The sequence below is a fragment of the Metapseudomonas phytobenefica genome, assembly GCF_043392685.1.
In the GTDB taxonomy this organism is placed as follows: domain Bacteria; phylum Pseudomonadota; class Gammaproteobacteria; order Pseudomonadales; family Pseudomonadaceae; genus Metapseudomonas.
In genome coordinates, this window is record NZ_JBHZGM010000002.1 from 222,254 (window position 1) to 279,924 (window position 57,671).

40 protein-coding genes, 1 other RNA gene and 1 pseudogene (1 of these 42 cut by a window edge) are annotated in these 57,671 nt (G+C 64.1%); 22 read left to right on the top strand and 20 right to left on the bottom strand.

From position 1 onward, the window contains the following. The 5 genes from recQ to ACFW0B_RS03150 all read left to right on the top strand — a co-directional run. Nucleotides 1–153, top strand: the final stretch of a protein-coding gene (gene recQ, locus ACFW0B_RS03130; RefSeq protein ID WP_449146495.1) for a DNA helicase RecQ. 1,977 nt of this gene lie to the left of the window's left edge; only the last 153 of its 2,130 coding nucleotides appear in the window; its start codon lies beyond the left edge, outside the window; it ends in the stop codon at nucleotides 151–153. Nucleotides 154–349: 196 nt separating this feature from the next. Then, nucleotides 350–1,366, top strand: coding sequence for a DUF2804 domain-containing protein (locus tag ACFW0B_RS03135; RefSeq protein WP_449146496.1), 1,017 nt, complete (start codon nucleotides 350–352; stop codon nucleotides 1,364–1,366). Nucleotides 1,367–1,443: 77 nt separating this feature from the next. Continuing rightward, nucleotides 1,444–1,878 carry a MarR family transcriptional regulator gene (locus ACFW0B_RS03140; protein ID WP_449146497.1) on the top strand — a complete coding sequence of 145 codons (435 nt, stop codon included), beginning with the start codon at nucleotides 1,444–1,446 and terminating at the stop codon, nucleotides 1,876–1,878. Further along, on the top strand, nucleotides 1,878–3,281 hold the full coding sequence (locus ACFW0B_RS03145; RefSeq protein ID WP_449146498.1) for a DHA2 family efflux MFS transporter permease subunit: 1,404 nt from the start codon (nucleotides 1,878–1,880) through the stop codon (nucleotides 3,279–3,281). The genes ACFW0B_RS03140 and ACFW0B_RS03145 overlap by 1 nt, the downstream gene beginning before the upstream one ends. A gap of 274 nt (nucleotides 3,282–3,555) precedes the next feature. After that, nucleotides 3,556–5,694, top strand: a complete 2,139-nt coding sequence (locus ACFW0B_RS03150; protein WP_459251681.1) for a FimV/HubP family polar landmark protein — start codon at nucleotides 3,556–3,558, stop codon at nucleotides 5,692–5,694. 101 nt (nucleotides 5,695–5,795) lie between these two features. Here ACFW0B_RS03150 and ACFW0B_RS03155 read toward each other — a convergent pair whose 3' ends face one another. From ACFW0B_RS03155 to gcl, 6 genes are all read right to left on the bottom strand, one after another. After that, entirely contained in the window at nucleotides 5,796–6,704 is a 909-nt protein-coding gene (locus ACFW0B_RS03155) for an urea transporter (protein WP_449146500.1), read from the bottom strand. Between the two features lie 146 nt (nucleotides 6,705–6,850). Beyond that, on the bottom strand, nucleotides 6,851–8,266 hold the full coding sequence (pyk, locus tag ACFW0B_RS03160; RefSeq protein ID WP_449146501.1) for a pyruvate kinase: 1,416 nt from the start codon (nucleotides 8,264–8,266) through the stop codon (nucleotides 6,851–6,853). Then, on the bottom strand, nucleotides 8,263–9,537 hold the full coding sequence (locus ACFW0B_RS03165) for a glycerate kinase type-2 family protein (RefSeq protein WP_449146502.1): 1,275 nt from the start codon (nucleotides 9,535–9,537) through the stop codon (nucleotides 8,263–8,265). Before ACFW0B_RS03165 ends, pyk begins: the two co-directional genes overlap by 4 nt. A gap of 260 nt (nucleotides 9,538–9,797) precedes the next feature. After that, a complete protein-coding gene (locus tag ACFW0B_RS03170) occupies nucleotides 9,798–10,688 on the bottom strand; it encodes a 2-hydroxy-3-oxopropionate reductase (protein WP_449146503.1) in 891 nt (296 codons plus the stop codon). Between the two features lie 16 nt (nucleotides 10,689–10,704). After that, entirely contained in the window at nucleotides 10,705–11,487 is a 783-nt protein-coding gene (gene hyi, locus ACFW0B_RS03175; RefSeq protein WP_449146504.1) for a hydroxypyruvate isomerase, read from the bottom strand. A 92-nt stretch (nucleotides 11,488–11,579) separates the two neighbouring features. Further along, on the bottom strand, nucleotides 11,580–13,355 hold the full coding sequence (gene gcl / locus ACFW0B_RS03180) for a glyoxylate carboligase (RefSeq protein WP_449146505.1): 1,776 nt from the start codon (nucleotides 13,353–13,355) through the stop codon (nucleotides 11,580–11,582). A gap of 362 nt (nucleotides 13,356–13,717) precedes the next feature. Here gcl and ACFW0B_RS03185 point away from each other — a divergent pair, with 362 nt between their 5' ends. After that, nucleotides 13,718–14,155 (top strand): GlcG/HbpS family heme-binding protein, encoded by a 438-nt coding sequence (locus tag ACFW0B_RS03185; RefSeq protein ID WP_449146506.1) that lies wholly within the window; start codon nucleotides 13,718–13,720, stop codon nucleotides 14,153–14,155. Between the two features lie 120 nt (nucleotides 14,156–14,275). Here ACFW0B_RS03185 and ACFW0B_RS03190 read toward each other — a convergent pair whose 3' ends face one another. Continuing rightward, nucleotides 14,276–14,905 carry a TetR/AcrR family transcriptional regulator gene (locus tag ACFW0B_RS03190; protein ID WP_449146507.1) on the bottom strand — a complete coding sequence of 210 codons (630 nt, stop codon included), beginning with the start codon at nucleotides 14,903–14,905 and terminating at the stop codon, nucleotides 14,276–14,278. A gap of 201 nt (nucleotides 14,906–15,106) precedes the next feature. Here ACFW0B_RS03190 and moaA point away from each other — a divergent pair, with 201 nt between their 5' ends. The 4 genes from moaA (at nucleotide 15,107) to ACFW0B_RS03210 (ending at nucleotide 20,003) form a co-directional block, all read left to right on the top strand. Beyond that, nucleotides 15,107–16,102, top strand: a complete 996-nt coding sequence (gene moaA, locus ACFW0B_RS03195; RefSeq protein WP_449146508.1) for a GTP 3',8-cyclase MoaA — start codon at nucleotides 15,107–15,109, stop codon at nucleotides 16,100–16,102. 171 nt (nucleotides 16,103–16,273) lie between these two features. Further along, nucleotides 16,274–17,632, top strand: a complete 1,359-nt coding sequence (locus tag ACFW0B_RS03200; protein WP_449146509.1) for an 8-oxoguanine deaminase — start codon at nucleotides 16,274–16,276, stop codon at nucleotides 17,630–17,632. A gap of 67 nt (nucleotides 17,633–17,699) precedes the next feature. Beyond that, nucleotides 17,700–18,518 carry a substrate-binding periplasmic protein gene (locus tag ACFW0B_RS03205; RefSeq protein WP_449146510.1) on the top strand — a complete coding sequence of 273 codons (819 nt, stop codon included), beginning with the start codon at nucleotides 17,700–17,702 and terminating at the stop codon, nucleotides 18,516–18,518. Nucleotides 18,519–19,193: 675 nt separating this feature from the next. Beyond that, complete coding sequence (locus ACFW0B_RS03210) at nucleotides 19,194–20,003, top strand: outer membrane protein OmpK (RefSeq protein ID WP_449146511.1); 810 nt, start codon at nucleotides 19,194–19,196, stop codon at nucleotides 20,001–20,003. 252 nt (nucleotides 20,004–20,255) lie between these two features. Here the strand turns inward: ACFW0B_RS03210 and ACFW0B_RS03215 are convergent, their stop codons facing one another. The 6 genes from ACFW0B_RS03215 to puuE form a co-directional block, all read right to left on the bottom strand. Continuing rightward, a complete protein-coding gene (locus ACFW0B_RS03215) occupies nucleotides 20,256–21,107 on the bottom strand; it encodes a nucleoside-binding protein (protein ID WP_449146512.1) in 852 nt (283 codons plus the stop codon). Nucleotides 21,108–21,280: 173 nt separating this feature from the next. Then, the gene (locus ACFW0B_RS03220) at nucleotides 21,281–22,627 is read right to left on the bottom strand and encodes a nucleobase:cation symporter-2 family protein (protein ID WP_449146513.1); all 1,347 of its coding nucleotides are present in this window, start codon (nucleotides 22,625–22,627) and stop codon (nucleotides 21,281–21,283) included. A 231-nt stretch (nucleotides 22,628–22,858) separates the two neighbouring features. Then, nucleotides 22,859–24,157 (bottom strand): urate hydroxylase PuuD, encoded by a 1,299-nt coding sequence (locus ACFW0B_RS03225; RefSeq protein WP_449146514.1) that lies wholly within the window; start codon nucleotides 24,155–24,157, stop codon nucleotides 22,859–22,861. A gap of 52 nt (nucleotides 24,158–24,209) precedes the next feature. After that, nucleotides 24,210–24,713, bottom strand: coding sequence for an ureidoglycolate lyase (locus ACFW0B_RS03230; RefSeq protein ID WP_449146515.1), 504 nt, complete (start codon nucleotides 24,711–24,713; stop codon nucleotides 24,210–24,212). 163 nt (nucleotides 24,714–24,876) lie between these two features. Continuing rightward, on the bottom strand, nucleotides 24,877–25,392 hold the full coding sequence (gene uraD, locus ACFW0B_RS03235) for a 2-oxo-4-hydroxy-4-carboxy-5-ureidoimidazoline decarboxylase (RefSeq protein ID WP_449146516.1): 516 nt from the start codon (nucleotides 25,390–25,392) through the stop codon (nucleotides 24,877–24,879). Continuing rightward, nucleotides 25,389–26,318 (bottom strand): allantoinase PuuE, encoded by a 930-nt coding sequence (puuE, locus tag ACFW0B_RS03240; protein ID WP_449146517.1) that lies wholly within the window; start codon nucleotides 26,316–26,318, stop codon nucleotides 25,389–25,391. Before puuE ends, uraD begins: the two co-directional genes overlap by 4 nt. A 421-nt stretch (nucleotides 26,319–26,739) precedes the next feature. On the opposite strand from puuE, the gene uraH reads away from it, so the two are divergent. Beyond that, a complete protein-coding gene (gene uraH / locus ACFW0B_RS03245) occupies nucleotides 26,740–27,093 on the top strand; it encodes a hydroxyisourate hydrolase (protein ID WP_271412201.1) in 354 nt (117 codons plus the stop codon). Nucleotides 27,094–27,702: 609 nt separating this feature from the next. Here uraH and ACFW0B_RS03250 read toward each other — a convergent pair. Beyond that, nucleotides 27,703–29,052 carry an NCS2 family permease gene (locus ACFW0B_RS03250; protein ID WP_449146518.1) on the bottom strand — a complete coding sequence of 450 codons (1,350 nt, stop codon included), beginning with the start codon at nucleotides 29,050–29,052 and terminating at the stop codon, nucleotides 27,703–27,705. 617 nt (nucleotides 29,053–29,669) lie between these two features. Between ACFW0B_RS03250 and ACFW0B_RS03255 the strand changes: the two genes are divergently transcribed. After that, on the top strand, nucleotides 29,670–30,440 hold the full coding sequence (locus ACFW0B_RS03255; protein ID WP_449146519.1) for a GntR family transcriptional regulator: 771 nt from the start codon (nucleotides 29,670–29,672) through the stop codon (nucleotides 30,438–30,440). Nucleotides 30,441–30,711: 271 nt separating this feature from the next. Here the strand turns inward: ACFW0B_RS03255 and guaD are convergent, their stop codons facing one another. The 4 genes from guaD to xdhA all read right to left on the bottom strand — a co-directional run bounded on the left by guaD (nucleotide 30,712) and on the right by xdhA (nucleotide 37,056). Beyond that, nucleotides 30,712–32,019, bottom strand: coding sequence for a guanine deaminase (guaD, locus tag ACFW0B_RS03260; RefSeq protein ID WP_449146520.1), 1,308 nt, complete (start codon nucleotides 32,017–32,019; stop codon nucleotides 30,712–30,714). 132 nt (nucleotides 32,020–32,151) lie between these two features. Continuing rightward, nucleotides 32,152–32,985 carry a xanthine dehydrogenase accessory protein XdhC gene (gene xdhC, locus ACFW0B_RS03265; protein WP_449146521.1) on the bottom strand — a complete coding sequence of 278 codons (834 nt, stop codon included), beginning with the start codon at nucleotides 32,983–32,985 and terminating at the stop codon, nucleotides 32,152–32,154. 242 nt (nucleotides 32,986–33,227) lie between these two features. Beyond that, nucleotides 33,228–35,624 carry a xanthine dehydrogenase molybdopterin binding subunit gene (gene xdhB, locus ACFW0B_RS03270; RefSeq protein WP_449146522.1) on the bottom strand — a complete coding sequence of 799 codons (2,397 nt, stop codon included), beginning with the start codon at nucleotides 35,622–35,624 and terminating at the stop codon, nucleotides 33,228–33,230. After that, a complete protein-coding gene (gene xdhA, locus ACFW0B_RS03275) occupies nucleotides 35,617–37,056 on the bottom strand; it encodes a xanthine dehydrogenase small subunit (protein WP_449146523.1) in 1,440 nt (479 codons plus the stop codon). Before xdhA ends, xdhB begins: the two co-directional genes overlap by 8 nt. A gap of 402 nt (nucleotides 37,057–37,458) precedes the next feature. Here xdhA and ACFW0B_RS03280 point away from each other — a divergent pair, with 402 nt between their 5' ends. From ACFW0B_RS03280 to ligA, 4 genes are all read left to right on the top strand, one after another. Then, complete coding sequence (locus ACFW0B_RS03280) at nucleotides 37,459–38,118, top strand: GntR family transcriptional regulator (protein WP_449146524.1); 660 nt, start codon at nucleotides 37,459–37,461, stop codon at nucleotides 38,116–38,118. A gap of 13 nt (nucleotides 38,119–38,131) precedes the next feature. Then, nucleotides 38,132–41,620 (top strand): chromosome segregation protein SMC, encoded by a 3,489-nt coding sequence (gene smc, locus ACFW0B_RS03285; RefSeq protein ID WP_449146525.1) that lies wholly within the window; start codon nucleotides 38,132–38,134, stop codon nucleotides 41,618–41,620. A gap of 236 nt (nucleotides 41,621–41,856) precedes the next feature. After that, the gene (zipA, locus tag ACFW0B_RS03290; protein WP_449146526.1) at nucleotides 41,857–42,672 is read left to right on the top strand and encodes a cell division protein ZipA; all 816 of its coding nucleotides are present in this window, start codon (nucleotides 41,857–41,859) and stop codon (nucleotides 42,670–42,672) included. A 68-nt stretch (nucleotides 42,673–42,740) separates the two neighbouring features. Next, entirely contained in the window at nucleotides 42,741–45,116 is a 2,376-nt protein-coding gene (gene ligA, locus ACFW0B_RS03295) for an NAD-dependent DNA ligase LigA (protein ID WP_449146527.1), read from the top strand. Nucleotides 45,117–45,273: 157 nt separating this feature from the next. On the opposite strand, the pseudogene ACFW0B_RS03300 reads toward ligA, so the two are convergent. Continuing rightward, nucleotides 45,274–45,576, bottom strand: a pseudogene (locus ACFW0B_RS03300) (HU family DNA-binding protein); the annotation flags it as partial. Between the two features lie 448 nt (nucleotides 45,577–46,024). On the opposite strand from ACFW0B_RS03300, the gene ffs reads away from it, so the two are divergent. The 6 genes from ffs (at nucleotide 46,025) to ACFW0B_RS03330 (ending at nucleotide 53,245) form a co-directional block, all read left to right on the top strand. Then, nucleotides 46,025–46,121: signal recognition particle sRNA small type (ffs, locus tag ACFW0B_RS03305), an RNA gene on the top strand. Between the two features lie 336 nt (nucleotides 46,122–46,457). Next, entirely contained in the window at nucleotides 46,458–48,494 is a 2,037-nt protein-coding gene (locus ACFW0B_RS03310) for an acyltransferase family protein (RefSeq protein WP_449146528.1), read from the top strand. Between the two features lie 199 nt (nucleotides 48,495–48,693). Then, a complete protein-coding gene (gene dnaX / locus ACFW0B_RS03315; RefSeq protein WP_449146529.1) occupies nucleotides 48,694–50,868 on the top strand; it encodes a DNA polymerase III subunit gamma/tau in 2,175 nt (724 codons plus the stop codon). 11 nt (nucleotides 50,869–50,879) lie between these two features. Further along, a complete protein-coding gene (locus tag ACFW0B_RS03320; protein WP_151135246.1) occupies nucleotides 50,880–51,206 on the top strand; it encodes a YbaB/EbfC family nucleoid-associated protein in 327 nt (108 codons plus the stop codon). 184 nt (nucleotides 51,207–51,390) lie between these two features. Continuing rightward, the gene (gene recR, locus ACFW0B_RS03325) at nucleotides 51,391–51,990 is read left to right on the top strand and encodes a recombination mediator RecR (RefSeq protein WP_449146530.1); all 600 of its coding nucleotides are present in this window, start codon (nucleotides 51,391–51,393) and stop codon (nucleotides 51,988–51,990) included. Nucleotides 51,991–52,096: 106 nt separating this feature from the next. Beyond that, on the top strand, nucleotides 52,097–53,245 hold the full coding sequence (locus tag ACFW0B_RS03330; protein ID WP_449146531.1) for an acyl-CoA dehydrogenase family protein: 1,149 nt from the start codon (nucleotides 52,097–52,099) through the stop codon (nucleotides 53,243–53,245). 389 nt (nucleotides 53,246–53,634) lie between these two features. On the opposite strand, the gene putA is transcribed toward ACFW0B_RS03330, so the two are convergent. After that, nucleotides 53,635–57,612, bottom strand: coding sequence for a trifunctional transcriptional regulator/proline dehydrogenase/L-glutamate gamma-semialdehyde dehydrogenase (gene putA / locus ACFW0B_RS03335; protein WP_449146532.1), 3,978 nt, complete (start codon nucleotides 57,610–57,612; stop codon nucleotides 53,635–53,637). Between the last annotated feature and the right edge of the window lie 59 nt (nucleotides 57,613–57,671).

The window sequence follows — 57,671 nt, forward strand, 5'->3', positions numbered from 1 at the left end:
GAAGAGTTGCTGGGCGAGATCCAGGACGCCTTCCTCGACGGCGAGGGCGAACTGCCGCCCGTGGCCGAGGTGGCCGCGCTGTTCGCCGGCCGTGTGCCCGACGGGGTGCTGCATTGCGTACGTGCGGCGCTGCAGGCGGAGTTCGAGGCCTGATCCGACACCGCCAGCTTCGTCGAGGTTGATTTCTATCTGCTCAGCCGTGAGACGCGCTGGTGGGTGTTGGCCCTGCGGGGCCTGCTGCGACTTTTCATGCAGGACCCGATTCGTCGCTCCGGATGGCGCGCGCCGTGACTGTCCGGGGCCTTGGCCGGTGTTAGCATCGCCGCTCCTCCCGCATCGAGCGATTCGCATGGACAAGCTGATCCAGGCTGACGGCCAGCCCCGCTACGGCATATTTCCCGCTGCACCGGGCCTCATCAACTACCGCGACTTCGACTTCCGCTCACCCATGGGGCGCCGCCTGGGGGCATTGGCCAAGTGGCGGCGCTTCCACCAGTTCCAGTACTTCGGCCTGCTCGGCAACGAACTGATCGGCGGCTGCGCCCTGGCCAACCTGAGCCTGGTGGGCGTCGGCTTCGTCTACCTCTTCCATCCGGCCAGTGGGCGCATGATCGAGCGCCAGTTCAAGCTGCCGCTGGGCCTGGGCACGTCGTTCTCGCAGGCGCCGGACGTGGGCATCTGCGAATTGCGCCAGGGTCGCAACCTGCTGCGCCTGGAAAACTGTGCTGATACCGGCGAAAAGCGTCTGCGGGTGGAACTGGATGACGGCACCCGCATCGATGCGTCGTTCAGCGAGCGGGAGCCGGCGTTCCAGCCCATGTGCATCTGCACGCCGACGGCGGTGAATGGCTGGGTGTACGCGCAGAAGGTGGCAGGGGTCGCCTGTCGCGGCCAGGTGCGCAGCGCCCTGGGCAACTTCGATCTCGCACAAATCGGCGCCTTCGCCCATCACGACTGGTCCGCGGGCTACATGCGCCCGGAAACCAACTGGAACTGGGCCTGCCTGTCCGGCCCGGCTGACGGGTTGCGGGTCGGGTTGAACCTGTCCTGCGGAGTGAACGAGACCAGCTTCACCGAAAACTGTTTCTGGTTGGATGGGGAGCTGATCAAGGTCGATACGGTGCGTTTCGCCTTCGACCGCGACCAGCCGCTGAGGACCTGGAGCGTCGCTTCCCATGACGGCCAGGTGGAGCTGAGCTTCATCGGCGAGGGCCTGCATGAGGAGCGCCTGAATCTCGGCATCATTGCGAGTAACTTCAAGCAGGTATTCGGTCGCTTCAGTGGCACCCTGCGCCCAGTGGGCCGTGCGCCGCTGCAGATCGACAGGATGTGGGGCTTTGTCGAGGACCAGTACGTCAAGTGGTAGGGCGGGGGGACTTGCTCGTGGCTTGCGGCTATGATTAGCTCGCTAATTATTAGTATAAGAAGTCCGAGTCAATTTCGATGTCCTACCCCGATCAACACCGTTTCGCCATGCAACTCGCCCAGATGTCCCGTGCATGGCGCGCCGAACTCGACCGCCGCCTGGCCGGCATGGGGCTGTCCCAGGCCCGCTGGCTGGTCTTGTTGCACCTGTCCCGTTTCGAGGACTTGCCCACCCAGCGCGAGCTGGCCAAGAGCGTCGGCGTCGAAGGCCCGACCCTGGCCCGTCTGCTGGACAGCCTCGAAGCGCAAGGCCTGATCCAGCGTATGGCCGTAGTCGAGGATCGCCGGGCGAAGAAGATCGCCCTGTGCCCGCCGGCCCGTCCCCTGATCGAAAAGATCGAAGCCATATCCAGCCAACTGCGCCAGGAGCTCTTCGCCGGTATCGATGAAGAAGAGCTGCGCCGCTGCCAGCAGGTTCATGCGCGGATTCTGGCGAACCTGGAACGCCTCTGATGGGGCAGGACCTGGAGGCGCTTCACCAGCGCTTCGGAGCCCGCTATCCGCAATTGCTGCTGGGCCTGCTGATGCTCGGCAGCATGGCGATGATCCTCGCCTCCACCAGTATCAACGTCGCATTGCCGGCGATCATGGCCGACTTCGACATCGGCCGGCCGCTGGCGCAATGGCTGTCCACGGGATTTCTCGCCGCCATGACGGCCGGCCTGTTGCTGGCCGCCTGGTGCCAGGCACGACTGGGCGCACGGCGCACGGTGCAATTCGGGCTCGGCCTGTTCGGCCTGGCATCGCTCCTGGCCCTGGTGGCCACATCGGCCTGGCAACTGATCGCCCTGCGCATCGTCATGGGGGCCTGCGCCGGCATCATCCAGCCGCTGGCGATGGTGCTGATTTTCCGCGTCTATTCCGAAGGCGGTCGAGGCCTGGCCCTGGGTATCTACGGGCTCGGTATCATGGTGGCGCCGACTCTCGGGCCGACCATCGGTGGCTACCTGATCGACCATTTCGGCTGGGGCGCGGTGTTCTGGCTGCCCCTGCCGCTCTGTCTCCTGGCACTGATCGGCGCCCAATGGCTGATGCCCAGCGTGCGCGACCGCAATACGCCAGGCGTCGACCTGCCGGCCTTCATCCTCCTCAGCGTCGCCCTGTTCGCCCTGCTGGGTGCCCTGGCCGAGGCCCAGCGTTTCGGTTGGCTGGCGAGCAGCGCATGGCTGCCGGGATTGCTTGGCGTGGGATGCGCCTTGGCCTTCTTGCGCCGTAGCCGCGCTTGCGAACGCCCCCTGCTGCCGCTGCAGCTCTGGCGCCATGCCGCGTTTCGCAAGGCGAGCTGGGTCGCCCTGGCGCTCGGACTCGGGCTCTATGGCTCCACCTACCTGATCCCGCTCTACCTGCAGACGGTCGAGGGCTACAGCGCCGGACGAGCGGGTCTGCTGCTGCTGCCGACCGGCGTGGTACTGGGGGTGGCGTCCTTTATCGGTGGCTGGGCGAGTGACCGTCTGTCGGCAGCTTCCATGCTGGTGTTCGGCCTTCTGGTGTTCGCGCTGTCGTCGGTGGCCCTGGGGTTGGTGGGGCAGGGGGCTTCATTCCTGGCGCTCTGCGGCTGGGCCTGCGTCGGCCGGCTGGGGCTCGGGTTGCTCCTGCCGGCGATGAGCACGGGGGCACTGGACGTTCTCAGTTCGGAAGAGCTGGCGCTGGGAGCTGGTGCCATCACGTTCGTTCGTCAGTTGGGTGGGGCTTTCGGCGTCAACCTGCTGACCTTCTTCATCGAGTGGCGCCATGCTGCGGGTGGTGGCGATGCCGCAGCCGAAATACTGGCGTTCGAGCAGAGCTTCTGGCTGGTTGGGTTACTCTTCCTGATGGCTGTCGTGCCGGCTTGGGGCGTGCGTCCTGCAAGGCGCTGAGCGTGCAGGTTGCACGATGAAAATTTTGTCAAGCCCCTAGCGAAATCTTTCCTATAGTGGAGTAAGCTACACGAGACGTTTGTGGCCAGCTGCCATTACACCGGACCAGGGAGCAGAGGCCCGGAGGTGCAGGTCTCGAGTGGGATGGATAAGGAGCTCCACACCACTATCATTGTTTTTTTAAGGTCAACGTAATTCACGTCGCTTCAAGGGTGCCCGGGCGGGACATCAGGAGCCAGATGCGTGATTGAATGCGGATGATCGGGGAGGACATATGGCAAGGGTTCACAAGCTCCTTTTGACGCTTGCATCCGGCTCTGCACTTTACTCGGGCCTGGTACCAGCGTTGGGGCTAGGCGAAATTACCTTGCACTCCGCTCTCAACCAGCCACTGGATGCCGAGATCGAGTTGCTGGAGGTCGGTGACCTCAACGACAGCGAGATCAAGATCCGCCTGGCATCCGCCGAAGATTTCGAGCGTGCTGGCGTCGATCGCTTCCTCTTTCTCAACGACCTGCGCTTCAGCCCGGTCATCCGTGGTTCCGCCAGCCGTATCCGCGTGGTGTCCAGCAAGCCGGTCCGCGAGCCTTACCTGAATTTCATCGTCGAAGTCGCCCGCCCCAACGGCAAGCTGCTGCGCGAATACACCCTGCTGCTGGATCCGCCCGGTTCGGCATTCACCCCGATCGCCGCACCGGTCAGCCCGGCCCGGGCTACCGCGGTCGCAGCCGCGAGCATTGCCCCGGTACAGCCCAAGCCGGCGCCAGCCGCGACCCAGGGCAAGCGCTATGAGGTTGTACGAGGCGACAGCCTCTGGCTGATCGCCAAGCGCCTGAGCGTCGGGAGTGGCATGACCCAGCAGCAGATGCTGGAAGGCATCTACACTCTCAATCCCCAGGCATTCTCGGGGGGTGACATCAACCGTCTGCGTGCCGGGGAATCCCTGCTGCTGCCCGATGGCGCCGTCCAGGCCACTGCCCCGGCAGCGGTCGCACAGAGCGCAGCACCAACCCCAACCTCAACGCCGGTCCCCGCTGTCGCAACACCTGCCGATCCGGCCCTGGATGAGCTGACCCAGGCGCAGCAGCGCGTGGATTCCAGCATCGCCCAGGGCGAGGCCGAGCGCGCCGCGCTGCGCCAGCAGCTCGCTGAGCTCCAGGCCGAGCTGGACGCCATGCAGCAGCGGCTGAGCGGCAGTGATGAGCAAGTGACCGCGCTGCGCAACCAGCTCCAGCAGATGACTGCTGCGCCGGTCGTCGAACCGGCGAAGGCCGAGCCGGCCGCCGCAGTTCCCGTGGTGATGCCCGCCGCCCAGGCTGCCGAACAGCCGGCACCGGCTCCGCTACAGGAGAGCAATTCCGGCATCAGCCCGTTCTGGTGGGCAATCATGGTTTCCGGCCTGCTGCTGTTGTTCCTGCTGGATTGGGTGCTGTTGCGCCGCTCCCGTCGTGATGCCCAGGAACTGGAACTGGAAGAAGCCCAGACCGCTGGCAAGGCCAAGGTGGCTTTCCAACACCGTCACGAGGAAGCACGGCCGGTTGCGCCGGTCATGCCGCAACCGGCGCCTGTCGCTGCCAGCGTCACCGCTGCCGCCCCGCTGCAGGTGGTTTCGGCTCCCGCCGCCAAGGCTGCACCCGACGCGCTGGAAGGCGCCAACATCTACATCGCCTATGGCCGCTGGCGCGAGGCCCTGGCCGTGCTGCAGCCGGCTGTTGCCCAGGAGCCCGATCGCGTCGACCTGCGTTTCCGCCTGCTGGAAGTGCTGGGCGAGCTGCGTGATCCGGTTGCCTTCACCCTTGAAGAAGCCGCCCTGCGCGAACGCCACGCTGACCAAGAGCGCCTTGCCGCAATCGTTGCCCGTTACGCCGATCTCGGTTCGGCGGCAGCGTCGAGCGAGCCCGTTTTCGAGCTGGACGAAACTATCCCGGCCGAGGCGAGCAACGAACCCATCGACGATCTGCAATCGGACTTCGACGGCTATCCGCTGGATGCCGACTGGGAACAGGTCAGTCCTTTCAAGACCGACGAGCCCAAGCGCAAGGCCACCGTGGTCCAGGCCTTCCCGACGGTGGAGGACGACCTGGGCTTCCCCGCCAACCTGCAGGAGCTGCCGGAAGTCTTCGAACTGACCCTGGATGCCGACACCCTGAGCCCGTTCGGCGAGCTGCCGGAGCTGGCCCAGGCCGAGGGACTGGACGAGCTTACCGCGGAGTTCGTGGACCCGATGGTCAGCCTGGAAGAGCTGGACAAACTGGACGCCCGCCAGGAGAACATCACCAAGCTCAACCTGGCTCTGGCCTACATCGAGCAAGGCAATATCGAGGCGGCCTGCAGCATCCTCAACGAAGTCATCAGCGATGGTGACGATGAGCAGAAGCAGGAAGCGCGCGATCTGCTGGCGAAGATTGCCTGAAGCGATTCAGCCCTCCAATGAAAAAGCCCGGATCTGATCCGGGCTTTTTCGTTTTGTCGCCCGGATTTCATCCAGGCTACGGAGCGGGTTTCTGCTCGCTCCTACAAGGTCCGTGACCGCGCAGGTTGAGAGCGTCCCATCATCCGCTTGGCCGCCAGTACCAGCCAGCAGGCAAGAATGAAGGGCGCAGTCATGGCGGGTAGGCCGATGGCGGCGAAGCCGGGTTGCAGGGCCACGCCGAGGAAGATGCCTGCCAGGGGGCACCAGGGACGGCGCAGGTCCTTGCCCAGGGCCAGGGCGATCAGGGCGCCATTCAGGCTGAATAGTCCACCCAGCACCGCTTGCATCGGCATGCCATGGAGCAGCGCCAGGATCAGCGCGGTGGCCGAGCCCAGCAGCGCCCAGATCCCCACCCGCCAGCCGGCCAGGAACAGTGCGGCCAGTACCAGGCCGCCGGCGATGGGCTGGTCGAGGAAAATCACCTGGCCGATGCCACGCACCAGCGCCAGTGGCGTGTCGACCCAGTCGGGGTGCAGCGTAGCGGCGGCAGTGGGTGCGGGTGTCAGTTCCAGTGGTCCGCCCAGGGCCAGCATCAGCCAGCCGAGGCCGACGAAAGGGGAGGTGTAGGCCGGCAGCCAGTTGCGCTGGCGGGAGGCCTTGAGCAGGGCGTTGAGCACCAGGCTGGAAAGGCCGGCGGTGCAGAAGATCAGCAGTGCCAGGTAGAGAGAAGGCTCGAAACGCACGCTCAGCAGCAGGCCGAGCAGGACGCCGTTGTAGCCGTACAGCCCCGCTTCGATATCTTCGGGGGCGTAGCGGCGGCGCACTGCGGTGAGCCAGGCGGTGGCGCCACCCAGCAGGGCGCCGCCCAGCAGGTTCGGGGCGCCCACGGCGATGGCGAGCAGGATCAGCGCACCGCAACCGGGGTGGCGCTGGAGGAATATCTGGCTGAAGCCGTTCAACTGGGCGGATGCCCAGCTACGGACTTCGGGTCGTAGTGGCAGTCGGTACATGGCAGCTTGAAAAAAGGAGGCGCCCCGGTGAGGGGGCGCCCGTATAACTGGCAATTGCCAGATGGGATTTCTGTTCTCGCCCGGCATCGAGGCCGGTGCGGGGAGCGCGGGTTCTCTTCAAGCCCCGTCGCTCCGGGTGTTTCACGTCAGGTCAGGGTTTCGATCCGCAGGCTGTTGGTGCTGCCCGGCTGGCCGAACGGCACGCCGGCGGTGATCACCACGGTATCGCCACGCTTGGCCATACCCTGGGCCTGGGCGATCTCCAGCGCAGTGCTGGTGACTTCCTCGACCTTGTGCAGGCGTTCGTTGACGACCGAATAGATACCCCAGGCCACGGTCAGGCGACGCGCGGTATTGAGATTCGGCGTCAGGCTGAGGATCGGTGCCTTCGGGCGCTCGCGGGAGGCGCGCAGGCTGGAACTGCCGGACTCGGTGTAGTTCACCAGGGCGGCCACCGGCAGGATGCTGCTGATACGGCGGATGGCGCAGCTGATGGCGTCCGAGGCGGTGGCTTCGGCTTGCGGGCGGCTCACGTCGAGCTGGCTCTGGAAGTCCGGGCCGTTTTCCACCTGGCGGATGATCTTGCTCATCATCTGCACGGTTTCCAGCGGATAGTCACCGGAAGCGGTCTCGGCGGAGAGCATCACCGCGTCGGTGCCTTCGGCCACGGCGTTGGCCACGTCGGTGACCTCGGCACGGGTCGGCGCCGGGGAGAAACGCATGGATTCCAGCATCTGGGTCGCCACCACCACCGGACGGCCGAGCTGGCGGCAGGTGCGGATGATGTCCTTCTGGATGCGCGGCACGTTCTCGGCCGGTACTTCGACGCCCAGGTCACCACGGGCAACCATGATGGCGTCGCAAAGACGGGCGATCTCTTCCAGGTGCGTCACGGCCGAGGGCTTCTCGATCTTGGCCATGAGGAAGGCGCGGCCCTTGATCAGCTCGCGGGCTTCGATGATGTCTTCCGGGCGCTGCACGAAGGACAGGGCCACCCAGTCGACGCCCAGGTCCAGGCCGAAGTCCAGGTCGCGGCGGTCCTTGGCGGTCAACGGGGACAGCTGCAGTACCGCTTCCGGCACGTTGACGCCCTTGCGGTCGGACAGCTCGCCGCCAGCTACCACGGTGGTTTCCACGGCGTCGGCATGCTTGGCGGTCACTTGCAGACGCAGGCGGCCATCGTCCAGCAGCAGGTTCATGCCCGGTTCCAGGGCTTCGATGATTTCCGGGTGCGGCAGGTTGACCCGGCGGGCATCACCCGGGGCGTTGTCCAGGTCCAGGCGGAAGGCCTGGCCGCGCTCCAGATTCACCTTGCCATCGGCGAAACGGCCCACGCGCAGCTTCGGCCCCTGCAGGTCCATGAGGATGCCGATGGGGTAGTTGAGCTGGCGCTCCACTTCGCGCACCCACTGGTAGCGCTGGGCGTGATCGGCGTGTTCGCCGTGGCTGAAGTTCAGGCGGAACAGGTTGACGCCGGCTTCCACCAGTTGGCGGATGTCGTCGATGCCTTTGATCGCCGGACCGAGGGTGGCGAGGATTTTTACTTTCTTGTCAGGCGTCATTTTTCAGGGCTCTCGAGAATCAGGATGGCGCGGAAGTCGTTCACGTTGGTACGGGTCGGTTCGGTGACGATGAGGTCGCCGAGGGCGGCGAAATACCCGTATCCGTTGTTGTTGTCCAGCTCATCGCTGGAGGAAAGGCCCTGCTTGGTGGCACGGCTGTAGCTGCAGGGGGTCATGATGGCGCCGGCGTTGTCTTCCGAGCCGTCGATGCCGTCGGTGTCGCCGGCCAGCGCGTAGACGCCCGGCAGGCCCTTCAGGGTGTTGGTCAGGCTCAGCAGGAATTCCGCGTTGCGCCCGCCACGGCCGTTGCCGCGAACGGTCACTGTGGTCTCGCCGCCGGAGAGGATCACGCAAGGCGGCTTGATCGGCTGGCCATGCAGTACCACCTGGCGGGCGATGCCGGCGTGGACCTTGGCCACCTCGCGGGATTCACCTTCCAGATCGCCGAGGATCAGCGGGGTCAGGCCGGCGGAGCGGACTTTCTCGGCGGCGGCATCGAGGGACTGCTGCGGGGTTGCGATGAGCTGGAAGTGGCTGCGGGAAAGGCAGGGATCACCTGGCTTGACGGTTTCCGAGCGCGGGTCCTGCAGCCAGGCACGCACATGTGCGGGTACCTCGATCTCGTAGCGGGCGAGGATGGCCAGCGCTTCGGCGGAAGTGGTCGGGTCGGCCACGGTGGGGCCGGAGGCGATCACGGTGGCTTCGTCGCCGGGCACGTCGGAGATCGCGTAGGTGTAGACGGTGGCGGGCCAGCAGGCCTTGGCCAGGCGGCCGCCCTTGATCGCCGAGAGGTGCTTGCGCACGCAGTTCATCTCGGAGATGGAGGCGCCGGATTTCAGCAGGGCCTTGTTGATCGCCTGCTTGTCCTTGAGGGTCAGGCCTTCGGCGGGCAGGGCGAGCAGGGAAGAGCCGCCCCCGGAGAGCAGGAAGATCACCCGGTCGGACTCCTTCAGGCCGCTCACCAGTTCGAGCACGCGCTGGGCGGTTTCCAGGCCGGCGGCGTCGGGCACGGGATGTGCGGCCTCGACCACTTCGATCTTCTTGCAGTCGGCGCCGTGGTCATAGCGGGTCACCACCAGGCCGGAGATCTCGCCCTGCCATTCGCGTTCGATCACTTCAGCCATGGCGGCGGCGGCCTTGCCGGCGCCGATGACGATGACGCGGCCGGAGCGGTCGGCGGGCAGGTGGTCGGCCAGAACCTGGCGTGGGTGGGCGGCGGCTATGGCGGTGGCGAACAGGTCGCGCAGAAAGGCTTTGGGATCGAGGGACATGGCAGGCTCCAGGTGGCCGAATGCTTCTTGTGGGGCGGCGTGCCGGCGAGTGGAATCGCCGGGCGTACAAGGCCGATTTCAGTCCCGAACCGCCGCACGCAGCGGTTCGGGACTGGAATCGACCTTCCTGGACATTGGTGCCGTGTCACCTCGGACCAGGAGGGTCGAAAAGGATCGCAGGACGGGGGGAGCGGGCGCTGGCCATCGCGGGAGCTGCCGGCTCGATGGGCGGCGACCTGCTCAACCCGTCCTACGAAACATTACTCCTCGCGAATCGAGAAGTTGGCCATGTGCTCCAGGCCCTTGATCAGGGCGGAGTGGTCCCAGTTGCTGCCGCCGAGGGCCGCGCAGGTGCTGAACACTTGCTGGGCGTTGGCGGTGTTCGGCAGGTTCAGGCCCAGTTCGCGGGCGCCGGACAGTGCCAGGTTCAGGTCCTTCTGGTGCAGGCTGATGCGGAAGCCCGGATCGAAGGTGCCCTTGATCATACGCTCGCCGTGGACTTCAAGGATCTTGGAGCCGGCGAAACCGCCCATCAGGGCTTCACGTACCTTGGCCGGGTCGGCGCCGTTCTTGGCGGCGAACAGCAGGGCTTCGGCAACGGCCTGGATGTTCAGGGCGACGATGATCTGGTTGGCCACCTTGGCGGTCTGGCCGTCACCGTTGGCACCTACGCGGGTGATGTTCTTGCCCATGGCCTGGAACAGCGGCAGGGCGCGTTCGAAGGCGTTCGGGCAGCCACCGACCATGATGCTCAGGGTCGCGGCCTTGGCACCGACTTCGCCACCGGATACCGGGGCGTCCAGGTAGGCAGCGCCGGTCGCCTTGATCTTCTCGGCGAAGGTCTTGGTGGCGGTGGGGGAGATGGAGCTCATGTCGATCACGACTTTGCCGGCGCCAACGCCTTCGGCTACGCCGTCCTTGCGGAACAGGACGTCTTCGACCTGGGGGGTGTCCGGGACCATGACGATGATGAACTCGGCTTCCTGGGCAACTTCCTTCGGGTTGGCCAGGGCGATGGCGCCGGCTTCAACCAGATCGGCCGGGGCCGGGTCATGGTGCTCGGAGAGGAACAGGGTGTGGCCGGCTTTCTGCAGGTTCTGAGCCATGGGCTTGCCCATGATGCCGGTGCCGATGAATCCGATCTTGGCCATGTGGAATACCTCGTTCTTAGATGGCGTTATGGGTTTTCAGCCAGCCCAGGCCGGCAGCGGTGGTGGTGGCCGGCTTGTATTCACAGCCGATCCAGCCCTGATAGCCGATGCGGTCCAGGTGCTGGAAGAGGAAGCGGTAGTTGATCTCGCCGGTGCCCGGCTCGTTGCGGCCCGGGTTGTCGGCAAGCTGCACATGGTTGATCGCGGCGAGGTTGGACTCGACGGTGCGCGCCAGGTCTCCTTCCATGATTTGCATGTGGTAGATGTCGTACTGCAGGAACAGGTTGTCGCTGCCCACCTTTTCGCGGATGGCCAGGGCCTGCTTGGTGTTATTCAGGTAGAAGCCGGGGATGTCGCGGGTGTTGATGGCTTCCATCACCAGCTTGATACCGGCGGCCTGGAGTTTCTCGGCGGCGAACTTGAGGTTCTCGACGAAGGTGTTCTCGATGGTCGCGCAGTCGTAGCCTTGCGGGCGGATACCGGCCAGGCAGTTGATCTGGGTATTGCCCAGCACCTTGGCGTAGGCGATGGCCTTGTCCACACCGGCGCGGAACTCTTCCACGCGGTCCGGGTGGCAGGCGATGCCACGCTCGCCCTTGCCCCAGTCACCGGCCGGCAGGTTGAACAGCACCTGCTCCAGGTTGTTGGCGTCCAGGCGGGCGCGGATTTCCTCTACCGGGAAGTCGTAGGGGAAGAGGTATTCGACACCGCTGAAACCGGCTTCGGCGGCAGCGGCGAAACGGTCCAGGAAGTCCACTTCGGTGAACAGCATGGACAGGTTGGCGGCAAAACGGGGCATGAATGTCTCCTTCTGGTTCCCTGCTCCCGCGAACGGGAGCAGGGAGGTGAAAGCCCCTCTCCCACCACGAATGGGAGAGGGGAAGACGGCAATCAATCCAGCAGCGAGATGGCGGTCGGAGCGTCGGCGCCGCTCTGGGCCAGTTCCTCGAACTCGTTGATGGCGTTGATCTCGGTACCCATGGAGATGTTGGTGACACGCTCCAGGATGACCTCGACCACTACCGGTACGCGGAACTCTTCCATCAGCTGCTTGGCCTTGGCGAAGGCGGCCTGCAGGTCGTTCGCGTCGAAGACACGGATCGCCTTGCAGCCCAAGCCTTCGACCACTGCGACGTGGTCCACGCCGTAGCCGTTGAGTTCCGGCGCGTTGACGTTCTCGAACGACAGCTGCACGCAGTAGTCGATCTCGAAGCCGCGCTGCGCCTGGCGGATCAGGCCCAGGTAGGAGTTGTTCACCAGCACGTGGATGTAGGGCAGGTTGAACTGCGCGCCCACGGCCAGCTCTTCGATCATGAACTGGAAGTCATAGTCGCCGGATAGCGCCACGACCGGACGGGTCGGGTCGGCCTTGACCACGCCCAGCGCAGCCGGAACGGTCCAGCCCAGCGGGCCCGCCTGGCCACAGTTGATCCAGTGGCGCGGCTTGTACACGTGCAGGAACTGGGCGCCGGCGATCTGCGACAGACCGATGGTGCTGACGTAGCAGGTGTCCTTGCCGAAGAACTCGTTCATCTCTTCGTACACGCGCTGCGGCTTGACCGGCACGTTGTCGAAGTGGGTCTTGCGTTGCAGGGTGCGCTTGCGCTCGCGGCAGGATTCGACCCAGGCGCTGCGGTCCTTCAGCTTGCCGGCGGCCTTCCACTCGCGGGCGACTTCCAGGAAGGCGTCCAGGGCGGAACTGGCGTCGGAAACGATGCCCAGGTCAGGGGTGAACACGCGACCGATCTGGGTCGGCTCGATGTCCACGTGAATGAAGCGACGGCCCTGGGTGTAGACGTCGACGGAACCGGTGTGGCGGTTGGCCCAGCGGTTTCCGATGCCGAATACCAGGTCGGACTCCAGCATGGTGGCGTTGCCGTAGCGGTGCGAGGTCTGCAGACCGCACATGCCGGCCATCAGCGGGTGGTCGTCAGGAATGCTGCCCCAGCCCATCAGGGTCGGGATTACCGGTACGCCGGTGATTTCAGCGAACTCCACCAGCTTGGCGGAAGCGTCGGCATTGATGACGCCGCCACCGGAAACGATCAGCGGACGCTCGGCTTCGTTCAGCATGGCCAGGGCTTTTTCGGCCTGGGTGCGGCTGGCGGACGGCTTCAGGACCGGCAGGGGCTGGTAGGCGTCGATGTCGAATTCGATCTCGGCCATCTGTACGTCGAACGGCAGGTCGATCAGCACGGGGCCCGGACGGCCGCTGCGCATTTCATAGAAGGCCTTCTGGAATGCGTAGGGCACCTGGCCCGGCTCCAGAACGGTGGTGGCCCACTTGGTGACCGGCTTGACGATGCTGGTGATATCGACGGCCTGGAAGTCTTCCTTGTGCAGGCGTGCACGCGGAGCCTGGCCGGTGATGCAGAGGATCGGGATGGAGTCGGCGGATGCCGAGTACAGGCCGGTGACCATGTCGGTGCCGGCAGGGCCGGAGGTACCGATGCAGACGCCGATGTTGCCCGGGTTGGTGCGGGTGTAGCCCTCGGCCATGTGCGAGGCGCCTTCGACGTGACGGGCCAGTACATGGTCAATGCCGCCGATCTTGTTCAGGGCCGCGTACAGCGGGTTGATGGCGGCGCCAGGGATACCGAACGCGGTGTCGATGCCTTCGCGGCGCATCACCAGGACGGCAGCCTCGATTGCTCTCATTTTGGCCATGTTTTGTGCCTCTTTCTTGTGAAAATTGTATACAAGCTACGTGGCTGGATTCTATTCATCGTCTGACTGAAGGGTCAAGGCCATTTGTGGGGCTAAAGGTCGCAGGATGTCGACTCTTTTAAAACGCCCGTTTCATGGGGGTCTTCAGCGACGGTCAGAGCGGTGACGGGAATACTGTATACAAAAAATAATATGATTGTATCTATATGTTGATTTTTTTGTGTTCGGTGGGATAGTGAACTACAGCTTTTCGGATGCGTCGCAGGACGGGCTGGAAAATGCCCGCGTGGATCCAGGAGTGCGCCAGCCCTGGCCCGGACGACGCCGCACAAGGTTCAACCACTCACGAGGAACGCTTGAAAATGACCACTCTGACCCTGGAAACCGCTGTGAGCATTTCCAACCACGCCCTGGCCGTTGGTCGGGAGCTGCGCACCGCACCGCTGACCATCGCCGTGCTGGATGCCGGCGGACACCTGATCGCCCTGCAGCGCCAGGACGGCGCCAGCATGCTTCGTCCGCAGATCGCCATCGGCAAGGCTTGGGGCGCCGTGGCCCTGGGCAAGGGCTCGCGCCTGATCGCTGCCGATGCGCAGCAGCGCCCGGCATTCATCGGTGCAGTGAACAACCTGGCCGACGGCAATCTGGTTCCGGCGCCGGGCGGTGTGCTGATTCGTGATGGTGAGGGGGTCGTGATCGGCGCCATTGGCATCAGTGGCGATACGTCCGATATCGACGAGCAGTGCGCAGTCAGCGCCGTAGAAGCGGCCGGTCTGAAGGCGGACGCTGGCGCGGCCTGACGCCTGATAGGGGTTGCTGCGCAGCCCTCAGCGAATGAATTCGCCCCCACAGGGTTTGTGCCAGCCGGCGCTGGCCCTGTGGGGGCGAAATACTTTTTGTAGGGTTCGGTGTAGCCGGTATCAGGCGCTCTTCGCCGAAACCTTTTCTTCCACTTCGCAGCCCTTGATCACCAGGCGGATGATGGTTTCTGCCGCGGCGTCATAGTCGGCATCGCTGAGGCTGGACTTGCCGGTGACGGTGGAGATCTGCCAGTCGAAGTCGGCGTAGGTCTGGGTTGCCGCCCAGATGCTGAACAGCAGGTGATGGGGGTCGACCCTGGCCATCAGGCCCTGGTCGATCCAGCCCTGGATGCACTCGATGTTGTGCTTGGCCTGCAGGTTGAGCTGCTCGGTCTGTTCCTTGGACAGGTGCGGGGCGCCGTGCATGATCTCGCTGGCGAACACCTTGGAGGCGTAGGGCAGGTCGCGGGAGATGCGGATCTTCGAACGGATGTAGGCGGTGAGCACCTCATAGGGGTGGCCGGCCTGGTTGAAGGGCGCGGACGCCTGCAGCAAGGGCTCGACGATGCTCTCGAGGACCTCGCGGTAGAGGTTCTCTTTCGACTTGAAGTAGTAGTAGACGTTGGGCTTGGGCAGGCCGGCCTTGGCTGCGATGTCGCTCGTCTTGGTGGCGGCGAACCCTTTTTCGGCGAACTCCTCGCTGGCCGCGCGCAGGATGAGGTCTCTGTTGCGCTCGCGAATGCTACTCACATCGGCTCCTTGTCTGGCTCACCCGGGCGCCAGGAAGGCCGGCCGGCGAGAGGTCGGGCATGTTATCACCCGCTTTGCAGGGCTCTCAAGCGAGCCACTGGATGAATTTCCTGTATACAAAAAGTTTTTATTCTGTTTCCATTCGGCATCCGTCCATGTCATCGGAGCCCTGTCCGGTGCGTGTTGCGGCAGACGTCACCCATGCAAGACAACCACTTGCTCGACCCCTTCGGGCGTCGAATTTCCTACCTGCGCCTCTCGGTCACCGACCGCTGCGACTTCCGTTGCACCTACTGCATGAGCGAAGACATGGTCTTCGCACCCCGGGCGCAGATCCTCAGCCTCGAAGAACTCTACGCGGTCGCTGATGCCTTCATCGGTCTCGGCGTGACGCGCATCCGCATCACCGGCGGCGAGCCGCTGGTGCGCAAGGGGCTGAATTCGCTGCTGGCGCGCCTGGGCGCCCGCCAGGAGCTGGAAGATCTGGCCATCACCAGCAATGGTTCCCAGCTCGGTCACATGGCCGCCGACCTGCGCAAGGCCGGGGTCACCCGACTGAACATCAGCCTCGATTCCCTGCAGCGCGAGCGTTTCGCCGCCTTCACCCGTCGCGATCGTCTCGATCAGGTGCTGGCCGGCATCGATGCTGCGCGCGCCGCCGGCTTTCGCCGGATCAAGCTGAACACCGTGGTGCAGAAAGGCCGCAACGATGACGAGGTGCAGGACCTCGTCGCCTTCGCGGTGGAGCGTGGGCTGGATATCAGCTTCATCGAGGAAATGCCCCTGGGCAGCGTCTCCAGCCACGAGCGCAAGGTCACCCTGTGCACTTCCGAAGAAGTGCGCGAGCGGGTGGAGCAGCGCTTCCAGCTGTTGCCCAGCAGTTACCGCACTGGCGGGCCGTCGCGCTATTACCAGGTGGTCGGCAGCGAGACCCAGGTCGGCTTCATCTCTCCCCACAGCCGCAACTTCTGCGGCGACTGCAACCGCGTGCGCGTCACTGCCGAAGGCAAGCTGGTGCTCTGCCTCGGCCACGAAGGCGCGCTGGACCTCAAGGCGCTGATCCGGCGCCATCCCGGCGATGGCGAGCGGCTGCGCGCGGCGCTGGTCGATGCCCTCAGGCTCAAGCCCGAGCGGCATTTCTTCGAATCGGATCAGCAGGTGCAGGTGGTTCGCTTCATGAGCATGACCGGCGGCTGACCGGAATCCCTGGGCCCGCCCTGGCTGCGTTGCCCTGTCTCGCCGTAGGAAACCTACTGTCTTCGACAGGGCGCCTTGCCAGGACCGCTTCGCTCGACCCCAGGAATCCCGATCCCGCGATCAAACATCGACTGAAAACAAGAGCGCCCTCGGGGGCGAAGGAGAATACGCATGGGCAAGACGCTACTGGTGAAGAACGCCGACCTGCTGGTGACCATGGATGGCCAGCGCCGGGAGATCCGGCAGGGCGGGATGTTCATCGAGGACAACCGCATCGTGCAGGTCGGACCGAGCAGCGAGCTGCCGCAGAGCGCCGACGAAGTGCTGGACATGAAAGGCAAGATCGTCATCCCCGGCCTGGTCAACACCCACCACCACATGTACCAGAGCCTCACCCGCGTGGTGCCGGCGGCCCAGGACGGCGAGCTGTTCAATTGGCTCACCAACCTGTACCCGATCTGGGCGCGCCTGACTCCGGAGATGATCGGCGTTTCTACCCAGACCGCGATGGCCGAGCTGATCCTCTCCGGCTGCACCACGTCCAGTGACCACCTCTACATCTATCCCAACGGCTGCAAGCTGGATGACAGCATCCACGCCGCCAGTGAAATCGGCATGCGCTTCCATGCCGCACGCGGCAGCATGAGCGTTGGCCGCAGCCAGGGCGGCCTGCCGCCGGATTCGGTGGTGGAGAAGGAAGCCGACATCCTCAAGGAATCCCAGCGCCTGATCGAGGATTATCACGACGCCTCCCACGGCTCGATGCTGCGGGTGGTGGTGGCGCCGTGCTCGCCGTTCTCGGTGAGCCGCGACCTGATGCGCGAAGCCGCAGTACTGGCCCGTCAATACGGGGTTTCCCTGCACACCCACCTGGCCGAGAACGTCAACGACATCGCCTACAGCCGCGAGAAGTTCGGCATGACCCCGGCCGAATACGCCGAAGACCTGGGCTGGGTCGGCCACGACGTCTGGCACGCCCACTGCGTGCAGCTGGACGAGCACGGCATCGAGCTGTTCGCTCGCACCGGCACCGGCGTTGCCCACTGCCCCTGCTCGAACATGCGCCTTGCATCCGGCATCGCCCCGGTCCGCCGCATGCGCGATGCCGGCGTGCCGGTAGGCCTGGGTGTGGACGGTTCGGCCTCCAACGATGGCGCCAGCATGATCGGGGAGGTGCGCCAGGCGCTGCTGCTGCAGCGTGTGGGGTTCGGCCCGGATGCCATGACCGCCCGCGAGGCGCTGGAAATCGCCACCCTGGGTGGTGCCAAGGTACTCAACCGCGACGACATCGGCGCCCTGGCGCCGGGCATGGCTGCGGACTTCGTGGCCTTCGACCTCAATCACATCGCCTATGCCGGTGCCCTGCACGACCCGCTGGCGGCGTTGGTGTTCTGCACCCCGACCCATGTTTCCACCAGTGTGATCAACGGCAAGGTGGTGGTGCGCGATGGCCATCTGGTCACCGTGGACCTGCCGCGCGTACTGGAGCGCCATAACCAGCTGGCTCGCCAACTGGTGTCCGGCGAGTAATTCGCCACCAGGAGCGGGGTGATCCCGCTCCTGCTCTGTCCCGCCCAACAAGAATAAGGAGGGGGTCATGAAACCTCGGGTTTTCGGCTGGCTGGCTGCCGGCCTTCTGTCCGCCAATGGCGCCTTGGCGCAGACCTATGTGATCGGTGTGGAGAAGCAGGCCTTCCAGCCTCACTACTGGGTCAGCGACCAGGGGGAATACCAGGGCTTCGCCCGCGACCTGCTGGATCTGTTCGCCCGTGACGCCGGTCTGGATATCCAGTTTCAGACGTTGCCGGTCAACCAGCTCACCCAGCATTTGCTCAACGGCAGCATCGACTTCAAGTACCCGGACAACCCCAACTGGGCGGGTGATCTGAAGAACGGCAAGGGCATCACCTACAGCCAGCCGGTGGTTGAGTATGTCGACGGGGTGCTGGTAGCGCCCAAGCGCCAGGGGCAGGGCGTTGACGGTCTGGCCAGGCTCGCGGTAGTCGACGGCTGGACGCCCTGGAGCTACCAGGAGCGCATCGACGCCGGCCAGACCGAGGTGGTGCACAGCAGCGACCTCGGCCAGATGATCAAGCAGGCGATGAGGCAGCAGGCGGACGGCGCCTACTACAACGTGGTGGTCGCCACCTACTACCTCGACAACATCCGTGCCCGCCCCGGTGCGCTGGTGTTCGACCCGAAGCTCCCGCACACCCGCGGCACTTTCAATCTCTCCAGCCTCAAGTATCCCGAGCTGATCGCACGCTTCGACCGTTTCCTCGCCGAACACCACCAGGAGGTGGAAGCGCTCAAGGCGCGCTACCAGGTCGAGGCCAACCTGGATTCCGAATACCTCGGGATGGAGCAGTGGAAGGTGGACTTCCTCAAGCGCCAGAAGGAGAAGGCCAGGCCCTGACCTGCATCGCCCGCGCTTCCGGGCCAGAGCTGTTCGGCACGGATCGGACGAAATCCCGCTCGGCGTTTTGTGCACAATCTAGAAAGAAAATGTTGTTTGTGTTGTGCACAGCGTGTATATAATCCGTAAAACCTGACCCAAAGATCAGCTTTTTCTGATGAGTAACTACATGGGGTGTTCATCACCACCCGTGTAAGCCCACGACCGACAAAAACAATTAGGCAGGCTTTACCCATGAGTTCATCCGACACCTTCGGGGTTCGCTCCGAACTCCGCAGCGGCCGGCAAGGCCGTCGACGGCCGAGGCATCGCCTCATCTCCGTCCCTCCGTTGTCACCCTCGGGCACGTGCGGCATCGCCGCTGCGAGCTGGCCCGCGGCAGGCCTGTCTGGACGTTCCGGCCAGCCGCTGACCGATGTATCCACAGAACAAGCCACCTTTCCGGCCCCGCTGAATGTGGCCCGGAAGATCCCCCTGGACGCAGCCGAACAGCGCAACGCTGAAGACAGCCCGCCCGGTATCGCCCGCCACTGTAGTCTCGGCCTCAGCGGCTGACGCCCGGCGCGCGCAACTCCCTCCAATCCCGAACCCGCCTGCAGCCTGCCCTGATCAAGGGTGGGCTCCGGGTGGGTGCGGGGTGGAAAAACTGCAACCCACTACAACAAGGGATAAACCATGAATGCCAAGTATCTGCCGCACTGCCTCGCCCTTACCGCCGGATTGCTCGGAGGTGGCCAGGCCCTCGCCGGTGATCTGCTGTTCTGGCAGAACAACAGCCTGACCTACCTCTACGGCCAGGACTTCAAGATCAATCCGGAGATTCAGCAGACCGTGACCTTCGAGCACGCGGATGGCTGGAAGTACGGCGATAACTTCTTCTTCCTGGACAAGATCTTCTACAACGGCGACAAGGACGCGCAGGTCGGTGACAACACCTACTACGGCGAGTTCCAGCCGCGCCTGTCCTTCGGCAAGATCTTCGACCAGAAGATCCAGTTCGGTCCGGTGACCGACGTGCTGCTGGCGATGACCTACGAGTTCGGTGAAGGCGACGTCGAGTCCTACCTGATCGGTCCTGGCTTCGACCTGGCGATTCCCGGCTTCGACTATTTCCAGATCAACTTCTACAACCGGCAGACCGACGGCAGCCGCCCGGGTGACGATGTCTGGCAGATCACCCCCGTGTGGAGCTACACCATCCCGGTGGGCAATTCCGACATCCTGATCGACGGCTTCATGGACTGGGTGGTGGACAACGACGAGAACGATCGCGGTACCTACCACGCCAACCTGCACTTCAACCCGCAGGTGAAGTACGACCTGGGCAAGGCCATGGGTTGGGGCGAGAAGCAGCTCTACGTCGGTTTCGAGTACGACTACTGGAAGGACAAGTACGGCATCGACAGCCAGAGCTTCCTGGGTGACGAGATCCTCGGTGGCACCAACCAGAACACCGCCAGCCTGCTGGTCAAAGTGCACTTCTGATCCATCGGGAAAAAAGACCGGGGGAAGGCGCACCACGCCTTCCCCTCGGTTAAAAGGGGAGGAGAGCCATCCATGGCGCCAGCCGGTCGCTGCAGTGCGGGAGCGAATTCATGCGTGATGCGAGCCTGCGGATTTCCCGGTGTACCAGACCGGGCGCCGCAGCACGGCTACTCGCGAATCAATTCGCCCTCACGACGACTGGCCTCCCTCCGGGTCGCAAAGGGGATTGAACGCCTTTCGGCGGGACTCGGTTCAGAAGGTGAATTCCAGGTTCACCGTCGGCGTCGAGGTGCGGCTGCCACGGCCGCCGTCGACGCCGAACTTGTTGTGCCAGTACTCGTAGCCGACACCCAGCCAGAGGTTCGGCTTGCGCTTGGCGCCGGGCATCGCAGCGACCATCAGGGACGTCCGCATCAGGGTTTCCGGCGCGGTGTCCTTGTCGAAGTAGTCTTCGCCCTTTTCCCCCACGTGGTTGATGAATCCCTGGAACTTGGCGTCGTGATCGCCCAGCTGGAAGGGCTTCAGCCAGGTCAGGTTGACCATGTAGGTCCCGTCGAAGGTGTGGTCCGGGTGCTTGGCGCTGGGGATGCCCGAGTGGTTCTTCTCGCGGTAGTACAGCAGGCTCAGGTCAAGTACGGCGGCACCGTTGAACTTGAGGGTCGGGCCGAATACCACCGCGCGCTTCTTGGCCGAGGCCAGGTTGTTGTTGCGGTTGGCGTCGAAACCGAGGGTGAAGGCGTAGTCCTTGATCAGGCCGGTGCCCAGGGGCTGGTCGAACACCCGCGAGGCGTACAACTGGTGCCGGTAGACCGCGTAGACCTCGCTGCCGCCGTAGTCGGTGCCCTTGCGTGGGTCCCGGCTGTCGGAGAGGAAAACGTCCAGGTTGAAGAAATTGCTGCCGTACCGGTAGCCATCGGCGTGGGTGAAGCTGTAGATCCGCTTGGAAAACTTGTTCGGGTTGTTCGGGTTGGTGAACTGCTGGCCGTAGCGGAAGCCGACGCTGTTGTTCGCCCACTCGAAGAACTTGCCGTCTTCAGCGGCAAAGCCGGTCGGGGTGGTGGCGATCAGGGCGGCGCCAAGCGCCAGGGCAGGATAGCGAAGCATTCAGTGACTCCTTCTTGTTGTTGTATCGCCGAAATCGTGGTTGAACGCGTCCTGAGCGGCCTTGTGCAGATGCAGGCCGGTACCAGGCAATTGCTTAAAAGAGCCCGCCGGGTAGACGGGCTGTGGAGTTCCAGCCATGCCTCATGGGCACGGCCGGATGGGAGCAAACAGGGTCAGTGGGCGGCGCAGTGTCGACTGCGTTCCTTTTCACCCAGGATGTTGAACAGCAGGTTCAGGGTGAGGGCGCTGACGGTGGCCATGGCGATACCGCTATGGGTGATCGGCTCCATCCAGTGGGGGAGTTGGGCAAAGAGTTCGGGGCGTACCACCGGCGCCATGCCCATTCCCATGCTGACGGCGACCAGCAACTGGTTGCGACGGTCGCTGATATCCGCTTCGTGGAGAATCTTGATGCCGGTGGCGGCCACCATGCCGAACATCGCCAGACCTGCGCCGCCGAGCACCGCCGGCGGAATCGAGGCCACCAGGAAGGCGGCCTTCGGCAGCAGGCTGAGGACGATCAGGAAGGCGCCCGCGGCGACCGTCACATAGCGGCTGCGCACCCCGGTCATCTGCACCAGACCGATGTTCTGGGCGAAGGACGAATGGGTGAAGGTGTTGAGGAAACCCGCCAGGAAGGAGGCACCAGCGTCGCACATCAGGCCGCGGCGCAGTGCGTTGGAGCAGACCTCGCGGCCGGTGATCTTGCCCAGGGCGAGGAACATGCCAGTGGATTCGACGAAGATGATCACCACCACCAGGCACATCGACAGCACCGACGCCAGCTCGAACTTCGGCATGCCGAAGTGCAGAGGTTCCACCACCTGGAACCAGGGCGTTTCGTCCAGGCCGTTGAGGTCGACCATCCCGCAGGCACCGGCGAGGACGTAGCCCAGGGCCATGCCGATCAGTACCGAGACGTTCACCCAGAAACCCTTGAGGAAGCGGTTCACCAGCAGGATGGTGCCCAGTACCAGCGCGGCGATGGAAAGGTATTCCAGGGCACCGAAGTGGCTGGCCTGGTTACCGCCGCCGGCCCAGTTGACCGCAACCGGGAAGAGGGTGAGGCCGATGGAGGTGATCACCGTCCCGGTCACCAGCGGCGGGAAGAAACGCACGATGCGTGACATGAAAGGGGCGATCAGCAGGCCGAAAAAACCGGCAGCGATGGTGGCACCGAAGATACCCTGGATGCCGACGCCGGGCATCCCGGCCATCACCACCATGCTGCCCACGGCGGCGAAGCTCGCGCCCATCATCACCGGCATGCGGATGCCCACCGGGCCGATGCCGATGGACTGGATGATGGTGGCGATGCCGGCAACCAGCAGGTCGGCATTGATCAGGAAGGCGATTTCTTCACGGGACAGACCGGCGGCCTGGCCGACGATCAGGGGTACGGCGACGGCGCCACCGTACATCAGCAGGACATGTTGGAAACCGACAAGCAGCAATTGCAGCAAAGGCAGGCGCTGGTCAGCGGGCGAAAGGGCGATTTCTCGCTCTGTCGTTGGGGTCATGCAACACCTCGGGCGCTTTTGTTCTTTTAAGTCGCTTGGCACTGCCGCGCTTTGTGGGAGCGGCGTGCCGGGTATTCATGTTGCTGGCCGGGAGGGTGGCGCCCGGCGTGGGAACAGTGGGTACTACTGGATGAAAAAGAAGCCCACCCGGGGAGGCAGGCTTTAAAGCGGGCGGTGCTTGGGGTCACCACCCGCCGTGGTTACTGAGGGAACCGGGGTTCCCCCTGATACTCAGTTGGTCTTGGCGCCCTGGGCGATCCAGCGACCGATCAGGTCACGCTCTTCCTGGGTCATCTGGGTGATGTTGCCCAGCGGCATGATCTGGCTGGCGACGGCCTGGGCCTGGATCTTCGGAGCGAGCATCTGGATCTGCTGCGGGGTGTCGAGCATCACGCCGCCCGGAGCCGAGGTGAACATCGGGCTGGTGGGCTTGGAGGAATGGCAGACGGTGCAGCGCTCCTGGATCACGCTGTGGACCTTGCCGAAGTCAGTGCCGGTGGCGCTGGCCTGGGCCGGGGCGGCCGGTTCGGCAGCCTGCGGCTTGCTCTCGCTGGCCGGGGCAGCGGCGCTGCTGGCGGCGGGAGCGGCCTGCTCCTGGTGAGCCGGTTCCACGGCTACGCTCGGTTCGGCGGACTTGTAGTTGGGCGCGGTGACGAACGCCAGGCAGATCATGCCCAGGGCGCCGGCCGGCAGGGTCCAGGCGAACTTGTTGCTGTCGTGGCGGGTGTTGAAGTAGTGGCGCACCAGTACCGCGAGTACTGCAATCCCGGCCAGGATCAGCCAGTTGTACTGGCTACCGTAGGTGCTCGGGAAGTGGTTGCTGATCATGATGAACAGCACCGGCAGGGTGAAGTAGTTGTTGTGGCGCGAACGCAGCAGGCCCTTGGCCGGCAGGACCGGGTCCGGGGTGCGGTTTTCTTCGATGGCCTTAACCAGTGCGCGCTGGGCCGGCATGATGATGCGGAACACGTTGCCGACCATGATGGTGCCGATCAGGGCGCCGACATGGATGTAGGAGCCACGGCCGCTGAAGACATGGGTGAAGCCCCAGGCGGCGCCGACGATCAGTACGAACAGCACCAGGCCGAGCAGTGCGGGGGTTTTGCCCAGCGGCGAGTCGCAGAGGAAGTCATAGATGAACCAGCCTGCGATCAGCGAGCCGATACCGATGGCGACCGCGGCAGCCGGAGAGATGTCCACGCCGGGGGCGATCAGGTACAGGGTCGGGTTCAGGTAGAACACCACGGTCAGCAGGGCGACGCCCGACATCCAGGTGAAATAGGCTTCCCATTTGAACCAGTGCAGGTTCTCCGGCATTTTCGGCGGGGCGAGCTTGTATTTCTCCAGGTGGTAGATACCGCCACCGTGGATGGCCCAGAGGTCACCCGACAGGCCCTCACGCGGGTTGGCGCGATTGAGGTTGTTCTCCAGCCAGACGAAATAGAAGGATGCGCCGATCCACGCGATACCGGTGATCATGTGAATCCAGCGAATGCCCAGGTTCAGCCATTCGGTCAAATGTGCTTCCACAGTTGTTACCTCTTTCCCGCCGACCGGCACGCCGATCATTGGGCTTCTCTTATTAGTGGTGGGGGTCGAGGAGCAGTTGCTCGTCCTCAGTGAAGTAATGCTCGTCGCAGTTGTTACCGGAACCACTGCGATCAACCACCAGGAAGTCATCCCGCTTTTCGATCGTCAGCACCGGGTGGTGCCAGACGCCGCGATGGTAATTAACGCCCTGCCTGCCATTGGTTAGGAAGGCACGGACCAAGCCCGGTACAGGTACATCGCCAACGGGCGCGACCACGACCAGAAAGGGGTTGCCGAGCAGCGGGATGAAGGCCTGGCTGCCCAGCGGATGTCGTTCCAGCATGCGGATGCGCACGGGCATCTCGAGGGATTCGGCGCTGAAGATGCTGATGATCGCCTTGTCGTCGGGCTGGGCGGTCTCGACCGTGGCCAGCTTGTGATAACGGCGGGTGGAGCCGTTGTTGATCATGAAGTACTCGCTGCCGTCGGTTTCGATCACATCTCCGAAGGGGGCGAAGGCTTCTTTGGTCAGGGGCTCGATCTTCAGGGTTCGCATGGCTGTTCTACTTGTTCGTTGCTGGTTCCCATCCCGCGAGGTGGGGAAGGGGCGTTGGGGAAGGTGGTATTTCCATCCTCCCCCCTGGCTCTCCGGTTCGGTGGAGAGCCGATGGACGGGCCATGGCCCGTCCGGTCTCGAATAGGGGCGGTGCGACTGCGGCTTACATCTGCTGCAGACGGAACAGCGCGATCTTGTTGATCTCGGCCAGCGCCCTGGAAAACTCGGCTTCGGGGGAGTTGTGGATCCGCTCCTCGAAGGCCGCCAGGATCTGGTGCCGATTGCTGCCTTTCACCGCCATGATGAAAGGAAACCCGAACTTGGCCTTGTAGGCGTCGTTCAGCTCGGTGAAGCGTGCGAACTCTTCAGCCGTGCATTCGTGGATACCGGCACCGGCCTGTTCGTTGGTGCTGGCTTCGGTCAGCTCGCCACGGACGGCTGCCTTGCCGGCCAGGTCCGGGTGAGCGTTGATCAGCGCCAGCTGGGCTTCACGGCTGGCACTGAGCAACAGGTCGGCCATGCGCTGGTGCAGGCCGTCGATATCGTCGATGCGCTCGTCCTGGCCCAGGTCGAAGGCCTTCTCGGCAACCCAGGGCGAGTGCTCGTAGATGTCGGCGAATGCCTCGACGAAGGCTTCGCGGGACAGGGTGGACGGAGTCAGGGTCTGGAAGCGGCTCATTTGGCTTGCTCTTTGAACGGGTGGGTGGCGTGCCAGTGGCGGGCAATGTCGACGCGACGGGCGAACCAGACTTTCTCGTGGCCTTTCACGTACTCGATGAAGCGCGCCAGGGAGGCGAGGCGAGCCGGACGGCCCAGCAGGCGGCAGTGCATGCCGATGGACAGCATTTTCGGCGCGCCGGCGGCACCTTCGGCGTAGAGCACGTCGAAGGCGTCCTTGAGGTATTCGAAGAAGTCGTCACCTTTGTTGAAGCCCTGCACCTGGGTGAAACGCATGTCGTTGGTGTCCAGGGTGTAGGGGATGACCAGGTGCGGCTTCTCGGCGGTGCTGGCCGGATCCCAGTAGGGCAGGTCGTCGTCGTAGGTGTCGGAGTCGTAGAGGAAGCCGCCTTCCTCCATTACCAGGCGACGGGTGTTCGGACCGGTACGGCCGGTGTACCAGCCCAGCGGGCGCTCGCCGGTCAGTTCGGTGAGGATGCGGATGGCTTCGAGCATGTGCTCGCGTTCCTGGGCCTCGTCCATGTACTGGTAGTCGATCCAGCGGTAGCCGTGGCTGCAGATCTCGTGGCCGGCTTCGACCATGGCGCGGATCACGTCCGGGTGGCGCTGGGCGGCCATGGCGACGGCGAAGATGGTCAGGGGGATGTCATGCTGCTTGAACAGGTTCAGCAGGCGCCAGACACCCGCGCGGCTGCCGTACTCGTAGAGGGATTCCATGCTCATGTTGCGCACGCCCTGCAGCGGCTGGGCGGCCACCATCTCGGACAGGAAGGCTTCGGATTCCTTGTCGCCATGGAGCACATTGCGCTCGCCGCCTTCTTCGTAGTTGAGGACAAAGGACAGGGCGATGCGGGACTCACCCGGCCAGTGCGGGTGGGGAGGATTGTTGCCGTAACCGATCAGGTCGCGTGGGTAGTCGGCGCTCACTGCAGTCTTCCTTCTTGTCTGTTGGGCGATCAGCGACAGCCTGGAAAGCGGTGCATGACCGTGGATGGGGTGATTGTATACAAACTGTTGTGCGTTTTGTAAATCAAATCTTTGTCTAATTCGACATTCCGCGTTCGCTCAGCGAACTTGCCCATCTGGTCAGGTCTGCATGGCAAAAGGCCCGAGGGCTGGCCGGTGCACGCAAATTCGGTTCAGGCCAGTCGTCACGCAGGCTCAGCGGGATATGGCGTGTAGATTGTGTACAATTTTTTGATTTTGTGTCTTACATTTCGTCGGTCGCATGTTATTCTGCGCTCCGTACCGGGGCTTCGACCCCACCCATACACCGATATGAACAAGCAGAGGAGGTGTGGCGTTCCTGCCTTGGCCACGCACCGGCCAGGCAGACGCCCAGCGAGCAATGGGACGTTTGACCACGCATGTACTGGATGCCGCTCACGGCTGCCCTGGCCGTGATATCAAGATCGAGCTCTATCGCGTAGAAGGCGCGGGCCTGGAGCTGGTCGCCACCGCCACCACCAACGACGACGGCCGCTGCGATGCGCCCCTGCTGCAAGGTGCCGACTACCAGAGCGGCGTTTACCAGATCCACTTCCACGCCGGCGACTACTACCGTGCTCGTGGCGTGAAGCTCGCCGAACCCGCTTTCCTCGATGTGGTCGTGCTGCGCTTCGGCATCTCCGCCGAGCAGGATCACTACCACGTGCCGCTGCTGATCTCCCCCTACAGCTATTCCACCTATCGCGGCAGCTAGTACCGACTACTCGTTACCCTCGACTCACTGGAGTCTTTTACGGCCCGTCCACACTGCGGGCCTTTTTTTCGTCCGCAGAAAAGTGCCAGGACAAGAAAGAAGTTCCGTAGGTTGGTCCGAGGAGCGAGGCCCAACACTGCCGGACAAGTCCGCTGCGTTGGGTTTCGCTTCGCTCGCGGAGCGCCGCCCGACCCGACCTGCAAAAGCCTCCCCGTCCTGTGGGGCCCCATAGGACGCGGGCCAAAAAAGAAGCCCGGCACAAGCCGGGCTGAAACGCATCACGGGGAGATGCGCAAGGGAGTTCGGAAATCGGCAATGCAAAGCCTGTGCGCCAGCCTGGGAAGCTGCGCTGATGCAGGGGGCAATGTCGGTTCAGGGAAGAGTCTAGGTGGCCTTGGTCATTTCGCTGGCCGGCGGTCGGAAATCGTTCTGGTCTGTCGCTGTCAGGCAACGGGGTGGTACTGCGTCGGGAGACGAATAAGGTGCGGAGACCAGGCAGGGACGGCGCCGCTCATCGCCAGCCCGGACCGGCTGATCGCGAAATCTGTGCGGCGCCAATGAAAAGGCCCTGGCGCAAAGCGACAGGGCCCGGTGAAGCGCTTCCAGCGATTACAGGAAGATGAACTTGGCCACGAAGATGGCGCAGAGGGCGTACAGGCTCACCGAGACTTCCTTGTACTTGCCGGTGAAGGCCTTCATGGCGACGTAGGTCACGAAGCCCAGGGCGATACCGTCGGCGACCGAGAAGGTCAGCGGCATCATGATGACGGTGACGATGGCCGGAATGGTTTCGGTGTGTTCCTTCCAGTCGATGTGAGCCATGCCGCCCATCATCAGCATCGCAACGTAGATCAGTGCACCGGCGGTGGCGTAGGCGGGGATCATGCCGGCCAGCGGGGCGAAGAACATCGCGGCGATGAACAGGATGCCCACGGTCACTGCGGTCAGGCCGGTGCGGCCGCCAGCGGCAACGCCCGCGGCACTTTCCACGTAGCTGGTGACCGGCGGTACGCCGAGCACGCCACCGAACACGCTGGAGGCGCTGTCCGCTTTCATGGCCTTGGACAGGTTCTCGATGCGACCGTCTTCCTGCACCAGGTTGGCGCGCTGGGCCACGCCCATCAGGGTGCCGGCGGTGTCGAACATGTGCACGAAGAGGAACGCGAGGATCACGCTCACCATGGTCACGTTGAACGCGCCGGTGATATCCATGGCCATGAAGGTCGGTGCCAGGCTCGGGGGCATGGAGAACACGCCGCCGAATTTGACGATGCCCAGGCCGACACCGATCAGGGTCACGGTGAGGATGCTGATCAGGATGCCGCCGAAGATGCGGCGGTACTCCAGTACCGCGATCATCAGGAAGCAGATGGCGGCCAGCAGCGGGCCGGGGGAGGTCAGGTCACCGATGTGCACCAGGGTGGCCGGGTGGGCAACCACGATGCCGGCGGTCTTCAGTCCGATCAGTCCGAGGAACAGGCCTACACCCGCACCCATGGCGAAGCGCAGACTGCTCGGGATGCTGTTGAGCAGCCACTCACGGATGCGCGAGAAGGTGAGGATCATGAACAGCACGCCGGAGAGGAACACCGCGCCGAGCGCGATCTGCCAGCTGTAGCCCATGGTGTTGACCACGGTGTAGGTGAAGAAGGCGTTCAGGCCCATGCCCGGGGCGAGGCCCACCGGCCAGTTGGCGTAGAGGCCCATGAGAAGGCAGCCGAAGGCTGCGGCAAGGCAGGTTGCAACGAAGGCCGCGCCATGATCGATCCCGGCATCTGCCATGATGTTCGGGTTGACGAAAATGATGTAGGCCATGGTGATGAAGGTGGTCAGGCCTGCAGCCAGTTCAGTTTTCACGGTGGTGCCGTGCAGGCTGAGCTTGAAGAGACGTTCAAGCAGGCCCCTGGTGGGTGGTGTAGCGACGTACGTTCCTTGTTCTTGTTGTTTGATGCTTTCCACAGCGTGGTACTCCTCATCTCTTTTGTTTTGTTCACCCAGAGCCTGGAGCTGGCTCCGGACTGACTGAGGCGGATGGCGTGAGTGGTGCACTTGCCTGAATACTTGACCGCGGAGTCAGGAAGTCACGGCGCGATTATGCCTTTGTATACAAAAAAAACAAATAATGTTTTCAATGTTCGAAAAAACGAACCAATCAACAAAAGCTGACCTTGAGGTTAGTTTTTGCTGCGACAATTTGCAGCCTAACGAATTGACGAAATCTTTAAAAAACAATGGCTTACTAAATTAGGTCAGAAGAGGTGCGGTTTGGGGAGAGGAGTGCGAAAGCACCAAATGGCACTGCGCCAGCCGTGCTTATGACAAAAAAATGTAGGGGATCAGCAGGTTCATCGCTTCAAACCTCGTTCGAAGAGAGTTGGTTGGAACCTGCTGGAAAAACCTGTGCAATCGGTCAGGAATTGGGTTGGAGCTGCTGCGAAACTGTTCAAGGAAGGATGATTGTGTACAATATCACTCGCTTTTTCCCTGATTTCCTTCGCTGACCGACCTGTTCAGCCCGACGGAAAGGGGCAAAAAGGGCCCTGGAAGACTGCCGAACCCCTTTTACGCGAGCACCCATGAACGAACAGTTGCAGCCACTCAAGAAGCAGTCGCGCACTGCCAAAAGCACCCGCAGCGGCACTCAGGACGACGTCGTCTACGCGCATATTTTCGATGCCATTCTCGAACAGCGCCTCGCTCCCGGAACCAAGCTGAGCGAAGAGGCCCTGGGTGAGATTTTCGGCGTCAGCCGCACCATCATCCGACGCGCCCTGTCGCGCCTTGCCCATGAAGGCGTGGTGCTGTTGCGACCCAATCGTGGCGCCGTGGTGGCCAGCCCCAGTGTCGAGGAAGCCCGGCAGATCTTCTATGCGCGCCGATTGGTGGAGCGCGCCATCACCGAGCTGGCGGTAGAGCACGCCACCGCCGAACAGCTGCAGGAACTGCGGCAGATGGTTCTTGAGGAGCAGGCCTGCTTTTCCCGTGGCGACCGTGGCGCCGGCATCCGTCTTTCCGGCGAGTTCCACCTGAAGCTGGCCGAGGCGGCGAAGAACGCGCCGCTGGTGAGCTTCCAGCGCAGCCTGGTGTCGCAGACTTCCCTGATCATTGCCCAGTACGAGAGCGGCAGCCGCTCCCACTGTTCCTTCGATGAGCACAATCGCCTGATCGACGCCATCGAATCCCGTGACGCCGAGCGCGCGGTGATGCTGATGATGCATCACATGGATCACATCGACGACAAGCTGAACCTGGACGAAGGCGGCGCCTCGGACGACCTGCACGCGGTGTTCTCGCACCTGCTGCAGACCAAGAAGAAGCCCGGACGTACAACGCCGCGTAGCGCCTGATTCAGACCCGACAAATGGCCCCGCGAAAGCGGGGCTATTTATTTGAGCGGCAAATCGGGAATCTACAGGGGAAACACAGGTTGACGCGGAGCGAGGCGAACGGGCTACGGAGCTTCTTTTGGGGCGCGTTGCCAGTGGGAGCGAATTCATTCGCGAAATGGCCAGGCACCGAGTCTGCCTGATATTGCCCTCTACCCAGCAAGGATGAATTCCGTTACGTGCTGAAACAAGAAGCCCCGCCGAAGCGGGGCTCTTCTGTTTGCGCGGTCGATCAGTCGCGCTTGTGCACGCTGCGACCGGCAGCGAAGGTTTCCTTCACGGTACGGTCGTCGCCGAGGATGGTCAGGGCGAACAGGCGTTCCGCAAGGCTCCTGGCCTGTTGCATGCGGTAGTCCAGCAGCGGGGTGGCCTTGTAGTCCAGGACCACGAAATCCGCATCCTTGCCGGCCTGGAAGTTGCCGATCTTGTCGTCCAGGTAGAGCGCGCGGGCGCCACCCAGGGTTGCCAGGTACAGCGATTTGAAGGGGTCGAGCTTCTTGCCCTGCAGTTGCATCACCTTGTACGCCTCGTTCAGCGACTGCAGTTGCGAGAAGCTGGTGCCGGCGCCCACGTCGGTGCCCAGGCCCACGCGCACACCGTGCTCTTCCAGCTTCTGCAAGTCGAACAGGCCGCTGCCCAGGAACAGGTTGGAGGTGGGGCAGAAGGCTACCGCCGAACCGGTTTCCGCCAGGCGCTTGCACTCGTCGTCGCACAGGTGCACACCGTGGGCGAATACCGAGCGCTGGCCGATCAGCTTGTAGTGGTCATAAACGTCCAGGTAGCCCTTGCGCTCCGGGAACAGCTCTTTCACCCATTCGATCTCCTTGCGGTTCTCGGACAGGTGGGTGTGCATGTACAGGCCCGGGTACTCGGCATACAGCTTGCCTGCCAGCTCCAGTTGCTCCGGAGTGCTGGTGGGGGCGAAGCGTGGCGTCACCGCGTAGTGCAGGCGGCCCTTGCCGTGCCAGCGCTCGATCAGCTCCTTGCTGTCCGCGTAGCCGGACTCGGGGCAATCGGTCAGGTAGTCCGGGGCATTGCGGTCCATCAGTACCTTGCCGGCGATCATCCGCAGGTCCAGTGCCTGGGCGGCTTCGAAGAAAGCATCCACCGATTCCTTGTGCACGGTGCCGAACACCAGGGCGGTGGTGGTGCCGTTGCGCAGCAGTTCCTTGATGAAGATGCCTGCGACGTCCGCGGCGTGGGCCTTGTCGGCGAACTGCTTCTCGGTGGGGAAGGTGTAGGTGTTCAGCCAGTCCAGCAGCTGCTCGCCGTAGGAGGCGATCATGCCGGTCTGCGGGAAGTGGATGTGGGTGTCGATGAAACCGGGGGTGATCAGGGCATCGCGATACTCATGCACCTCGACGCCGGCCTCCAGGCCCGGCAGCAGGGCTCCGGCTTCGCCCAGGGCCTTGATGCGACCGTCTTCCACCACCAGCAGGCCGTCCTCGAAATACTGATAGGACTGCTCGACGCCCACCTGGGCGGGGTCGGCGATGCTGTGCAGGATGGCGGAGCGGTAGGCGGTTACGTGGCTGGTCATGTCAGTCTCGTTCGTTGGCGTTGCGATTCTTGCGTCCTTGCCGAGGGAGGGGCCGGAGTGGGGAGCTCCCTGTCACGCGGCTCTCCCCACCCGGCACTTACGCGTCGCCTTCCCCGTGGGGGAAGGAATGATTCAGGCCTGTTCGCGGCGCGAGGAAGGAATCAGCCTGGCGATGGTTTCGCCCTTCTTCACTTCCTGGCCGAAGTTGGCGTTGTAGGTAGCGACCACTTCACCGGCGATGGAAATGGCAATCTCTACCGGCAGCTTGCCCTTGACCTCCTGGATGCCCATCGGGCAGCGCATGCGTTGCACGGTTTCGCTTGCGAAGCCGCGTTCGCGCAGGCGGTGCTCGAACTTGACCCGTTTGGTCTTCGAGCCGATCAGGCCGAAGTAGGCGAAGTCGTTGCGCTTGAGGATCTCGGCGGTGAGTTCCAGGTCCAGCTGGTGGTTGTGGGTCATGACGATGAAGTAGCTGCCCTTGGGCATATCCGCGATTTCGTCGATCACGTCCTCGTTGACCACCTTTTCCACGCCGGAGGGAATCTGTTCGGGGAATTCGTTTTCCCGCGAGTCGATCCAGCGCACCTTGCACGGCAGGCTGGCGAGCAGCGGAATCAGGGCCCGGCCGACGTGGCCGGCGCCGAACACGGCGATATGCGCTTGTGGCTGGCCCATGGGTTCGAACAGCAATACGGTCGCGCCGCCGCAGCACTGGCCGAGGCTGGCGCCCAGGCTGAAGCGCTCCAGGCGGGTGTCCTGGCTGCGACTTTCGAGCATCTCGCGGGCGATCTCCATCGCCTTGAACTCGAGATGACCGCCACCGATGGTTTCGAAGATGCGATCGGCGGTGACGACCATCTTCGAACCCGCGTTGCGCGGCGTGGAGCCGCGCTCCTCGATGATGGTCACCAGCACGCAGGGTTCGCCGCGTTGCTGCAGGTCGGCGAGGGCGCTGATCCAGCTCATTTGCTCAATCTCCAGCTACGCAGTGGCCTGGTGGTTCGCGATAGCCGCCAGTCGTCTTTGGGACGGACCGGGGCTGGCAGTGTTTCCAGCAGCACGGCGTCGTTGCCTTGCTGCGTCGTCTTCGATCGATCGGTGGATGTTGTCATTGTTCTGCACCGTTTTTTCTATGTAGGAGCCAGCTTGCTGGCGAATCGCGTGTCGTTGGAGGCAACGCTTTCGCCAGCAAGCTGGCTCCTACCGGGTCATGCCGGCTCGGTCTCCGCTGGGGTGGAGGCCTTGGCCGGCCGTTGCAGCTTCTTCATCTGCTCGACGCCCCAGAGCACGCGTTCCGGGGTGGCCGGCGCGTCGATCTGTGGCTGTGCCTTGTAGTCAGCCAGGCTCGCCACGGCGTCCTTGATGGCACACCAGGCGGCGATGCCGAGCATGAAGGGCGGCTCGCCCACGGCCTTGGAGTGGAACACCGTCTGCTCGGGGTTCTTGCGGTTCTCCACCAGCTTCACCCGCAGGTCGATGGGCATGTCGGCGATGGCCGGGATCTTGTAGCTGGCCGGGCCGTTGGTCATCAGCTTGCCCTTGGCATTCCACACCAGTTCCTCGGTGGTCAGCCAGCCCATGCCCTGGACGAAGGCACCCTCGACCTGGCCGATGTCGATGGCCGGATTCAGCGAGGCGCCCACGTCATGCAGGATGTCGGTACGCAGCATCTTGTACTCGCCGGTCAGGGTGTCGACCAGCACTTCGCAGCAGGCGATGCCATAGGCGAAGTAGTAGAAGGGGCGGCCGGCGGCCTTGTCGCGGTCGTAGTAGATCTTCGGCGTGCGATAGAAGCCGGTGCTGGAAAGCGAGATCTGGTTGAAGTAGGCCAGCTGGATCATTTCCTCGAAGGAGAGGAAGTGGTCGCGCACGCGTACCTGGTCGTTCTTGAACTGCACGTCCTCGGCGGTCACCTTGAAGTGATTGGCAAGGAACTCAACCAGGCGGCCCTTGATGGTTTCGGCAGCGTTCTGCGCGGCCTTGCCGTTCAGATCGGCGCCGCTGGAGGCAGCGGTCGGCGAGGTGTTGGGCACCTTGTCGGTGTTGGTGGCGGTGATCTGGATGCGCGAGATGTCCACCTGGAAGACTTCGGCCACCACCTGGGCGACCTTGGTGTTCAGGCCCTGGCCCATCTCGGTGCCGCCGTGGTTCAGGTGGATGCTGCCGTCGGTGTAGATGTGCACCAGCGCGCCAGCCTGGTTGAGGAAGGTGGCGGTGAAGCTGATGCCGAATTTCACCGGCGTCATTGCCAGGCCTTTCTTCAGTACCGGGCTCTTGGCGTTGAATTCGCGGATTTCCTCGCGGCGCCTGGCGTATTCGGCGCTTTCTTCCAGTTCCGCAGTCATCTCGGCGAGCATGTTGTGCTCGACGGTCTGGTAGTAGTGGGTGACGTTGCGCTCGTCCTTGCCGTAGTAGTTCAGCTTGCGGACTTCCAGCGGGTCCTTGCCCAGGTGGCGCGCGATGGCGTCCATGATCTCTTCGATTGCGACCATCCCCTGCGGGCCGCCGAAACCGCGGTAGGCAGTGTTCGACGCGGTGTTGGTCTTGCAGCGGTGACCATTGATGGTGGCGTTTTCGAGGAAGTAGGCGTTGTCCGAGTGGAACATCGCGCGGTCGACGATGGAGCCGGAGAGGTCGGGCGAGTAGCCGCAGTTGCCCGCCAGTTCCAGTTCGATGCCGGTGAGCAGGCCGTTGTCGTCGAAGCCCACGTCGTACTCGACATAGAAGGGGTGACGCTTGCCGGTGATGGTCATGTCTTCCATGCGCGGCAGGCGCATCTTGGTCGGACGCCGGGTCAGGTGCGCGATCACCGCGCACAGGCAGGCCGGGCCGGCCGCCTGGGTTTCCTTGCCGCCGAAACCGCCACCCATGCGGCGCATGTCGATGACGATCTTGTTCATCGGCACGCCCAGTACCTCGGCCACCAGTTTCTGCACTTCGGTGGCGTTCTGGGTGGAGGTGTAGACGATCATGCCGCCGTCTTCGGTGGGCATGACGGAGGAAATCTGGGTCTCCAGGTAGAAGTGTTCCTGGCCGCCGATGTGCAGGGTGCCCTGGATGCGGTTCTTCGAGTTGGCCAGCGCGGCGCTGGAGTCGCCACGCTTGTGCTGGTGGCTGTCCAGTACGAAGTGCTTCTTGCGCAGCGCATCCACCACGTCCAGCACGGGCTCCAGGTCCTCGTATTCGACGATGGCGGCCATGGCGGCCTTGCGAGCGGTTTCCAGGCTGTCGGCGCCCACGGCCAGGACCACCTGGCCGACGTACTCGACCTTGCCGTCTGCCAGCAGCGGGTCGCCGGCGACCACCGGACCGATGTCCAGCTGGCCGGGCACGTCCTTGGCGGTGATGGCGATGGCCACGCCCGGGAACTGGTAGCAGGGCGTGGTATCGATGCGGGTGATGCGCGCATGGGCGCGGTCGCTCATGCGGGCATAGACGTGCAACTGGTTGGGGAACTCCAGGCGGTCGTCAACGTACACGGCTTCGCCGGTCACGTGCTTGGGCGCGCTCTCGTGCTTGACGCTCTTGCCGACGCCGGTGGTGATGTCGGCACGGAACAGTTCCGCCAGCTCTTCCTGGGTCTTGAAATGGTGCTTGTTAGACATAGGCGGTCACCCGGGTTTCGACTTCTGGGGATTGCAGCTCGAGGAAGAACTTGCGCAACAGGTTCTGGGCGGTCAGCAGGCGATATTCCTTGCTGGCGCGGAAATCCGAGAGCGGGGTGAAGTCCTTGGCCAGTGCCTCGCAGGCGCGCTCGACGGTGCCCGGATACCAGGCGGCGCCGATCAGGGCCTGTTCGCATGCGCTGGCGCGCTTGGGAATCCCGGCCATGCCGCCGAACGCGACGCGGGCCTTGCGCACCTGGCCGTTCTCGATCACCAGGTTGAACGCGGCGCAGACGGCGGAAATGTCGTCGTCCAGGCGCTTGGAGACCTTGTAGGCGCGGAAGGTCTGGTTCTTGCGGGCGCGCGGCACACGCACCTTCTCGATGAACTCGGACTCCTGGCGGGCAGTGACCTTGTAGTCGAGGAAGTATTCGTCCAGCGGCAGGATGCGGGTCTGGTTGCCCTTGCGCAGGACGATCTCGGCGCCGAGGGCGATCAGCAGCGGCGGGGCGTCGCCGATGGGCGAGGCATTGCCGATGTTGCCGCCCAGGGTGCCCTGGTTGCGGATCTGCAGGGAGGCGAAGCGGTGCAGAAGCTCGCCGAAGTCCGGGTATTCGCGGGACAGGGTCTCGTAGCAGTCGGACAGCGGAGTGGCAGCGCCGATTTCGATGTAGTCGCCGTTCTGCTCGATGCGCTTCATGTCCTCGATGTGGCCGACATAGATCATCACCGGCAGTTCGCGATGGAACTGAGTGACTTCCAGGGCCAGGTCGGTGCCGCCGGCCAGCAGGCGGGCCTGCGGGTTGGACACGTAGAAGTCGGCCAGGTCGGCGATGGTCAGCGGAACCAGGCAGCGCTTGTCGCCGCTGTTCAGCTCGGCGGTCTCACGCGGGGCGATGGCTTTCAGCTGGGCGACGGTCTGGGCTTCGGCGGCGTCGAACTGGTCGGGCTGCTTCTGGCAGCAGGCCTGCTCGGCGGCGTCGATGATCGGGCGGTAGCCGGTGCAGCGGCACAGGTTGCCGGCCAGGGCCTCCATGGTCTGGGCCTTGTCGTAGCCGTTGCTGTTCTTCTGCAGGGCGAACAGCGACATGACGAAGCCGGGGGTGCAGAAGCCGCACTGGGAACCGTGGCAATCCACCATCGCCTGCTGCACGGAATGCAGTTGGCCCTGGTGCTTGAGGTCTTCCACGGTGATCAGTTGCTTGCCGTGCAGCGACGACACGAAGGTCAGGCAGGAGTTTAGGGTGCGGTAGCGGATGCGGTCGCCGTCCAGCTCGCCGACGACCACGGTGCAGGCACCGCAATCGCCCGAGGCGCAGCCTTCTTTGGTACCGGGTTTGCCGACATGCTCACGCAGGTAGTTGAGCACCGTGACATTGGGATCGAGGGCTTGCTCGGTGCGCAGCTCCCGATTGAGTAAAAACTGGATCAAGGACGACCTCCAGGCACTTTATTGTTTTTACGAGGGCTCGTATGGGGGCAAATTTAGAAGGGTCTGACTTGTGGGTCAACAAATATTTGACTCAAAAGTCAGGAATTCTTCCTGCCATTTGGTTATTAGCCGCCGCGACCGCTCTGTCTCAGGGGTCGAACGCAATTCGTGCCACCTGTCCATAAGTGTAGGAAAGGACAGGCCGGGTGCTCCGGGGCTGCCGTTGGTGTTCTTTGCCTTGTGATAAACTCCGCCGCCTGTTCGCGTCCTGCGGCAGAGTCGGAAATTTCCCCTTTTTGCTCTTGCACCCACTGCCCGTACCCGTAGTACTGTCAGCGCCGGAGCTTTGCCGCGGGAATGCTCCGGCGCAGTGCACAATGTTCCCCAGTTCGAAGGAAAACCATGACGTTCAAGGCACCGGACAGCCTCTCCGAGCAGATTGCCCAGCACCTTGCCGAGCGCATCATTCGCGGCGAGTTGAAAGAGCGTGAGCGCATCCAGGAACAGAAAGTCACCCAGGCCATGAATGTCAGTCGCGGGTCGGTACGCGAAGCGCTGCTGATCCTCGAGCGACGCCACCTGATCACCATCCTGCCGCGTCGCGGCGCCCAGGTATCGGAGCTGACGCAGCAGCACGTGCGCAGCCTCTATACGCTGGTGATGGAGCTATACATCCTGCTCGGCTACGCCGTTGCCGAGCATTGGCGCAGCGAGGAGGACCTCGCGCCCTTCCGCGCCATCCAGCAGCGCCTGGCCGAAGCGCGCCAGCGGGAAGACATCCTCGCCTTCGTCGAGGCCAGCTTCGCCATCATGCAGACGGCCTATCCCTTCGCCGACAACCCCTACCTGCAACAGACCCTGGACAACCTGCAGCCGGCCATTGCCCGCACCTACTACATCGCCCTGGAACGCCGCCGGAGCCAGATGGGCCAGTTCGGCGCGGTGTTCGACGAACTGCTGCTGGCGGTGATCGCCCGCGATCGGGCGAGGATCCGCGAAGTGCTGCTGGGCTACGGCAAACAGAACTGCGATCTGGTGCTCGCGGCGCTGGCCGAGCGATGAGCGGAGCGCATCGATGCGGCTGAAATGCATCAAGCTGGCTGGCTTCAAGTCCTTCGTGGACCCGACGACCGTCAGCTTCCCCAGCAACATGGCGGCCGTGGTCGGCCCCAATGGCTGCGGCAAGTCGAACATCATCGACGCCGTTCGCTGGGTAATGGGCGAGAGTTCGGCGAAGAACCTCCGCGGCGAGTCGATGACCGACGTCATCTTCAACGGCTCCAATACCCGCAAGCCGGTGGCCCAGGCCAGCATCGAGCTGATCTTCGACAACTCCGACAACAGCCTGGTGGGCGAATACGCCGCCTTCGCCGAGATTTCCATTCGCCGCCGTGTCAGCCGCGACGGCCAGAACACCTATTTCCTCAACGGCACCAAGTGCCGGCGCCGTGACATTACCGACATCTTCCTCGGCACCGGCCTGGGCCCACGCAGCTACTCGATCATCGAGCAGGGGATGATCTCCAAGCTGATCGAGGCCAAGCCCGAGGACCTGCGCAACTTCATCGAGGAAGCTGCCGGCATCTCCAAGTACAAGGAGCGCCGCCGCGAGACCGAGAACCGCATTCGCCGCACCCAGGAAAACCTGGCGCGCCTGACCGACCTGCGCGAGGAACTGGAGCGCCAGCTGGAACGCCTGCACCGCCAGGCCCAGTCCGCCGAGAAGTACCAGGAGTACAAGGCCGAGGAGCGCCAGCTCAAGGCCCAGCTTGCCGCCCTGAAGTGGCGAGACCTGAACGACCAGGTCGGCCAGCGCGAGGCGGTGATCGGCAACCAGGAAGTCGGCTTCGAGGCCCTGGTGGCCGAGCAGCGCAACGCCGACGCCAGCATCGAGCGCCTGCGCGACGGGCACCACGAACTGTCCGAACGCTTCAACCAGGTACAGGGCCGTTTCTACTCCGTGGGCGGCGATATCGCCCGCGTGGAGCAGAGCATCCAGCACGGCCAGCAGCGTCTGCGCCAGTTGCAGGACGACCTGCGCGAGGCCGAGCGTTCCCGCCAGGAAACCGAATCCCACCTGGGCCACGACCGCACCCTGCTCGCCAGCCTGAGCGAAGAGCTGGAGATGCTCGGCCCCGAACAGGAAATGAGCGCCGCCGCCGCCGAAGAGGCCGCTGCCCAGCTGGAGGAAGCGGAAACCGGCATGCATGCCTGGCAGGAACAGTGGGATGGCTTCAACCAGCGCAGCGCCGAGCCGCGCCGCCAGGCCGAAGTGCAGCAGTCGCGCATCCAGCAGCTGGACCAGAGCCTGGAGCGCCTGCAGGAGCGCCAGCGCCGCCTCAACGACGAGCGTGCCCAACTGGCGGCGGACCCGGAAGATGCCGCGATCCAGGACATGCTCGAAGAACTGGCCGTCGGCGACATGCGCCTGGAAGAACGCCAGGCCGCCGAACAGGGCCTGGCGGAGCGCCTGGACCAATTACGTGAAGAGCTGCAGCAGGCCAGCCAGGCCCAACAGCAGGCTCAGGGCGAACTGCAACGCCTGAATGGGCGCATCGCCTCGCTGGAAGCATTGCAGCAGGCCGCGCTGAACCCCGGCAAGGGCGCCGCCGAATGGCTGCAGGAGCACAATCTCGCCGAGCGCCCCCGGCTGGCCGAAGGCCTGCGGGTGGAGCAGGGCTGGGAGCTGGCGGTGGAAACCGTGCTCGGTGCCGACCTGCAGGCCGTGTTGCTGGATGATTTCAACGGCCTCGACCTGTCCGGTTTCAGCCAGGGCGAGTTGCGCCTGGCCAGTGCCGGCAAGGGCGCGGCGCGGGTGCCGGGCAGCCTGCTGGACAAGGTCGAGGCGCCGGTGGACCTGGCGCCCTGGCTGGCCAGGGTCCAGCCGGTGGAAAGCCTGGACCAGGCCCTGGCCCGCCGCGGCAGCCTGGGCGAAGGCGAAAGCCTGATCAGCCGGGATGGCTACTGGGTAGGGCGCAATTTCCTCCGGGTACGCCGTGCCAGCGAGGCGGAAAGCGGTCTGCTGGCCCGTGGCCAGGAACTGGAGCGCCTGCACGCCGAGCGCGAAGAACGCGAAGCCGCGCTGGAGCATCTGGAAGAACGCCTGCAGCGGTTGCGCGACGACCAGCGCCAGCAGGAAGAATCCCGTGAGCAGCAGCGTCGCCTGTTGCAGGACGAGTCCCGTGCCCTGGGCGAGCTCAAGGCGCGCCTGTCCGCCCAGCAGGCGAAGGTGGAACAGCTGGCTCTGCGCCGCCGCCGCCTGGAGGAAGAACTGCGCGAGCTGGACGAGCAGCGCGCTCTGGAGCACGAGCAGCTGGGCGAGGCCCGCCTGACCCTGCAGGACGCCCTCGACGCCATGGCCAGCGATACCGAGCAGCGCGAAAAGCTGCTTGCCGAGCGCGACAGCCTGCGCGAGCGCCTCGACCGGATTCGCCAGGAAGCCCGCCAGCACAAGGACCACGCCCACCAGTTGGCGGTTCGTGTCGGCTCCCTGACGGCGCAGCACGATTCCACCCGCCAGGCCCTGGAGCGCCTGACCCTGCAGTTCGAGCGCCTGAACGAGCGCCGCGAGCAGCTCAGCCTGAACCTGGAAGAGGGCGCCGCACCGCTGGAAGAGCTGCGCCTGAAACTGGAGGAGCTGTTGGAGAAGCGCCTTGGCGTGGAGGAAGAGCTCAAGCAGGCGCGGCTGGCCCTGGAAGATGCCGACCGCGAACTGCGCGACGCGGAAAAGCGCCGGACCCAGGCCGAGCAGCAGGCACAACTGCTGCGTGGCCAGCTGGAGCAGCAACGGCTGGAATGGCAGGCCCTGACGGTCCGCCGCAAGACCCTGCAGGACCAGCTCCACGAAGACGGCTACGACCTGCACGGCGTGCTCGCCACCCTGCCCGGAGAGGCCAGCGAAAGCGCCTGGGACGAAGAGCTCGAACGCCTGGCCGCACGCATCCAGCGCCTCGGCCCGATCAACCTCGCGGCCATCGACGAATACCAGCAGCAATCCGAGCGCAAACGCTACCTGGACGCGCAGAACGACGACCTGGTGGAAGCCCTGGAAACGCTGGAAAACGTCATCCGCAAGATCGACAAGGAAACCCGCAACCGTTTCAAGGAAACCTTCGACCAGATCAATGCCGGTCTCCAGGCGCTGTTCCCGAAAGTCTTCGGCGGCGGCCACGCCTATCTGGAACTGACTGGCGAAGACCTGCTGGACACCGGCGTGGCCATCATGGCGCGGCCGCCGGGCAAGAAGAACAGCACCATCCACCTGTTGTCCGGCGGCGAAAAGGCGCTTACCGCGCTCGCCCTGGTATTCGCCATCTTCCAGCTCAATCCGGCGCCGTTCTGCATGCTGGATGAGGTGGATGCGCCGCTGGACGACGCGAACGTCGGTCGTTATGCGCGGCTGGTGAAGGAAATGTCCGAGAAGGTGCAGTTCATCTATATCACCCACAACAAGATCGCCATGGAAATGGCCGACCAGTTGATGGGTGTGACCATGCACGAGCCTGGCTGCTCGCGTCTGGTGGCGGTGGATGTGGAGGAGGCGATGTCGATGGTCGAGGCCTAGTGGCCGGCCGCTTTTGAACCCTGGAAAGCTCCAGGGATCAAATTCGCGTTGGCATTGGAGTAAGCCTCCATCAGAGGTTTCTCTGCTGGGCTGGTCGTGCTAGCTTTATGCCCAATTTTGTCGCACGTGGAAAACGCCATTCAGAACATGGAGTTGGGCGCCACGTTTCAGGGGACGGGATGTCCTTTCTTCACCATTGTCTGTTCGTATTTTTTCACTAGGGGACACAGGACTAAATGGATATCGGTCTGCGCGAGTGGCTGATTGTCATTGGCATCATCGTAATCGCCGGCATTCTGTTCGATGGCTGGCGCCGCATGAGTGGCGGCAAGGGGAAACTCAAGTTCAAGCTGGATCGCAGCTTCTCCAATGCGCCGGATGACGATGAAGATCCGAACCTGCTCGGCCCGGCGCGGGTCAAGGAGCGCCCGCACCAGGAACCATCCTTGGACGAGGATGACCTGCCATCGCTCAGCGCCCGTGAATCCGGCAAGCGCCGTGGCGAACCGCAGCAGGGCGACCTGAACCTTGACGAGCCGGTGCCGACCCTGCTCAACCCGGTCGATGAAGGCAAGAAGAACGGCAAGGTCCATCCGCAGGCACAAGCCCAGGAAATCCCGGTCGAGGAAGTCCTGGTGATCAACGTCGTCGCCCGCGATGAAGGCGGTTTCAAGGGTCCGGCCCTGCTGCAGAACATCCTGGAAAGCGGCCTGCGCTTCGGCGCCATGGACATCTTCCATCGCCACGAAAGCATGGCGGGCAATGGCGAGGTGCTGTTCTCCATGGCCAACGGTGTCAAGCCCGGCACCTTCGACCTGGACGATATCGACCACTTCAGCACCCGTGCCGTGAGCTTCTTCCTCGGCCTCCCGGGCCCGCGTCATCCGAAGCAGGCTTTCGATGTGATGGTCGCCGCTGCCCGCAAGCTGTCCCAGGAACTGAACGGCGAGCTGAAGGATGACCAGCGCAGCGTGATGACTGCTCAGACCATCGAGCATTACCGCCAGCGCATCGTCGAATTCGAGCGCAAGCACATGACCCAGAAGCGCTGATCCGGCGCCCAGTCAACGAAAGAGCAGCCCCGGCTGCTCTTTTTGTTTCAAGAGAACGAGCCTGAACCATGACCGATGCCCAAACCGCTGCCGAACGCATTCTCGCCCTGCGTGCCGAGCTGGATGCGCACAACTATCGCTACTACGTGCTGGACGAGCCCAGCGTGCCCGATGCCGAGTACGACCGCCTGTTCCGCGAACTGCAGGCCCTGGAAGCCGAACACCCGGAGCTGGTGACCCCGGAATCGCCGACCCAGCGAGTCAGCGGCGCGGCCCTGGCGGCGTTCGGCGAGGTGCGCCATGAAGTCCCCATGCTCAGCCTGGGCAACGCCTTCGAAGAACAGGACCTGCATGACTTCGATCGCCGCGTGCGCGAGGGCCTGGGCGATCTGCTGCCCGGTGGCGACCTGTTCGGCGATGGCCCGGAAGTGGAATACACCTGCGAGCCCAAGCTGGATGGCCTGGCGGTGAGCCTGCTGTACGAGAATGGTGTGCTGGTGCGCGGTGCCACCCGCGGCGACGGCACCACGGGCGAGGACATCACCAGCAACGTGCGCACCATCCGCAACGTGCCGCTGAAGCTGCAGGGCGAAGGCTGGCCGGCCGTGCTGGAAGTGCGTGGCGAGGTGTTCATGTCCAAGGCCGGCTTCGATGCCCTTAACGCGCGCAACCTGGAACTGGGCGCCAAGACCTTCGCCAACCCGCGCAATGCCGCTGCAGGCAGCCTGCGCCAGCTGGACGCGAAGATCACCGCCAGCCGCCCGCTGGAGTTCTGCGCCTACGGTTTCGGCCGGGTGGACGGCGAGCTGCCGGACAACCAGTTCGCCATCCTCCAGGCGCTCAAGGGCTGGGGCCTGCCCATCAGCCGCGAGCTGAAGCTGGTCAAGGGCGCCCGGGGCTGCCTGGACTACTACCGCGACATCGGTGAGCGCCGCGACAGCCTCGCCTACGAAATCGATGGCGTGGTCTACAAGCTCAACAACTTGGCCTGGCAGCGCGAACTGGGTTTCCGCGCCCGTGAGCCGCGCTGGGCCATCGCCCACAAGTTTCCTGCGCGGGAAGAGCTCACCGAGCTGCTGGACGTGGAATTCCAGGTAGGGCGGACCGGCGCGGTCACTCCGGTCGCGCGCCTGAAGCCTGTCCAGGTCGCGGGCGTCACCGTGTCCAACGCCACCCTGCACAACATGGACGAGGTGGCGCGCCTGGACCTGCGGATCGGTGACACCGTGATCATCCGCCGTGCTGGCGACGTGATTCCACAAGTGATGCAGGTGGTGCTGGAGCGCCGCCCGGCCGATGCGCGTCCGGTGCACATTCCCGAGCAATGCCCGGTCTGTGGCTCGGCCGTGGAACGCACCCAGCTGATCAAGCGCGGAAAGGGCAAGGAAACCACCACCGAAGGCGCCATCTACCGCTGTGTCGGGCGTCTGGCCTGCGGCGCTCAGTTGAAGCAGGCGATCATCCACTTCGCCTCCCGTCGCGCGCTGGATATCGAAGGCCTGGGCGACAAGATCGTCGAGCAACTGGTGGATACCGGTCTGGTGGCCTCGCCGGCCGATCTCTTCACCCTCAAGTACGAGCAGGTGGTGGAACTGGAAGGCTTCGCCGACCTGTCCACGCGCAACCTGCTGGGCGCTATCGCCGACAGCCGCAAGCCGACGCTGGCGCGTTTCATCTATGCCCTGGGCATTCCCGACGTGGGCGAGGAAACCGCCAAGCTGCTGGCCCGTGCCCTGGGCTCCCTGGAGCGTATCCAGCAGGCCCTGCCGGACGTGCTCACCTACCTGCCGGACGTGGGCCTGGAAGTGGCCCACGAAATCCACGCCTTCTTCGCCGATGCGCACAACCAGAAGGTGATCGGCGAGCTCCTGGCGCGCGGCGTCGAGTTGCAGGAGGAGGGCGACCTGAGCCCCGAGTTCGCCGCCTGCGCGACCTTCGCCGGCTTCATCGACAAGCTCAATGTTTCCGGCATCGCTGCCACCGGCGCGAAGAACCTGGCGGAGCGGGCCGGCAACCTGGACGGCCTGATCGCCCTCAGTCGCGACTGGTTGGACCTGAGCACCATGAAGGGCCTGAACGAGAAGGCCAAGCAGGCCCTGCGCGAATTCTTCGCGGTGGAAGCCAACGTCCAGCGCGCCCAGGCCATCGAAGCCCAGCTGCGCGCGTTCGGGATGCACTGGGAAAGCGAGAAGAAGGCCGTGGAGGGCCTGCCGCTGGCCGGGCAGACCTGGGTACTTACCGGCACCCTGGAAGTCATGAGCCGGGAGGTGGCCAAGGAGAAGCTGGAAGCCCTTGGCGCCAAGGTGGCGGGTTCGGTCTCGGCGCGCACCCACTGCGTGGTCGCTGGCCCGGGTGCGGGCTCCAAGCTGGCCAAGGCCAACGAGCTGGGTATCCGGGTGCTGGACGAGGAGCAGTTCCTCGCTGAACTGGCGCGACTGGGCTGAGGTCTGCGATGCCCTCGATCAAGTGCAACAGATTCACCGCCTGCGCGGGATAGGGCATTTGATGGGGCAGTGATTCCGGGAGTGAAGGTGCGCCCGGTCGCATTGCCGTAGACCGGGAGGATGGAAAGGGGCAGGCCTTGGGCCCGCCCCTTCTGCATTACTTGTTGACCGCGTCGGCCAGGGACTTGGCCGGAACGAACTTGACCACCTTCTTCGCGGCGATCTCGATGGTCTTGCCGGTCTGCGGGTTGCGGCCGGTCCGGGCGGGACGGTCGCCGACCTTCAGCTTGCCGATGCCCGGTAGGGTGATCTCATCACTGTTCTCCAGGGAGTCGCTGACGATTTCGCTGAGCTGCTCGAGCACGGCGCGTACGGCGGCCTTGGTGGTGTCGGTGGCTTCTGCGATGTCAGAGATCAGCTGGTCTTTGGTGAGTGCCATGGTGTTGCTCCATTTGATGAATGTCTGGCTTGTGGCCTGACCGGGCGCGCCGGCCCTGGTGAGACACGCGGTGCGTTCGGAAGTGCGGTGGACGTTGTAGCAGCGGGCCGCAACCGGTTGGGGAAGCTAGCACAAAAGCTGCGGCGAACCTGTGCAGGGGTCTGGTTTTGCGTCGATTTGACGCAACCTGTCGTCGGCTCGTTCAGCTGCACTGCCTGGGGAAGAGCAGCGTCACGCAACATCAGCGCAATCCGCGATCTCTCCAGCGAGGCTGCACAGACCACGGAGTAGGGCAGTCGGGCCAGCCAGTCCCGGTCCCGTTTGTCCAGCGGCCTGGCCTGGCGGGTGGGGCGCGCCGGGCCTGACCCGCAAGTGCTTGTAACGAAAACGGTTTTACCGGTTGTAAGTTGGCGAAGAGCCGGTACAATGGCGCGGCTCGCCGATCTGGCGAGCTGCGTGATGGTGGCCCTGCCGGTCCCCCCGCAACGATCAGCCGTGAACCCGGTCAGGCCCGGAAGGGAGCAGCCGCAGCGGTGAAATCGTGTGCCGGGGTGTGGCTGGTGGGGTCACCTCCAATTACGCGTTCCCTTGTTCCAAGGGGCGTAACCTCAAGTTCAGAAAGTCGATCGACATTCAGAACTCATCTGGATAGCGCCTTATCCTGTCCGCTCCGCTCAGCCGGTTCCTCGGCACTTCCTTCTTCCCTTGAAAGCCCTTGCCTTCGATATCGCTTCAGTCGTTGCGCGAAGGTAATATCACGCCGCCAGCTTATCCAGGCCATCGCCTTGCCGCGCATTAGTGGGCGTGCAGCGGTGCCGGCCTGAATACCTGCTTGGGCGGCTGTTCTCATTTTTCGAGGGTGGGGTGGCTGCCTCCGTTGATACGCTCACACGGACTTCCTGGTGACATCTCATCATTTCGGCATCATGCACAAACATCTGGATTACCGCCCCGAAATTGACGGGCTGCGGGCCTTCGCCATCATCTCCGTCGTACTGTTCCACGCGTTCCCCTCTTTCCTGCGGGGTGGATTCGTGGGAGTGGACGTCTTCTTCGTCATTTCGGGGTATCTGATCTCCAGCATCATCTTCAAGGGGCTGGAGTCCGGGGATTTCAGCTTTGCGGAATTCTACCGGCGGCGTGTGCGGCGAATCTTTCCTGCGCTGCTGTTAGTGTTGCTGGTTTGCTTTGCCGTCGGCTGGTTCAGCCTGATGGCGACCGACCTGAAGATGCTCGGCAAGCATATGGCGGGCGGTATTGGCTTCGTCCAGAACATCGTCCTGTATCGGGAGGACGGGTATTTCGATACGTCCTCCGAGCTCAAGCCGCTTCTGCATCTGTGGTCGCTGGGGGTCGAGGAGCAGTTCTACATCCTCTTCCCCGTCCTTGCATGGGGGCTGTGGCGCTGGCGTGCAGCCCTGCTGCCCGTCGTCGTGGGCCTGGCGCTGCTCTCGTTCTTTGCTGGCGTCGCCAAGTTGGAGAAAAATCCTTCGGCGGTCTTCTACATTCCTCAGTACCGATTCTGGGAAATCCTCTTCGGCAGCCTGATCGCCTATTTCTCGATCTTCCATGCCCGGACTTTTGCCCGGCTCCGGGAGGGTTCGGTCATGCCTGGCCTGTGCGCGCTGCTGGGCATGGCCTTGTTGCTCGCCTCTGTTCTGCTGATCAATGAAGAGCGGGCATTCCCCGGGTACTGGGCGCTGATGCCGGTATCCGGCTCAGCGTTGATGATCATCGCCGGGCCCCGTGCATGGCTCAATCGGGTTCTGATGGCCAATCCGCTCCTGGTCTGGATCGGCTTGATCAGCTATCCGCTGTACCTCTGGCACTGGGTGGTCATCACCTATGTGCGGATCATCAGCGCCGATGAGCTGAGTGTTCCGGTCGGCCTGCTCGCGGTGTTGGCGAGTGTCCTTCTCGCGTTCCTGACATTCAGGTATGTCGAGTCGCCGATTCGTAGGGTGGCCCTGCGCCTACCGAAGACGGCGATATTGCTTTCGCTCGGTGCGGTGGTTGCCGGCGTCGGCATGATTTCCTACATGAAGGAAGGTATTCCCTTTCGCCCGGGCCTGCCGGCCGGCGTGAAGGAGCGGGAGGACTATGCGCAGTACTTCGAGAACTCCCTTCCGGGTTGGGCCTACTTCACTCGGGAGGGGATCCTCGATGCCTATCGTTCGGAGTGCGACTTCTTCGACCTCGACAGCTACAGGGCCGGGAAGAAGACCAAGGAGCCGCGCGCGCAGATCGGTGCCGAATGCTATCTCCCGCAAACCGCGACCAGGGTCATGATCTGGGGGGATTCCCATGCCCAGCAGTATTACTACGGCTTGCGCAAGGCCCTGCCGGGTTACGTTTCTATCCTGCAGGTGGCGAGTTCAGGATGCGAGGCCAACTTCCCCGGAAGGGCGAAGGACGGACGCAGGTACTGCGACAGGTCCAATCAGTTCGCCCTTGAAGTCATGGAGAAGGGAAAACCCGATGTCCTGCTGATTGCCCAGGCGAACCTGCACGACCAGGCGAACAGCTTCGTCGAGCTGGCCGCCCATGCCAGGTCGGTCGGGGTGAAGAAGGTGCTGGTCATCGGACCGGTTCCCCAGTACGAACCGTTCCTCTATCAGGTGGTCATTCGCAAGTACTGGAACGATACGCCGAGGCGGCTGAAGGACAACCTCATCCAGGCAACGCTGGACGTGGATGCGAAGCTGAGGAAGCAGTACGCGGATGGTTCCGGAGGCTTTGATTACCTCTCGGCCGTAGATGCCTTCTGCAATGACGAAGGCTGCCTGACCTATCTTGGCGAGGATCGCCGGGAGGGGCTGGTGACGTACGACTATGGGCACCTGACGCCGCCGGCCTCGACCTACTTCGCGAAAACTGCCCTGGTGCCGCTGATCCTGAAGGAGTTGCCCGCGCCATTTGCGATGGACGGCTCGAAGTAAGCGGGCAGGGGGCGCAGGTGCCCGGGGCCTGCGCCAGGGCGGGGACGAAGGGCGTTCTCGTCCTGGCGATTCAAGTGAACGGTGCTCGACACAACCCGTTGCCGAACGGATTGGACAGGACGCCGTTCGCATCGGATGCAATTTGCGCATCGCTCCGCTAGCATTAGCTCCTTCTGCTTTCCAGACGCGATGGTTTTCAATGAGTTATCAGGTTCTTGCACGAAAATGGCGTCCGCGCTCGTTCCGCGAAATGGTCGGCCAGACCCATGTGCTGAAAGCCTTGATCAATGCCCTGGACAACCAGCGCCTGCACCACGCCTATCTGTTTACCGGTACCCGGGGCGTGGGCAAGACCACCATCGCGCGTATTCTCGCCAAGTGCCTGAACTGCGAAACCGGCATAAGCTCCACTCCTTGCGGCCAGTGCTCGGTCTGCCGGGAGATCGATGAAGGTCGCTTCGTCGACCTGATCGAAGTGGACGCCGCCAGCCGCACCAAGGTGGAAGACACCCGCGAATTGCTCGACAACGTGCAGTACGCCCCCAGCCGCGGCCGCTACAAGGTCTACCTGATCGACGAAGTGCACATGCTCTCCACGCACTCGTTCAACGCGCTGCTGAAGACCCTCGAAGAGCCGCCGCCCCACGTCAAGTTCCTGCTGGCCACTACCGACCCGCAGAAATTGCCTGTCACCATCCTTTCGCGCTGCCTGCAGTTCTCCCTGAAGAACATGCCGCCGGAGCGGGTGGTGGATCACCTGACCCACGTGCTTACCGCCGAGAACGTGCCCTTCGAGACCGATGCGCTGTGGCTGCTGGGCCGCGCCGCCGACGGCTCGATGCGTGACGCCATGAGCCTCACCGACCAGGCGATTGCCTTCGGCGAGGGCAAGGTGCTGGCTGCCGATGTCCGCGCCATGCTCGGCACCCTCGATCATGGCCAGGTCTACGGCGTGCTCCACGCGCTGCTGCAGGGCGATGCCCGTGGGCTGCTCGATGCCGTGCGCCAGCTGGCCGAGCAGGGTCCGGATTGGAACGGCGTGCTCTCCGAAATGCTCAACGTGCTGCACCGCGTGGCCATTGCCCAGGTGCTGCCGGATGCCGTCGACAATGGCCAGGGCGACCGCGAGCGCGTCCTGGCGCTGGCGCAGGCCCTGCCAGGCGAAGACGTGCAGTTCTACTACCAGATGGGCCTGATCGGCCGTCGTGACCTGCCCCTGGCGCCGGACCCGCGCAGTGGCTTCGAGATGGTGCTGCTGCGGATGCTGGCGTTCCGTCCGGCGGATGCCGATGGCGCCCCCAGGGTCCAGCTAAAGGACCCGGGGATCAGCCAGGCCACGACTGATCCCCGAACCAACCCAGTGGCCGGAGCCGCCCCGTCGGCTCCGGTTGCCGTTGCTGCGCCGCAACTCGCGCCCGAACAGGTCCCCGCTCCAGCCGTTGCGTCGGCCCCCGAGGCCAGCCAGCCTGTCGCGGCTCCGGCTCCGGCTCCGGCTCCGGCTCCGGCTCCGGCTCCGGCTCCGGCTCCGGTCGTGGAAGCGTCCGTGCCCGCACCGGCGGCGGAAGCTCCGGTCGCCGCCGCGGTCGAAGAAAGCATTCCCCCGGCACCTGTTGCCGAGCCCGTGGCTGAACAGCCTGCGCCAGTGGCGGAGACTCCTGCCGAAGCGGTCGACCTGCCCTGGGAGGAGCCTGCTGCAGCGGTGGTGGCCGCGCCCCCTGTGGAGGCCCAGGCTGAATCCCGCGCTGAGCCTGAAGTGCAGCCCGAACCGCAGCCAGTGGCTGAAGCCGCGCCGGCTGTGGTCGAGCCTGTTGCCCAGCCCGCAGCGATTGCCGCTGACGACGACTCCGACGATGAGCCGCCGCTCGGCGACTACGACGACTATTACGCGGTGGATGCCGACAGCATCGCCTACATGGATGACTTCGGCGCGGCGGAAGAAACCGCCGCCGCGGAGCCGGAAGTTCTGCCCGCCGCGCAGCCGGCGACCGGCCTCGCTGCCGAGTGGCTGGACCTGTTCCCGCGCCTTGGGCTGTCGGGGATGACCGGCAACATCGGCGCGAACTGCACCCTGGTGGCAGTGGAAGGCGATGTCTGGCGTCTGCACCTGGATCCGGCGCAGAGTGCCCTGTTCAACGCCAACCAGCAGCGTCGCCTGAACGATGCGCTGAACCAGTACCACGGGCGTAGTCTCAAGCTCGAAGTCGAAGTACGCCGTCCCGAGCAGGAAACCCCTGCCCAGGCTGCCGCACGTAAACGCGCCGCTCGTCAGCGCCAGGCCGAAGAGGCCATTGCCAGCGATCCGCTGGTGCTGAAAATGATCGAAATGTTCGGCGCCCAGGTGCGCGCCGACACCATTGAACCCCTTGACCGTTGAGGACAATCACCATGATGAAGGGTGGCATGGCGGGCCTGATGAAGCAGGCCCAACAGATGCAGGAAAAAATGCAGAAGATGCAGGAAGAGCTGGCCAATGCCGAAGTTACCGGCCAGTCGGGTGCTGGTCTGGTGAGCGTGGTGATGACCGGTCGTCATGACGTCAAGCGCGTCTCCCTGGACGACAGTCTGATGCAGGAAGACAAGGAAATCCTCGAGGACCTGATCGCCGCCGCGGTGAACGATGCCGTGCGCAAGATCGAGCAGAACAACCAGGAAAAGATGGCTGGCATGACTGCTGGTCTTCAGCTGCCACCTGGCTTCAAGATGCCCTTCTGAGTGAGTGACGCCCAGCCGGCACGCATTACTGCGTTTCGCGCGGCCCCGGGCGTCCTCATTTACAGACGTAAACTCCGGTGCCTGTGGCCGCTCGCGCCTTGTACTGCATGCCGTCTGGTCGCCCCAGTCGATGCTGTCGAGAGGCACTGGAGTCCATCCATCGCATCCGAACTTTGAGACGCTCATGAGCTTCAGCCCGCTGATCCGCCAATTGATCGACGCCTTGCGCATCCTGCCCGGTGTGGGCCAGAAGACTGCACAACGCATGGCGCTGCAGATGCTCGAGCGTGATCGCAGCGGCGGCCTGCGCCTGGCCCAGGCGCTGACGGCGGCCATGGAAGGCGTCGGGCATTGCAAGCAGTGCCGCACCCTGAGCGAGGAAGAGCTCTGCCCGCAATGCGCCGACCCGCGCCGCGATGATTCGCTGCTCTGTGTGGTGGAAGGCCCGCTGGATGTGTTCGCTGTGGAACAGACCGGCTATCGCGGCCGCTTCTTCGTCCTCAAGGGGCATCTGTCTCCCCTGGATGGTCTCGGTCCGGAGGCCATCGGAATTCCTGAGCTGATGGCGCGCATCGAGGCCGGTCAGTTCGCCGAGGTGATCCTCGCCACCAACCCGACGGTGGAAGGTGAAGCCACGGCCCACTACATCGCCCAACTGCTGGCGTCCAGGACCATTACCGTCTCGCGTATCGCTCATGGCGTGCCGCTGGGCGGCGAACTGGAGCTAGTGGATGGCGGTACCCTGGCCCACGCATTGGCAGGACGGCGCCCCATCGGCCTTTGAGCGAAGGGTGGCAAGGCGGATACGGCCTTGCCGATGGCAAAAGTCCCATCTTGAAAACCAAGCAAGCGCTCGGTAAGTTCGTCTGATCTTACCGGGGAGTCTTGCCATGTCTGCCTACCAGGAATACTTCGACCAATCCCATCAACTGGTTCGCGATTCGGTGCGCCGCTTCGTCGAACGGGAAATCCTGCCCTACATCGCCGAATGGGAGGAAGCCGAAGAATTTCCCCGCGAGCTCTACCTCAAGGCGGGTGCCGCCGGCATCCTCGGCATCGGTTATCCGGAGCGCTACGGCGGTAGCCATGAGGGTGACCTGTTCGCCAAGGTCGCTGCCAGCGAAGAGCTCATGCGCAGTGGTTCCGGCGGCCTGTTGGCCGGGCTGGGCTCCCTGGATATCGGCTTGCCGCCGGTCCTCAAGTGGGGGCGCAATGAGCTGCGTGAGCGTGTGGTGCCGCAGGTGCTGTCAGGCGAGAAGATCATTGCGCTGGCGGTCACCGAGCCGTCCGGCGGCTCCGATGTAGCGAACCTCAAGACCCGAGCCGTGCGTGATGGCGACTTCTATCGCGTGAGTGGCAGCAAGACCTTCATCACCAGCGGTGTGCGCGCGGACTATTACACGGTGGCGGTGCGCACCGGCGGCGAGGGTTTCGGCGGGGTGAGCTTGCTGCTGGTGGAGAAAGGCACGCCAGGTTTCACAGTGGGGCGCAAGCTGAAGAAGATGGGCTGGTGGGCTTCGGATACCGCCGAGCTGTTCTTCGATGATTGCAGGGTGCCGGCGGAGAACCTGATCGGCATGGAGAACATGGGCTTCGCCTGCATCATGGCCAACTTCCAGAGCGAGCGCCTGGCGCTGGCCATCATGGCCAACATGACGGCGCAGCTGGCCCTGGAAGAGTCGCTGAACTGGGCTCGCGAGCGCGAAGCCTTCGGCAAGCCCATCGGCCGCTTCCAGGTGCTGCGTCATCGGCTGGCGGAAATGGCCACCCAGCTGGAGGTATCCCGCGAGTTCACCTATCGCCAGGCGGCAAAAATGGCGGCCGGCAAGAGCGTGATCAAGGAAATCTCCATGGCCAAGAATTTCGCCACCGACATTGCCGACCGGCTGACCTACGACGCCGTGCAAATGCTCGGCGGCATGGGCTACATGCGCGAGAGCCTGGTGGAGCGGCTGTACCGTGACAACCGCATCCTCTCTATCGGTGGCGGTACGCGGGAGATCATGAATGAGATCATCGCCAGGCAGATGAATCTCTGAAGGCGGCGCCGTAGGTTGGCACCGAGCGCAGCGAGGCCCAACGCGCCCCGCATCCGCCACGAAATGTTGGGTTTCGCTCCTCGCCGAGCGCCGCCCGACCCAACTTACAGATGCGGTTGTTTTCTGTGGGGACTAATTCATTTGCAAAACACCCTCTCCCTGAAGGGAGAGGGAGCTGTTGCGGAAATCGGCGGGCAAAAAGAAGGGGCACGCTTGTGGCGTGCCCCCTTTGCTGTCAGTGAATGACAACCAACCGTCGAAGAGATGTGGGCGAAGCCGCCCGGTAAGGCACTCCGCCTGGAGGCCGGGCCTCCGCTGTTGCGACCGACGCCCGCCTTGTGGGCGAGCGCCGGGTGAAGCCATGCCGCGCCCGGAGGCGCGGCGGGGTGTCAGCCGATGGTCATCAGGCTGGCGTTGCCGCCGGCGGCGGCGGTGTTGACGCTGATGGCGCGCTCGATCAGCAGGCGTTCCAGCGGGATCGCGGTCTCGCCCCGGGACAGGCCCTGTACGCCGATGATCGGCCCCTTGCGGGATGCGACCTGCTGGCAGACAGCGCCCAGCTGGTCGGAGTCACCGTGGTGCAGGACGGCATCGAAGGCGACCTCGGACTGGTTCCAGTCCGCCACCAGCTGGATGCGCGCCTGGACGGCCTTCGGCAGGGCGCTGCGCAGCTTGCTGGTCAGTTCGCTGGTAGCCCAGAGCGCGTTGCTGCCCACGGCCAGGGTGGCGGCCAGTTGGGTCAGCAGGTCGGCTTCGTCGTCAGCCAGGCAGAGTACGGATTCGCGCGGCAGCAGCACGTAGGTGTTGCGCTCGCCGGTCGGGCCGGGGAGCACGCGGCTCAGGCCGCTCTGGGACTGCTCGGCAAAGCTGTCGCACAGGCTGGCGAGGCTTTCCTTGCCATTCTTGGTCGCCCAGGCCTTGAGGGCTTCCAGGGGCTTGCCTTGGCGTTCCAGCATGGCGGTGCGCTGCTGGGTGTCGGCAGCGTTCGAGCCGTCCAGGCGCTGGAAGGTGCGGGCAACGCCGTCGACAGGGCGAGTGGCCAGCAGGCGGTACATGTACAGCGGGCCGCCGGCCTTCGGACCGGTGCCGGACAGGCCTTCGCCACCGAAGGGCTGCACGCCGACCACGGCGCCAACCATGTTGCGGTTGACGTAGAGGTTGCCGGCGTGGGCCTTGTCCACCACCTTGGCGATGGTTTCGTCGATGCGGGTGTGCACGCCCAGGGTCAGGCCGTAGCCGGTAGCGTTGATCTCGTCGAGCAGCGCGTCCAGGTCTTCGCGCTTGTAGCGCAGCAGGTGCAGGACCGGGCCGAAGATTTCGCGCTCGAGATCCGCCAGGCTGTCCAGTTCGATCAGGGTCGGCATCACGAAGGTGCCGCGCTGCATCACGTCGCCCTCGGCGCGGGCAACCTGGAACACGTTGCGGCCTTTGCTGCGCATGGCCTGGATGTGCTTGTCGATGTTGGCCTTGGCTTCGGCGTCGATTACCGGGCCGATGTCCACGTTCAGGTGCTCCGGGTTGCCGATGCGGCACTCGGCCATGGCGCCCTTGAGCATTTCCACCACGCGGTCGGCTACGTCTTCCTGCACGCACAGTACGCGCAGGGCGGAGCAGCGCTGGCCGGCGCTGTCGAAGGCGGAGGCGATCACGTCGGTTACCACCTGCTCGGCGAGGGCGGAGGAGTCGACGATCATCGCGTTCTGGCCGCCGGTTTCGGCGATCAGCGGGATCGGTCGGCCTTGCGCGTCCAGACGGCCGGCGACGTTGCGGGCAAGGATGCCGGCCACTTCGGTGGAGCCGGTGAACATCACGCCTTTCACGCGCTCATCGCTCACCAGGGCGGCGCCCACGGTGTGGCCGAGGCCCGGCAGCAGTTGTACGACGCCTTCCGGCACGCCGGCCTGGAGCAGGATGCGCACGGCCTGGGCGGCGATCAGCGGCGTCTGTTCGGCGGGCTTGGCCAGCACGGTGTTGCCGGCCGCCAGGGCTGCGGCCACCTGGCCGGTGAAGATCGCCAGGGGGAAGTTCCACGGGCTGATGCACACCACCGGGCCCAGCGGGCGGTGGGTGTCGTTGGCGAAGTCGTGGCGGGCCTGGGCGGCGTAGTAGCGCAGGAAGTCCACGGCCTCGCGCACTTCGGCGATGGCGTTGTTGAAGGTCTTGCCGGCTTCGCGGACGAGGATGCCCATCAGCGGCTGCATTTCGGCTTCCATCAGGTCGGCGGCACGATCCAGGGCGGCGGCGCGCTCCACCGGCGGGGTGGATTGCCAGATCGGCGCGGCGGTGATGGAGGCCAGCACGGCATTGCCGACGTCAGCGGTGGTCGCGTTCTGCACGTGGCCGACCACGTCGCGGTGGTCCGCCGGGTTCAGTACCGGCTCCAGCGCGCCTTCGCTGGCCGGGCAGCCCAGCATCGGCTGGGCGCGCCAGTCGGCGTGGCCGGAGCTCAGCAGGGCGCTGGACAGGGAAGCCAGGCGGTGTTCGTTGGACATGTCGATGCCGCTGGAATTGACGCGGGCATCGCCATACAGGGCCTTGGGCTGCGGGATGCGCGGATGCGGCAGGCCGAGGACGCCTTCGACGCTGGCCATGGCTTCGGCGCTGGCGACCGGGTCTTCCACCAGCTCCTTGATGGAGATGCTGTGGTCGGCGATGCGGTTGACGAAGCTGGTGTTGGCGCCGTTTTCCAGCAGGCGGCGAACCAGGTAGGCCAGCAGGGTTTCATGGGTGCCGACCGGTGCGTAGATGCGGCACGGACGGTTCAGCTTGCCGTCGGCGACCTTGCCCACCACTTGCTCGTACAGCGGTTCGCCCATGCCGTGCAGGCACTGGAACTCGTATTGGCCCGGGTAGTAGTTCTGCCCGGCGATCTGGTAGATGGCCGACAGGGTGTGGGCGTTGTGGGTGGCGAACTGCGGGTAGATCGCATCCGGTACGCCCAGCAGCTTGCGGGCGCAGGCGATGTAGGAAATGTCGGTGTAGACCTTGCGGGTGTAGACCGGGAAGCCTTCCAGGCCGTCGACCTGGGCGCGCTTGATCTCGCTGTCCCAGTAGGCGCCTTTCACCAGGCGGATCATCAGGCGATGGTTGCTGCGGCGGGCCAGGTCGATGACGTAGTCGATCACGTACGGGCAGCGCTTCTGGTAGGCCTGGATGACGAAGCCGATGCCGTTCCAGCCTTTCAGGGACGGTTCGAAGCACAGCCGCTCGAGCAGGTCCAGGGAGATTTCCAGGCGATCGGCTTCTTCAGCGTCGATGTTCAGGCCGATGTCGTACTGCTTGGCCAACTGGGTCAGGGACAGCAGGCGCGGATACAGCTCGCCCATCATGCGCTCGTACTGGGCGCGGCTGTAGCGCGGGTGCAGGGCGGAGAGCTTGATGGAGATGCCCGGGCCTTCATAGATGCCACGGCCGTGGGAGGCCTTGCCGATGGCGTGGATGGCCTGCTCGTAGGAGGCGTAGTAGCGCTGGGCGTCTTCCTCGGTCAGCGCGGCTTCGCCGAGCATGTCGTAGGAGTAGCGGAAGCCCTTGGCTTCGAAGTTGGTGGCGTTGGCCAGGGCTTCGGCGATGGTTTCGCCGGTGACGAACTGCTCGCCCATCAGGCGCATGGCCATGTCCACGCCCTTGCGGATCAGCGGCTCGCCACTCTTGCCGATGATGCGGTTCAGCGAACTGGAGAGACCGGATTCGTTGTGGGTGGACACCAGCTTGCCGGTGATCAGCAGGCCCCAGGAGGCGGCGTTGACGAACATCGACGGGCTCTGGCCCAGGTGCTGTTGCCAGTTGCCGGTACTGATCTTGTCGCGGATCAGGGCGTCGCGGGTGCCCTTGTCGGGGATGCGCAGCAGGGCTTCGGCCAGGCACATCAGCGCCACGCCTTCCTGGGAGGACAGGGAGAACTCCTGCAGCAGGCCCTGGACGATACCGGCACGGCCGCTGGCGCTCTTCTGGTTGCGCAGCTTCTCGGCGATGCCATAGGCCAGCTTGTAGGCGGCGTCAGCCATCTCGGCGGGCAGGCGGGCCTGCTCCAGCAGCATGGGGACGGCTTCCTGCTCGGGGCGGCGGTAGGCGGCGGTGATGGCCGCGCGCAGCACGGACTGCGGCAGGATGCTTTCGGCGAATTCGAGGAACGGCTGGTGGGTGGACTCGGGCAGGGCTTCGAGGGCGTCGTGGTCACCTTCGGCCAGGCGCTGGGCGATGCCCTGGAGTTCGGGCAGGGTGATGCCGCTTTCCAGTGCTTCGAGGTAGCTGAAGATCGCTTGCTTGATCAGCCAGTGCGGGGTGCGCTCGATCCTGCGCGCAGCTTCCTTGAGACGGTCGCGGGTTGCTTCGTCCAGTTTCACGCCAAGGGTAGTGCTCGTAGCCATTTCTTGTCCTCTTTTCAGCCGTGATCGCACGGCAATATCGGCGCAAAGAGTAGCGATGT

Excerpts from the sequence above, each read along its gene's own strand:
- ACFW0B_RS03135 (WP_449146496.1), top strand. The coding sequence starts at position 350 with ATGGACAAGCTGATCCAGGCTGACGGCCAGCCCCGCTACGGCATATTT.
- ACFW0B_RS03140 (WP_449146497.1), top strand. The coding sequence starts at position 1,444 with ATGTCCTACCCCGATCAACACCGTTTCGCCATGCAACTCGCCCAGATG.
- ACFW0B_RS03145 (WP_449146498.1), top strand. The coding sequence starts at position 1,878 with ATGGGGCAGGACCTGGAGGCGCTTCACCAGCGCTTCGGAGCCCGCTAT.
- ACFW0B_RS03150 (WP_459251681.1), top strand. The coding sequence starts at position 3,556 with ATGGCAAGGGTTCACAAGCTCCTTTTGACGCTTGCATCCGGCTCTGCA.
- ACFW0B_RS03155 (WP_449146500.1), bottom strand. The coding sequence starts at position 6,704 with ATGTACCGACTGCCACTACGACCCGAAGTCCGTAGCTGGGCATCCGCC.
- pyk (WP_449146501.1), bottom strand. The coding sequence starts at position 8,266 with ATGACGCCTGACAAGAAAGTAAAAATCCTCGCCACCCTCGGTCCGGCG.
- ACFW0B_RS03165 (WP_449146502.1), bottom strand. The coding sequence starts at position 9,537 with ATGTCCCTCGATCCCAAAGCCTTTCTGCGCGACCTGTTCGCCACCGCC.
- ACFW0B_RS03170 (WP_449146503.1), bottom strand. The coding sequence starts at position 10,688 with ATGGCCAAGATCGGATTCATCGGCACCGGCATCATGGGCAAGCCCATG.
- hyi (WP_449146504.1), bottom strand. The coding sequence starts at position 11,487 with ATGCCCCGTTTTGCCGCCAACCTGTCCATGCTGTTCACCGAAGTGGAC.
- gcl (WP_449146505.1), bottom strand. The coding sequence starts at position 13,355 with ATGGCCAAAATGAGAGCAATCGAGGCTGCCGTCCTGGTGATGCGCCGC.
- ACFW0B_RS03185 (WP_449146506.1), top strand. The coding sequence starts at position 13,718 with ATGACCACTCTGACCCTGGAAACCGCTGTGAGCATTTCCAACCACGCC.
- moaA (WP_449146508.1), top strand. The coding sequence starts at position 15,107 with ATGCAAGACAACCACTTGCTCGACCCCTTCGGGCGTCGAATTTCCTAC.
- ACFW0B_RS03200 (WP_449146509.1), top strand. The coding sequence starts at position 16,274 with ATGGGCAAGACGCTACTGGTGAAGAACGCCGACCTGCTGGTGACCATG.
- ACFW0B_RS03205 (WP_449146510.1), top strand. The coding sequence starts at position 17,700 with ATGAAACCTCGGGTTTTCGGCTGGCTGGCTGCCGGCCTTCTGTCCGCC.
- ACFW0B_RS03210 (WP_449146511.1), top strand. The coding sequence starts at position 19,194 with ATGAATGCCAAGTATCTGCCGCACTGCCTCGCCCTTACCGCCGGATTG.
- ACFW0B_RS03215 (WP_449146512.1), bottom strand. The coding sequence starts at position 21,107 with ATGCTTCGCTATCCTGCCCTGGCGCTTGGCGCCGCCCTGATCGCCACC.
- ACFW0B_RS03220 (WP_449146513.1), bottom strand. The coding sequence starts at position 22,627 with ATGACCCCAACGACAGAGCGAGAAATCGCCCTTTCGCCCGCTGACCAG.
- ACFW0B_RS03230 (WP_449146515.1), bottom strand. The coding sequence starts at position 24,713 with ATGCGAACCCTGAAGATCGAGCCCCTGACCAAAGAAGCCTTCGCCCCC.
- uraD (WP_449146516.1), bottom strand. The coding sequence starts at position 25,392 with ATGAGCCGCTTCCAGACCCTGACTCCGTCCACCCTGTCCCGCGAAGCC.
- uraH (WP_271412201.1), top strand. The coding sequence starts at position 26,740 with ATGGGACGTTTGACCACGCATGTACTGGATGCCGCTCACGGCTGCCCT.
- ACFW0B_RS03255 (WP_449146519.1), top strand. The coding sequence starts at position 29,670 with ATGAACGAACAGTTGCAGCCACTCAAGAAGCAGTCGCGCACTGCCAAA.
- guaD (WP_449146520.1), bottom strand. The coding sequence starts at position 32,019 with ATGACCAGCCACGTAACCGCCTACCGCTCCGCCATCCTGCACAGCATC.
- xdhC (WP_449146521.1), bottom strand. The coding sequence starts at position 32,985 with ATGAGCTGGATCAGCGCCCTCGCCGACCTGCAGCAACGCGGCGAACCC.
- xdhB (WP_449146522.1), bottom strand. The coding sequence starts at position 35,624 with ATGTCTAACAAGCACCATTTCAAGACCCAGGAAGAGCTGGCGGAACTG.
- ACFW0B_RS03280 (WP_449146524.1), top strand. The coding sequence starts at position 37,459 with ATGACGTTCAAGGCACCGGACAGCCTCTCCGAGCAGATTGCCCAGCAC.
- smc (WP_449146525.1), top strand. The coding sequence starts at position 38,132 with ATGCGGCTGAAATGCATCAAGCTGGCTGGCTTCAAGTCCTTCGTGGAC.
- zipA (WP_449146526.1), top strand. The coding sequence starts at position 41,857 with ATGGATATCGGTCTGCGCGAGTGGCTGATTGTCATTGGCATCATCGTA.
- ligA (WP_449146527.1), top strand. The coding sequence starts at position 42,741 with ATGACCGATGCCCAAACCGCTGCCGAACGCATTCTCGCCCTGCGTGCC.
- dnaX (WP_449146529.1), top strand. The coding sequence starts at position 48,694 with ATGAGTTATCAGGTTCTTGCACGAAAATGGCGTCCGCGCTCGTTCCGC.
- ACFW0B_RS03320 (WP_151135246.1), top strand. The coding sequence starts at position 50,880 with ATGATGAAGGGTGGCATGGCGGGCCTGATGAAGCAGGCCCAACAGATG.
- recR (WP_449146530.1), top strand. The coding sequence starts at position 51,391 with ATGAGCTTCAGCCCGCTGATCCGCCAATTGATCGACGCCTTGCGCATC.
- ACFW0B_RS03330 (WP_449146531.1), top strand. The coding sequence starts at position 52,097 with ATGTCTGCCTACCAGGAATACTTCGACCAATCCCATCAACTGGTTCGC.
- putA (WP_449146532.1), bottom strand. The coding sequence starts at position 57,612 with ATGGCTACGAGCACTACCCTTGGCGTGAAACTGGACGAAGCAACCCGC.